This window comes from Halorubrum sp. Atlit-28R, assembly GCF_003665955.1.
Classification (GTDB): Archaea; Halobacteriota; Halobacteria; order Halobacteriales; family Haloferacaceae; genus Halorubrum; species Halorubrum tropicale.
The window spans coordinates 1-55441 of the sequence record NZ_QPLS01000002.1; the positions used below are offsets into that span (position 1 = coordinate 1).

58 protein-coding genes (1 of these 58 cut by a window edge) are annotated in these 55441 nt (G+C 70.6%); 26 read left to right on the plus strand and 32 right to left on the minus strand.

Translation table 11 applies throughout. The features are described from left to right. Positions 1 to 122 precede the first annotated feature (122 nt). From DVK06_RS18185 to DVK06_RS03550, 4 genes are read right to left on the minus strand one after another with little or no spacing between them, the layout of a single operon-like run. Positions 123 to 473: a hypothetical protein gene (locus DVK06_RS18185; RefSeq protein ID WP_147438045.1), complete on the minus strand. Its 351-nt coding sequence runs from the start codon at positions 471 to 473 to the stop codon at positions 123 to 125. 1 nt (position 474) lies between these two features. Next, on the minus strand, positions 475 to 945 hold the full coding sequence (locus DVK06_RS03540; protein ID WP_147438046.1) for a hypothetical protein: 471 nt from the start codon (positions 943 to 945) through the stop codon (positions 475 to 477). 44 nt (positions 946 to 989) lie between these two features. After that, positions 990 to 1250: a DUF378 domain-containing protein gene (locus DVK06_RS03545; protein ID WP_121599312.1), complete on the minus strand. Its 261-nt coding sequence runs from the start codon at positions 1248 to 1250 to the stop codon at positions 990 to 992. Next, positions 1247 to 1657 (minus strand): hypothetical protein, encoded by a 411-nt coding sequence (locus DVK06_RS03550; RefSeq protein ID WP_053771138.1) that lies wholly within the window; start codon positions 1655 to 1657, stop codon positions 1247 to 1249. The genes DVK06_RS03545 and DVK06_RS03550 overlap by 4 nt, the downstream gene beginning before the upstream one ends. A 113-nt stretch (positions 1658 to 1770) precedes the next feature. Here DVK06_RS03550 and DVK06_RS03555 point away from each other — a divergent pair, with 113 nt between their 5' ends. Then, positions 1771 to 1980: a hypothetical protein gene (locus DVK06_RS03555; protein WP_006113927.1), complete on the plus strand. Its 210-nt coding sequence runs from the start codon at positions 1771 to 1773 to the stop codon at positions 1978 to 1980. A 239-nt stretch (positions 1981 to 2219) separates the two neighbouring features. Continuing rightward, positions 2220 to 2477, plus strand: a complete 258-nt coding sequence (locus tag DVK06_RS19750; RefSeq protein WP_121599313.1) for a hypothetical protein — start codon at positions 2220 to 2222, stop codon at positions 2475 to 2477. Positions 2478 to 2516: 39 nt separating this feature from the next. Here DVK06_RS19750 and DVK06_RS03565 read toward each other — a convergent pair whose 3' ends face one another. Then, positions 2517 to 2963, minus strand: a complete 447-nt coding sequence (locus tag DVK06_RS03565; protein ID WP_121599314.1) for a type IV pilin — start codon at positions 2961 to 2963, stop codon at positions 2517 to 2519. A gap of 174 nt (positions 2964 to 3137) precedes the next feature. Here DVK06_RS03565 and DVK06_RS03570 point away from each other — a divergent pair, with 174 nt between their 5' ends. Further along, positions 3138 to 3914, plus strand: a complete 777-nt coding sequence (locus DVK06_RS03570) for a hypothetical protein (protein WP_121599315.1) — start codon at positions 3138 to 3140, stop codon at positions 3912 to 3914. Between the two features lie 18 nt (positions 3915 to 3932). Here DVK06_RS03570 and DVK06_RS03575 read toward each other — a convergent pair whose 3' ends face one another. After that, positions 3933 to 4196, minus strand: a complete 264-nt coding sequence (locus DVK06_RS03575) for an ArsR family transcriptional regulator (RefSeq protein ID WP_121599316.1) — start codon at positions 4194 to 4196, stop codon at positions 3933 to 3935. Positions 4197 to 4576: 380 nt separating this feature from the next. Between DVK06_RS03575 and DVK06_RS19755 the strand changes: the two genes are divergently transcribed. From DVK06_RS19755 to DVK06_RS03605, 6 genes are all read left to right on the plus strand, one after another. Further along, positions 4577 to 4837, plus strand: a complete 261-nt coding sequence (locus tag DVK06_RS19755; protein WP_121599317.1) for a hypothetical protein — start codon at positions 4577 to 4579, stop codon at positions 4835 to 4837. A 90-nt stretch (positions 4838 to 4927) separates the two neighbouring features. Continuing rightward, positions 4928 to 5971 carry a site-specific integrase gene (locus tag DVK06_RS03585; protein WP_121599318.1) on the plus strand — a complete coding sequence of 348 codons (1044 nt, stop codon included), beginning with the start codon at positions 4928 to 4930 and terminating at the stop codon, positions 5969 to 5971. A gap of 389 nt (positions 5972 to 6360) precedes the next feature. Next, positions 6361 to 7164 carry a MarR family transcriptional regulator gene (locus DVK06_RS03590; RefSeq protein ID WP_121599319.1) on the plus strand — a complete coding sequence of 268 codons (804 nt, stop codon included), beginning with the start codon at positions 6361 to 6363 and terminating at the stop codon, positions 7162 to 7164. A gap of 186 nt (positions 7165 to 7350) precedes the next feature. Continuing rightward, positions 7351 to 9933, plus strand: a complete 2583-nt coding sequence (locus DVK06_RS03595; RefSeq protein WP_121599320.1) for a PD-(D/E)XK nuclease family protein — start codon at positions 7351 to 7353, stop codon at positions 9931 to 9933. Beyond that, positions 9930 to 12815 carry an exodeoxyribonuclease V subunit beta gene (locus tag DVK06_RS03600; RefSeq protein ID WP_121599321.1) on the plus strand — a complete coding sequence of 962 codons (2886 nt, stop codon included), beginning with the start codon at positions 9930 to 9932 and terminating at the stop codon, positions 12813 to 12815. Before DVK06_RS03595 ends, DVK06_RS03600 begins: the two co-directional genes overlap by 4 nt. A gap of 116 nt (positions 12816 to 12931) precedes the next feature. Beyond that, complete coding sequence (locus DVK06_RS03605; protein WP_121599322.1) at positions 12932 to 14293, plus strand: MFS transporter; 1362 nt, start codon at positions 12932 to 12934, stop codon at positions 14291 to 14293. An 8-nt stretch (positions 14294 to 14301) separates the two neighbouring features. On the opposite strand, the gene DVK06_RS03610 is transcribed toward DVK06_RS03605, so the two are convergent. Both DVK06_RS03610 and DVK06_RS03615 read right to left on the minus strand, forming a co-directional pair. Next, entirely contained in the window at positions 14302 to 15408 is a 1107-nt protein-coding gene (locus DVK06_RS03610) for a radical SAM protein (RefSeq protein WP_121599323.1), read from the minus strand. 143 nt (positions 15409 to 15551) lie between these two features. Then, on the minus strand, positions 15552 to 15902 hold the full coding sequence (locus DVK06_RS03615) for a DUF2249 domain-containing protein (RefSeq protein WP_233561607.1): 351 nt from the start codon (positions 15900 to 15902) through the stop codon (positions 15552 to 15554). A 43-nt stretch (positions 15903 to 15945) separates the two neighbouring features. Between DVK06_RS03615 and DVK06_RS03620 the strand changes: the two genes are divergently transcribed. Beyond that, the gene (locus tag DVK06_RS03620; RefSeq protein ID WP_121599325.1) at positions 15946 to 16686 is read left to right on the plus strand and encodes a helix-turn-helix domain-containing protein; all 741 of its coding nucleotides are present in this window, start codon (positions 15946 to 15948) and stop codon (positions 16684 to 16686) included. Between the two features lie 55 nt (positions 16687 to 16741). On the opposite strand, the gene DVK06_RS03625 is transcribed toward DVK06_RS03620, so the two are convergent. From DVK06_RS03625 to DVK06_RS03675, 11 genes are all read right to left on the minus strand, one after another. Continuing rightward, complete coding sequence (locus DVK06_RS03625) at positions 16742 to 16942, minus strand: hypothetical protein (RefSeq protein WP_121599326.1); 201 nt, start codon at positions 16940 to 16942, stop codon at positions 16742 to 16744. A 69-nt stretch (positions 16943 to 17011) separates the two neighbouring features. Then, positions 17012 to 18001, minus strand: coding sequence for an ABC transporter permease (locus tag DVK06_RS03630; RefSeq protein WP_121599327.1), 990 nt, complete (start codon positions 17999 to 18001; stop codon positions 17012 to 17014). Next, positions 17998 to 18813 (minus strand): ABC transporter ATP-binding protein, encoded by an 816-nt coding sequence (locus DVK06_RS03635; RefSeq protein WP_121599328.1) that lies wholly within the window; start codon positions 18811 to 18813, stop codon positions 17998 to 18000. The genes DVK06_RS03630 and DVK06_RS03635 overlap by 4 nt, the downstream gene beginning before the upstream one ends. Then, entirely contained in the window at positions 18810 to 20276 is a 1467-nt protein-coding gene (nosD, locus tag DVK06_RS03640) for a nitrous oxide reductase family maturation protein NosD (protein ID WP_121599597.1), read from the minus strand. Before nosD ends, DVK06_RS03635 begins: the two co-directional genes overlap by 4 nt. Next, positions 20266 to 21018 (minus strand): hypothetical protein, encoded by a 753-nt coding sequence (locus DVK06_RS03645; protein ID WP_121599329.1) that lies wholly within the window; start codon positions 21016 to 21018, stop codon positions 20266 to 20268. Before DVK06_RS03645 ends, nosD begins: the two co-directional genes overlap by 11 nt. 4 nt (positions 21019 to 21022) lie before the next feature. Beyond that, the gene (gene nosZ, locus DVK06_RS03650) at positions 21023 to 22942 is read right to left on the minus strand and encodes a TAT-dependent nitrous-oxide reductase (RefSeq protein ID WP_121599330.1); all 1920 of its coding nucleotides are present in this window, start codon (positions 22940 to 22942) and stop codon (positions 21023 to 21025) included. A gap of 233 nt (positions 22943 to 23175) precedes the next feature. After that, positions 23176 to 23739, minus strand: a complete 564-nt coding sequence (locus tag DVK06_RS03655) for a halocyanin domain-containing protein (RefSeq protein ID WP_121599331.1) — start codon at positions 23737 to 23739, stop codon at positions 23176 to 23178. A 130-nt stretch (positions 23740 to 23869) separates the two neighbouring features. Next, complete coding sequence (locus tag DVK06_RS03660) at positions 23870 to 24412, minus strand: DUF2249 domain-containing protein (protein ID WP_121599332.1); 543 nt, start codon at positions 24410 to 24412, stop codon at positions 23870 to 23872. Between the two features lie 93 nt (positions 24413 to 24505). Beyond that, positions 24506 to 25225, minus strand: a complete 720-nt coding sequence (locus DVK06_RS03665) for an alpha/beta hydrolase (protein ID WP_121599598.1) — start codon at positions 25223 to 25225, stop codon at positions 24506 to 24508. Beyond that, a complete protein-coding gene (locus DVK06_RS03670) occupies positions 25222 to 25653 on the minus strand; it encodes a VOC family protein (RefSeq protein WP_394345486.1) in 432 nt (143 codons plus the stop codon). Before DVK06_RS03670 ends, DVK06_RS03665 begins: the two co-directional genes overlap by 4 nt. Before the next feature lie 67 nt (positions 25654 to 25720). After that, a complete protein-coding gene (locus DVK06_RS03675; RefSeq protein ID WP_121599333.1) occupies positions 25721 to 26086 on the minus strand; it encodes a hypothetical protein in 366 nt (121 codons plus the stop codon). A 154-nt stretch (positions 26087 to 26240) separates the two neighbouring features. Between DVK06_RS03675 and DVK06_RS03680 the strand changes: the two genes are divergently transcribed. Both DVK06_RS03680 and menD read left to right on the plus strand, forming a co-directional pair. Continuing rightward, the gene (locus DVK06_RS03680; protein ID WP_121599334.1) at positions 26241 to 26621 is read left to right on the plus strand and encodes a DUF5830 family protein; all 381 of its coding nucleotides are present in this window, start codon (positions 26241 to 26243) and stop codon (positions 26619 to 26621) included. Between the two features lie 79 nt (positions 26622 to 26700). Then, a complete protein-coding gene (gene menD, locus DVK06_RS03685) occupies positions 26701 to 28581 on the plus strand; it encodes a 2-succinyl-5-enolpyruvyl-6-hydroxy-3-cyclohexene-1-carboxylic-acid synthase (protein ID WP_121599335.1) in 1881 nt (626 codons plus the stop codon). Between the two features lie 26 nt (positions 28582 to 28607). On the opposite strand, the gene DVK06_RS03690 is transcribed toward menD, so the two are convergent. Both DVK06_RS03690 and DVK06_RS03695 read right to left on the minus strand, forming a co-directional pair. After that, complete coding sequence (locus tag DVK06_RS03690; protein ID WP_121599336.1) at positions 28608 to 29057, minus strand: hypothetical protein; 450 nt, start codon at positions 29055 to 29057, stop codon at positions 28608 to 28610. Between the two features lie 53 nt (positions 29058 to 29110). After that, positions 29111 to 29476, minus strand: coding sequence for a BsuPI-related putative proteinase inhibitor (locus DVK06_RS03695; protein WP_121599337.1), 366 nt, complete (start codon positions 29474 to 29476; stop codon positions 29111 to 29113). A 120-nt stretch (positions 29477 to 29596) separates the two neighbouring features. Here DVK06_RS03695 and DVK06_RS03700 point away from each other — a divergent pair, with 120 nt between their 5' ends. Together DVK06_RS03700 and DVK06_RS03705 are read left to right on the plus strand one after the other, a co-directional pair. Then, complete coding sequence (locus DVK06_RS03700) at positions 29597 to 30418, plus strand: DUF2797 domain-containing protein (protein WP_199718570.1); 822 nt, start codon at positions 29597 to 29599, stop codon at positions 30416 to 30418. Further along, positions 30415 to 31074: a trimeric intracellular cation channel family protein gene (locus DVK06_RS03705; protein ID WP_053771154.1), complete on the plus strand. Its 660-nt coding sequence runs from the start codon at positions 30415 to 30417 to the stop codon at positions 31072 to 31074. The genes DVK06_RS03700 and DVK06_RS03705 overlap by 4 nt, the downstream gene beginning before the upstream one ends. Before the next feature lie 47 nt (positions 31075 to 31121). Here the strand turns inward: DVK06_RS03705 and DVK06_RS03710 are convergent, their stop codons facing one another. Genes DVK06_RS03710 through DVK06_RS03720 form a run of 3 tightly spaced genes read right to left on the minus strand, consistent with a single transcriptional unit; the run spans position 31122 to position 35354 of the window. Further along, positions 31122 to 32168, minus strand: a complete 1047-nt coding sequence (locus DVK06_RS03710) for an ABC transporter permease (protein ID WP_121599338.1) — start codon at positions 32166 to 32168, stop codon at positions 31122 to 31124. Next, on the minus strand, positions 32161 to 34284 hold the full coding sequence (locus DVK06_RS03715; protein ID WP_121599339.1) for an ABC transporter permease: 2124 nt from the start codon (positions 34282 to 34284) through the stop codon (positions 32161 to 32163). Before DVK06_RS03715 ends, DVK06_RS03710 begins: the two co-directional genes overlap by 8 nt. Beyond that, complete coding sequence (locus DVK06_RS03720) at positions 34281 to 35354, minus strand: ABC transporter ATP-binding protein (RefSeq protein WP_121599340.1); 1074 nt, start codon at positions 35352 to 35354, stop codon at positions 34281 to 34283. Before DVK06_RS03720 ends, DVK06_RS03715 begins: the two co-directional genes overlap by 4 nt. A gap of 539 nt (positions 35355 to 35893) precedes the next feature. Between DVK06_RS03720 and DVK06_RS03725 the strand changes: the two genes are divergently transcribed. Further along, on the plus strand, positions 35894 to 36340 hold the full coding sequence (locus tag DVK06_RS03725; RefSeq protein ID WP_121599600.1) for an SRPBCC family protein: 447 nt from the start codon (positions 35894 to 35896) through the stop codon (positions 36338 to 36340). Positions 36341 to 36361: 21 nt separating this feature from the next. Here the strand turns inward: DVK06_RS03725 and DVK06_RS03730 are convergent, their stop codons facing one another. Beyond that, a complete protein-coding gene (locus DVK06_RS03730; RefSeq protein WP_121599341.1) occupies positions 36362 to 36844 on the minus strand; it encodes a VOC family protein in 483 nt (160 codons plus the stop codon). A gap of 199 nt (positions 36845 to 37043) precedes the next feature. After that, positions 37044 to 37493, minus strand: coding sequence for a DoxX family protein (locus tag DVK06_RS03735; protein ID WP_053771160.1), 450 nt, complete (start codon positions 37491 to 37493; stop codon positions 37044 to 37046). 69 nt (positions 37494 to 37562) lie between these two features. Between DVK06_RS03735 and DVK06_RS03740 the strand changes: the two genes are divergently transcribed. Both DVK06_RS03740 and DVK06_RS03745 read left to right on the plus strand, forming a co-directional pair. Then, entirely contained in the window at positions 37563 to 37964 is a 402-nt protein-coding gene (locus tag DVK06_RS03740; RefSeq protein WP_121599342.1) for a helix-turn-helix domain-containing protein, read from the plus strand. A gap of 79 nt (positions 37965 to 38043) precedes the next feature. Then, positions 38044 to 38529, plus strand: coding sequence for a hypothetical protein (locus DVK06_RS03745; protein ID WP_121599343.1), 486 nt, complete (start codon positions 38044 to 38046; stop codon positions 38527 to 38529). Between the two features lie 10 nt (positions 38530 to 38539). Here the strand turns inward: DVK06_RS03745 and DVK06_RS03750 are convergent, their stop codons facing one another. Then, entirely contained in the window at positions 38540 to 38818 is a 279-nt protein-coding gene (locus tag DVK06_RS03750; RefSeq protein ID WP_121599344.1) for an acylphosphatase, read from the minus strand. Between the two features lie 131 nt (positions 38819 to 38949). Between DVK06_RS03750 and DVK06_RS03755 the strand changes: the two genes are divergently transcribed. The 5 genes from DVK06_RS03755 (at position 38950) to DVK06_RS03775 (ending at position 45938) form a co-directional block, all read left to right on the plus strand. Further along, positions 38950 to 40482 (plus strand): phosphomannomutase, encoded by a 1533-nt coding sequence (locus DVK06_RS03755; RefSeq protein ID WP_121599345.1) that lies wholly within the window; start codon positions 38950 to 38952, stop codon positions 40480 to 40482. A gap of 205 nt (positions 40483 to 40687) precedes the next feature. Further along, on the plus strand, positions 40688 to 41857 hold the full coding sequence (locus tag DVK06_RS03760) for a BMP family protein (protein WP_121599346.1): 1170 nt from the start codon (positions 40688 to 40690) through the stop codon (positions 41855 to 41857). 133 nt (positions 41858 to 41990) lie between these two features. Continuing rightward, positions 41991 to 43613 (plus strand): ABC transporter ATP-binding protein, encoded by a 1623-nt coding sequence (locus DVK06_RS03765; protein ID WP_121599347.1) that lies wholly within the window; start codon positions 41991 to 41993, stop codon positions 43611 to 43613. After that, a complete protein-coding gene (locus DVK06_RS03770) occupies positions 43610 to 44854 on the plus strand; it encodes an ABC transporter permease (protein WP_121599348.1) in 1245 nt (414 codons plus the stop codon). The genes DVK06_RS03765 and DVK06_RS03770 overlap by 4 nt, the downstream gene beginning before the upstream one ends. Continuing rightward, positions 44847 to 45938, plus strand: a complete 1092-nt coding sequence (locus DVK06_RS03775; RefSeq protein WP_121599349.1) for an ABC transporter permease — start codon at positions 44847 to 44849, stop codon at positions 45936 to 45938. Before DVK06_RS03770 ends, DVK06_RS03775 begins: the two co-directional genes overlap by 8 nt. Before the next feature lie 34 nt (positions 45939 to 45972). Here the strand turns inward: DVK06_RS03775 and fer are convergent, their stop codons facing one another. Further along, a complete protein-coding gene (gene fer, locus DVK06_RS19660) occupies positions 45973 to 46773 on the minus strand; it encodes a ferredoxin Fer (RefSeq protein WP_121599350.1) in 801 nt (266 codons plus the stop codon). 157 nt (positions 46774 to 46930) lie between these two features. On the opposite strand from fer, the gene DVK06_RS03785 reads away from it, so the two are divergent. Both DVK06_RS03785 and DVK06_RS03790 read left to right on the plus strand, forming a co-directional pair. Further along, complete coding sequence (locus tag DVK06_RS03785; RefSeq protein ID WP_053771169.1) at positions 46931 to 48301, plus strand: geranylgeranyl reductase family protein; 1371 nt, start codon at positions 46931 to 46933, stop codon at positions 48299 to 48301. A 4-nt stretch (positions 48302 to 48305) separates the two neighbouring features. After that, the gene (locus DVK06_RS03790) at positions 48306 to 48875 is read left to right on the plus strand and encodes a Rieske 2Fe-2S domain-containing protein (RefSeq protein WP_121599351.1); all 570 of its coding nucleotides are present in this window, start codon (positions 48306 to 48308) and stop codon (positions 48873 to 48875) included. Between the two features lie 30 nt (positions 48876 to 48905). Here the strand turns inward: DVK06_RS03790 and DVK06_RS03795 are convergent, their stop codons facing one another. Together DVK06_RS03795 and DVK06_RS03800 are read right to left on the minus strand one after the other, a co-directional pair. Beyond that, positions 48906 to 50186 carry an amidohydrolase gene (locus DVK06_RS03795; RefSeq protein ID WP_121599352.1) on the minus strand — a complete coding sequence of 427 codons (1281 nt, stop codon included), beginning with the start codon at positions 50184 to 50186 and terminating at the stop codon, positions 48906 to 48908. An 83-nt stretch (positions 50187 to 50269) separates the two neighbouring features. Further along, entirely contained in the window at positions 50270 to 50767 is a 498-nt protein-coding gene (locus DVK06_RS03800; protein ID WP_121599353.1) for a pyridoxamine 5'-phosphate oxidase family protein, read from the minus strand. A 120-nt stretch (positions 50768 to 50887) separates the two neighbouring features. On the opposite strand from DVK06_RS03800, the gene arcS reads away from it, so the two are divergent. Further along, on the plus strand, positions 50888 to 52690 hold the full coding sequence (gene arcS / locus DVK06_RS03805) for an archaeosine synthase subunit alpha (protein WP_121599354.1): 1803 nt from the start codon (positions 50888 to 50890) through the stop codon (positions 52688 to 52690). 146 nt (positions 52691 to 52836) lie between these two features. Here arcS and DVK06_RS03810 read toward each other — a convergent pair whose 3' ends face one another. After that, complete coding sequence (locus tag DVK06_RS03810) at positions 52837 to 54447, minus strand: SufS family cysteine desulfurase (RefSeq protein WP_121599355.1); 1611 nt, start codon at positions 54445 to 54447, stop codon at positions 52837 to 52839. Positions 54448 to 54487: 40 nt separating this feature from the next. Here DVK06_RS03810 and DVK06_RS03815 point away from each other — a divergent pair, with 40 nt between their 5' ends. Next, positions 54488 to 55129, plus strand: coding sequence for a type 1 glutamine amidotransferase (locus DVK06_RS03815; protein WP_053771175.1), 642 nt, complete (start codon positions 54488 to 54490; stop codon positions 55127 to 55129). A gap of 63 nt (positions 55130 to 55192) precedes the next feature. Here DVK06_RS03815 and DVK06_RS03820 read toward each other — a convergent pair whose 3' ends face one another. Beyond that, positions 55193 to 55441, minus strand: partial view of a universal stress protein gene (locus tag DVK06_RS03820; RefSeq protein ID WP_053771176.1) — the 3' portion only. Its footprint extends 177 nt past the window's final position; only the last 249 of its 426 coding nucleotides appear in the window; the start codon falls outside the window, past its right edge; the stop codon is at positions 55193 to 55195.

A 55441-nucleotide genomic window follows, 5' to 3' on the forward strand; every position in this document is an offset into this window, starting at 1 on the left:
CGTTGAGTCGGCTTGTTTCCATCAACATTGTCAAGCGCCTCTTGGAGTTCTTCGACGGAGATCTCGTTGAGGTGATCCATTACAGGCAACATATCTCTCTGAGTAAAAAGTTCTACCGACTACTATAGGTTATTCTCGATGGAGGTCATTACCCGCTCGTCTACGGACTTCAGCTCTAGAAAATCCTCTTTAATGCTTGATTCAAGAGCATTTTTGCCCGTATAATTCGAGTAGTCCCTATCGGGCCCGGTAAATAGGTCTACACCTTCATTTATTAGGTATCCTAGCGCCGCTGCTCCTGCCGCCGCGCCCACACCAAGCGGCGCAATCGCCGCAGCTGAACCGACAGGGGAACCGCCCATTCGTGAAGCCCCGCCGATCGTCGCCGCGGACCCGACACCCACAGCTGCCGCTTTTCTCATTACCCCCCGCCGCGTGAACGTCCGATCGTCGTCTAATTGTGTTGTGGTCATGCTAGTCCTCGCGACTGAGGTAGATCGCCCCGAGGAGGGCGATCGCCGCCACGATCAAGCCGGTCGAGGCGCCCGTACCGCCGAGACCACCGCCGGCACCGCCGGAGACGCGCTTGATAACGCCCCAGTCGACCGACTCGATGAGAGACCCGTCGCCCGAGCCCGTCACCGAGATATGGACGCGAGTGTAGTTGCCTCGATCGTCGTCGGTGAGCGCATACTCGTAGGATTCGACAGACCCACTCGACAGGGTTCGTGTTTCGTTCAGTAGCTCGGTTCCGTTCCCGATGTCGGTCCCGTTCGGTAGCCCCTCAACGACGACCGTCACATTCGGCGCCGGATCGCCGGAGTAGATCGGAGCCGCCGTCACGTCGGCATATGCGCTGTCCGTGTCGTTTGTGACCTCTACGGTCCCGTTGTCGACGGCCGTGTCGGCCGCGACGCCGCCGGCGGCGAACCCGCCGAGCAGCACGACGACCGCGAGAAGAAGCCCGCCGGCCGCGATTGTGTTGCGGTTCATGAATCGTCACCCCGAATCGAGTCGACGACGTCGGTGACGTCGTAGACGCCGAGGTGATCGGCGAACGTGATCACGCCGGCGACGGCGACTGCGCCGTAGACGACGGTCGCGACGACCGGCGAGGAGAGCGCGGTCGAGAACTCGGCGACGGCGTTGTAGTCGAAGAACTCAACGAGCCCCCAGTTGAGGGAGCCGATCGAGGTGAGGATCCAGATCACTCCCGCGATCGTGTCCTCCCCGTCCCAGATCGAACTCATAGCATCCACCCCAGCGCGAGCTGGCCGGCAGTAACCGCTACCACGTACAGGAGTCCCCACAGGTCGGAACTCTGGAAGAAGGTACCGACCGTGTCAGGGAGCGCGACGAACGCGACCGGAAGCACGAGCGTCCCGATAGCCGCGAACATGTACCAGCCTTGAAGCCCCTGAATGTCGTCAGAGAGCGACTGAAACTCGGTGTTGTCGTTCGTCAGGATAGTGCCGACGATCGAGCCGTAGCCGATGATCCACGCGGTCGAAAGGCCGATTCCCGCGACGGTGAACTGTGTCGCACCAAAGTTCACGTCGAACAGTTGGAACGTTGCGATACCGACAAGCATGAACGCCGAGGCGAGCCCCGCCACTACGAGGGCGGCGTCAACGGCGTCGAATTCCATTTTCGCCATGCGAGCGGCCGGGCCACGGTGTTCCCCATATACTCCCGCATTCAGTACGGTCTATGCCCGTTCCGTGTCACTTTGAGGTACATTTAAGTGAACCACCGTGCCCGCGAGGGTCGATGGGATTCAAAAGTCTCGTCGACCGCGACGGTAGCGGAACCGTAACGATCGACAAACAACACCTCGAACTCGACGGATTAGTCGCAGAGGACGGTTCGATCAAGGAGGCCGACGCTCACACGCAGCGCGTCGGCGAGCGTGCGTACTTGGTGCGCTTCCCCGAAGACGGTGAAGTGCCGACGCTGTTGGAGCTCGTGGGGCGAGCGTGAAACCTTGTGGAGAGGGGTTCTCGACGCGACCCCGTGGGGTCCAACGTGGATGTATTCACAATCCGCGATCTATGTACTTCGCTCGGGACGATCGATGCGCGAGGTACATAGAAATCGGTTGGGTTGCGGGTGGCGACCGCGGCGATCGTGGTCGATCCGTGGGTACTACTTCAACACAGACCGGTTCAGTCACTCCAGAACGACGGGATCGTGACCCTGGTACATACAACGTGGTATAAATGAGTCGTCGAACCAGCCTCAAACTCACCGATGAGCGCGAGCGCCAGCTCGAAAAGGCTAGCGAGATCGTGGCGAGCGGTCCCGACGACGACCCGCCGATGAGCGTCGTGATCGACGCTGCGCTCGCACATCTTATTCAGTCAGAGACGAATATTCGAGAGGCTCGCGATGAACTAGCTCCAGCTACAATCCAACGGTTCAACACAGATGTCATTGGATTGCGATACCGAACTCAGATACAGAGTCAGTGGCGATAGAAGGATAATACAGCAAATGAAAGAGAGTTAGTTGTCCGGTTAGGTCGAAACGGTATCTTCGTAAATAGTATTTCCACTCGGATCGTGAACTATACTGATATCGACATTCTGGGAGGTACTGTAATCTGTACTAGTAAGCTCGGTAAAGGAGAACGTAGTCCCAGACTGCCACGGATTGGAACTTGAATCTGCGCTATCTGCTACAGTTCCGACTCTGGTTCCATCCACGGTCACTGTGAGATCGCTCGGATCAAGATCTTGGCCGCCAGTCTTTGTGATATCGAATGAGATACCGTTTCCAGTCCCTTCTACATTATCTGTGTCAAAAGATGCTTGCGGTGCGGTATCGCCTAACTGATCGCCGAGTCCGAGGACGAATGTCCCGATGACGGCGGCCAGAATCACGGTAATTGCGACCATGAGTATGACCCCGATAACGGGACTGACAGCACGATCTTCTCCTTTGAACGGGTTGATTAGTTTCATGATTGAACCCAGCTAGGGCCGAGGACTCGATTCCGGTACCGCTGCCGAAGTGAGCCCTTCAGGTTGCTGGCTACCCGAGAAGACGACGATCCGGTATATGTACTTAATGGCGTAGGTATCACGGATGAAAATTTGAGGGGAGACTTCAAATCCTGTTGTCGCAGTATCACGTGTATGGTCCCCACGGCATCGGCTCTCGCTCGCACATACAGCGATCGTGAGTATCCGGATCCGTGGGAGAAGGTCTTTGACTATCGACGGGTCCAAGAATATGCGGCCGAACACCCTAACCACGGGCGCATCCGGGTCGGGAAAGCCCTCGACCTTCCACCGGGCCGCGTTCGGGGATGGCTTGACGAGGGGATGCCAGATTCCGTCCGTGGGATTCAAACTGCGATTGATCACGGCTGGCTCGACCCGGACCCTGAGGGTGAGACGGCAGCCGCGCTCGTCGAGCTGCTCGCACACGTCCTCGCGGGTGGGAGCATCGCGACCGAGAGTTACAGCCCCGCGGTGACACCCGGAAGACGAGTGAGCGCCGCGGAGGTCCGAGACGCCTTCGAGCGCGTCGGCCTAGAGACACGTACCCGCAACGCCGACACGCCCAACCGGGCGACCGAGATCGTCCCCACGTGTGACGGGACGGTCCTCGGTCGGTGTCTCGTCGCGATGGGCGCACCGACCGGCGCGAAGACGTCGCTCGACCATCTCCCTGCGGTTGTGTGGGACGTACCTCAGTCGGTCCGGCGGTCGTTCGCGCGGATCTACGTTCGACACCGCGGGCTGAACTACGCCGACAAATCGACGACGCGTGTTCAGGTCGATCGGCCGAGTTCGTTCATCGCGGAACTGCGCGAGGTACTCGACGACGTGATCGACGAACAGGTGACCACGGCGGACGCCGGGCTCACCATCTCGGCGGCTGCCGCCCGCGAACTCGGCGTCGAGTAGCACCGCCGACTTAGTCCGTTACTCTTCGAGGTCGCCCGCGTCGAGGTCGCCAGCGAGGTAGGCCCGCCCGCGTTCGGTGACCCGGTAGTAGCCTCGCTTCTCGGAGGTCTTCTCGACGAGTCCATGCTCGTCGAGGATCGGGAGTCGTCGCTTTACCGTCGGGTGAGAGACGCCGTCGACGTTGTGAGAAATCACCGCTGGGGGAAGATCTAGGTCGGACTCGTCGAGCAACTCCAAGATCGCAGGGTCCGACTTGGTCATCCACGATACCAGCGGGCGCATACCTTCACGACTCGGTCCCGTGTGATAACATCACCTAAGAGACCGCCTTCTGATCCCATTTGGTTTCTCTATAATACTGTATAGTGTCAAAATATAAGTACCCGCTACGCTACATCCGGATCAACGGAAGCACTCTCGCGGACCCGTCGCTCTCCGATGGGTCCGGCTCGCAGGAAAGCGGACCCCGCTGCTGGAGACAGCGGGCCCGCGCGGGCTTCCGTATCCGAGGTACGAAAGCCATGCTCGACCACTACGCGCCGGGGTTTGAAATCCCCGATCGACTGAGGAACCGTAACACAATCGCCGGAGGCGACTACTTTCAGTTTCACTCCACGCGTCTGGATCTTCTCTTTTTAACACCCGTTCATCGGTCGGAATCGATGCCTCCGAAAGAAGTTGTGCGGATCGAAGACCGGCAGGATAGGTGGCGGTTCGTGTGTCCCCGCGGCCACCGCTCGTGGGAACCGACGAATCACCACTTCTGGTGTCAGAAGTGTGCCGCGAGCGACGACTATGACGGCGTGTTTCAGACTCTCAGCGACCGCAAGACTGGCGCCGAGTTGACCCGCGATCGGGTTCGGCTCGTAACGCCAGTCGGTCCCTACGATCGCGATCTCGATGGTAAGGAGGGATCCGCGTGAGCGACCAGAGCGGACACGCTCGTCGGATCGCCGAGCAGCTCGCGATGTACGACGACGAGGACGACGAGATCGAAGAGCCGGAGGACTCCGATGAGTGATGAGCTAGAACCGATTCCACCCGATCGAGCCGTCGAGATGCATCTCGACCGGATGAAAGAGGATCGCGCCGAGTGGACTCAGACGACCCACCGGAGCGAGCTTCGGCCGTTCGTCGAGTGGTGTCGCGAAGAGGGCGCGATCGACAACCTGAACGAGCTCTCCGGTCGGGACCTGTACGAATACCGCATCTGGCGACGCGAAGGCGGGTACAGCAACAGCAAGGTCGACGAACTTGCGAAGAAGACGCTTCACTCGAACCTCTCGACGTTGCGGTCGTTCCTCAAGTTCTGCGGGGAGATCGAGGCGGTTCACTCGGACCTGTACGAGAAGGTGCCGCTGGTGAAGCTCACCCGTGACGACGAGGTGAGCGACTCGTACCTTCGACCCGAGCGGGCCGCGGACATCGTCGAGTACCTCTCTCGGTACGAGTACGCGAGCCGCGATCACGTCGTGTGGGCGTTGATCTGGCACACCGGCGCTCGCCTCGGTGCCGTCCGATCGCTCGATCTCCAGGATCTCGACTTGGAGGGAAACCAGCCCTCGATCGAGTTCGTTCACCGGCCGGAGACGGGAACCCCGCTCAAGAACGACACCGCGAGCGAGCGAATCAACCGTATCAGCCGCCGAGTCGCACAGATTCTAGAGGACTACATCGACGGTCCGCGGACGGACACTGTCGACGACCACGGGCGGAACCCGCTCGTCACTACCGACGCGGGCCGGATCGCGGCCGGGACCATCCGGACGGCATTCTACCGATGGACTCGCCCGTGCTTCATCGGCAAGGAGTGTCCGCACGACGAGGATCCGGAGTCGTGTAAGTTCGCGACGTTCCGGCACGTGAGCGGGTGTCCGTCCGCTCGGTCACCTCACGACGCCCGCAAGGCGCGGGTGACAAAGTACCGGAACGACGGTGTCCCGCGCGGCGTCGTCTCGGACCAGCTCAACGCGAGCGAGGACGTTCTCGACAAGCACTACGACCGCGCTTCGGAGCGTGAGAAGGCAGACCGCCGCTGGCAGATTATACAACAATGAGTAACACACAAATTCAAGCCGAATACAACGAGATAACTACGGGACTCAAGTCCTGTAGCGCCCACTTCCTCACCGATCGCTTTTACACCGATCTCGATTTTCCCGTGGTGAACCCAGCCGAACGGGGACCGATCTGGGCGGCGCGACCGTCGCCGCCCCGCGTACCGCACCGTCGCCGCCCCGCGTAGGTCCGAGCAGATCGGATTCGATCTCGCGTCGCTCCGCGGCCCGGTCGCTCCCGTCCGGAGTACAACTCTCTCGCACCGCGGAACAAGCAAATTTGAATTGTGTACACTGAGGTTTCTCAACTGAGCTGAGAACCGGCCGCAGCGCAAGCTCGCCGTGAGATAGACAACAAGACTTTGCTTGTGGCGGCCAACGGGCCGGTAATGGGTGACACAGCGGGCGGCGGGTCGCCGGACGTCCTCGAGAACAAGCGGAGCGCGACGCGCTATCAGGTGCTCGTGGAGATCGCGGCCCGCCAGCCGGCGGTGAGCCAAGGGGAGGGCGCGGACGCGATCGGCGTGACCTCACAGGCGGTCAGCGACTACGTCCGCGACCTCGTCGAGTCGGGCTACGTCGAGAAGGGCGGCCGCGGGCGCTACGAGGTGACCAAGGAGGGCGTCGACTGGCTCATCTCCCGGACCGACGACCTGGAGACGTACCTCGAACGGGTGAACTCCGACGTGTTGGAAAGCGTCGAGGTCGACGCCGCGATCGCGCTCGACGACGTGGCGGAGGGGAAGGAGGTCGGGCTGGTGATGCGCGACGGCGTCCTCCACGCCAACCCCGCCGGCGGGACCGCGACCGCGGTCACCGTCACGAGCGCGGCGAGGGGCGAGGCCGTCGGCGTCGCCGACTTCGAGGGCGTCGTCGACTACGAGACGGGGACCGTCTCGGTGCTGCCCGTCCCGACCGTCACCGACGACGAGCGCCTGGACCCGGACGTGGTCTCGACGCACGTCCCGGACGAGGGCCTCGTCGCGGTCGCCGGGACGGAGGCGTACGCGCTCGTCTCCCGGAGCGACGCCTCCCCGGACGTCCGGTTCGGGACCGCGGAGGGCGTCGCCGAGGCGGGGATGCTCGGCCTCGACGTCCTCTTGGTCGCCGTCACCGACGAGATACCGCGACACACCTCCAAGCTCCGCGACCGGAACGTGCCGCATCGGGTGCTCGACTCGGACGCGTTTTAGCCGCCTCGGACCCTTCGCTCTCGCTTTCGGCCCCCTCACGCCGGTGCCGTCGCCCGCGTCAACGACGGGCACGTCGGATTCGGGCGGCTGATCCCGACCGCCGTCCGCCCCCCGGGCCTGACCGCGCCCGCGGGGTCGCGGGCGCCTTCCGTATCTTTTTGTGACTCGTCCGTATCCTCGGTAGGCGTGCCTATTCGGAGAGCGAAACGGGCGGAGTCACTCTACGCGGCGGTCGAGGGGTACGACCTCGTCGTCACCCCCGACGCCCCGCTGGCGAGCGCCATCAACCGCCGCCTCGACCGCCCGCACTTCGGGACGTTCGCGACCACCCCGCGCCGCCTCGCCGCCGGCCGCCGCGAGCAGGCGGAGGACCGGCGGGCGTTCCTCGAACTCGTCACGTCGACGGACCGCGACTGGAAGGCGGTCGCGTACGCCGTCGGCAACGTCCTCCAGTGTTGGGAGCACACCGGGCGGCTCGACGCGATCCTCGAGTACGACGCCTACGTCGACGACGCGACCCGCGAGGTCGTCGCGGGCATGCGAACGCTCCGGACCACCTCGAAGCGGCTCACCGAGTACGAGATCGACGACGGACGGTCGGTCGCCGTCGTCGGTCACGACCAGCTGACCGCGCTCGAACGCGGCGTCCTCCCCGAGTCGTTCGACCGCGTCGACCTGTTCACCGACGAGGCGTTCGACCACCCGCCGTTCCACGTCTTCGAGTCGGCGACGGACGTCGTCGCCGCGCTCCTCGAGACGGTCTCCCCGAGCAACGCCGAGAACGTCGCCGTCGTCCTCGACGGCGGGGGGCGGTACTCCTCGCTCGTCGAGTCCGCGTTCGAGGCGGCGGACATCCCCTTCTACGGCGGCCCCGGGTTCGCAGACGACCCGCATCACCGGGCGTTCGTCCGGCTCCTCCGGCTCTGCTTCCGGGGCTCCGAGACGACCGTCGGCGACGCCGCGCCGGTCCTCTCGCAGTTGGGGATCGACGTTCCGGTCGCCGACCGCGAGCGGCGGATCGAGGCGGTCGACGGGGCGGGCGCGGCGTGGCTGCGGTCGTTCCGCGACGCGGCCGCGGACCGGACGTTCGCGGCGGCGCTCGACGCGTACGCGACCGAGGCCGGCGTCGATCTGAGCCGCCTCGACGAGGAGCTGTGCCGCCTGGGCCTCGCGGACGAGCCCGTGACCGAGGGCGCCGTCGACCGGCTCGCGTACTACCTCCAGACCTACGAGGTCCCCGTCGACGCGGACAACGAGGGGGTCCTCCTCGCCGACGCGAAGTCGTCCGCGTACGTGGACCAACCCGTCGTCTTCCACCTCGGCATGGGCGAGGCGTGGACGCACTCGGCGCCCCAGCGGCCCTGGGTCGACACCGAGGCGCAGTTTGACCGCTACGTCGGCGACTTCCAGCGCCTACTCCAGAGCGGCGACCGGCGGTACTACCTCGTCCAGGACGCTGCCGGCGGGGAGCCGATCACCCCGTGTTTGTACCTCGGCGACCTCCTTGACGACGAGTTCGAGCGGTTCAGCGACCTCGATTCGGTCGAATACCGGCGCCGCCCGCGGCCGACGGGGGAGGGGTTCGACCGGCAGCCGACCGGCGTGGAGCCGGAGTCGGTCGAGACGGTCAGCCAGTCGGCGCTCAACAGCTACGTCAACAGCCCGCGCGACTACCTCTTCGACCGGCTCCTCGACGCGCCGGACCGGGAGCGGTTCGTCGAGGGGAACCTCTTCCACGACTTCGCGGAGTTCTACGTGAACCACCCCGACGCGGTCGCCGCGGCCGACACCGGCGACCTCGTCGACGCGATGCTCGCGGAGGCGGCGGCGTTCTTCCCGGCCGACGACGAGCCGCTGCGCCGCCGCACGTACCGCGTCGGCCTCGAACTGATAACGGCGTATCTCGACGAGGCGGCACCCGAGTCGGACGACTTCCTCACGCCGGCCTCGGGGCGGGGGACGAACTTCTTCGCCGACTACTTCGACGAGCCCGTCGACTCGCCGCTCACCGAGCGCTGGTTCGAGGACGCGTCCCTCGGCCTGAAGGGAAAGATCGACCTCGTGCGGTCGCCCACCCACCTGCTCGATTACAAGAGCGGGCGCAGGAAGCGGGCCTCGCAGGTGGTCGGCGGCGCGGCGGCCGACCCGCCGGCGGACGCGCCGAACTTCCAGGCGGCGCTGTACCTCGCGTACTACCGGTCGGTCCGTCCGGACGAGCGGCTGGAGTTCACGTTCTTCCACTTCCTCGAACCGATGGCGGACGCGATCGCGGGCGAGGCCGACCTCGACGACGCGCTCACGACCGTCACCTACCACCCGGTCGCGTTCGACGAGTACGTCGCCTCTCGCGAGGCCTACGAGCGGCTGTTGGACGGCTACGCCGACTGCCGGGAGACGTTCGCGGACCTCGGCTACGAGGCGTACGAGGAGATTCTGGCCCCGCTGACCTTCCCCGAGACGACCGACAGGGGCGAACTGCGCGACTCCGCGTTCGCCGCGCGGTTCACCGACGCCGTCCGCGCGGCGACCGCGGCGGGCGTCGACGCCGAGAAGGGCGTCGACCAGGCGATTCGGGAGCTCAACGGCGCCCGGAGGCGGGCGTTCTTCCGCGAGGACCTCGACGCGTTCGAGTCGTTCGTCGGCGAGCGCCTCGACGAGCTCAACGAGCGACGCGCCGGCGAGGAGCGGTTCCCGGTCGACGGGCTCGGGGGCGAGCCGAACTACCGGCGCGTGGACAACCGCGACCTGCTACTGGAGGGCGACCGATGAGCGAGCCGACGCCGAACGACGCGCAGCGGGAGCTCATCGAGGGCACGGAGGGGACCTACCTCGTCGACGCCGGCCCCGGGACGGGGAAGACGTTCGCCGTCACCCGCCGCTACGGCCGGATCGTCGACCGGCCCGAGACGGACCCGGACGACGTGCTGCTGGCGACGTTCACGCGGAGCGCCGCGACGGAGATGAAAGCGCGGATCGTCGACCATAGCGCGTACGGGCTGCGGGAGCTGGCCGACGCCCCGATCCGGACGTTCCACTCGCACTGCCACGAGCTCCTTCAGGAACACGGGTACGCCGCGCCGACGCACCTCGGCATCGACGAGCGGATCACGGGCTCGACGCGGATCCTCGACGACGAGCTGATCGAGGCCGAGCGGTTCCGCGAGTTCTTCGGCGGCTTCCGCGACGACCACCCGGAGCACGCCGACTTCTACCGCGTGCTCTCGTCGCCGGGCGAACTGCTCGACCTGATCCGGGAGCTCGCGTCGAAGGGGGTCTTCCCCGCCGCGGACGGCTGGTACCGCGACGGCGAGTCCCACCTCGACGGGGACTTCGAGGCGTTCAAAGAAAGGTTCGACGCGGTGAACGACCCCCGCAACGACGGCCGCAAGCAGTCGGTCCTGCGCGAGGACCTGAGCCGGTTCGGCCGCGACAAGACGTACCTCCCGGACGCGCCCTCGAAGTTGGCGCTGCGGGGCGGTCGGGGGACCAAGCGACTCGACGACGACGTGGCCGAGGCGGTGTTCCGCGAGGACCGCGAGGCGCTCAAGGCGTTCGTCCACGACGCCTACCTCGGGTACCTCCGGTTCGCGCTGCGTCGCAACTACCTCAGCTTCAGCTTCCTCCAGCTGTTCGCGTTCGTCCTTCTCTGCGAGAACGAGCGCGTCCGGGAGACGGCGGCGTTCGAGTACGTCACCGTCGACGAGTTCCAGGACACGAGCGAGGTCCAGTTCAAGCTCGCGCTCCTCCTCTCCGCGGCGGACAACCTCTGCGTCGTGGGCGACTGGAAGCAGAGCATCTACTCGTTCCAGTACGCCGACGTGGACAACATCCTGGAGTTCGAGGGGCGCCTGGACCGGTTCGCGGCGGACCTCAACGCCGACGCGGACCGCGTCCCGTTCGACTCGCCCGACCCGACCCGGATCGAACTGCGGGAGAACTACCGGTCGACGGCGTCGGTGATCGACCTCTCCGAGCGGGCGATCGCGACGCCGGCGTCGAGCGGCGAGCCCGTCGACGCCCCCCTCGACGACGTGGTCGAGCTCTCCGCGAACGCCGCGTTCGACAACACCGTGATCGAGGGGATCCGCCACGAGGACGAACACGAGGCCGTCCTCTCGAAGGTCCAGGATATCGTCGGCAACGACGACTACGCCGTCGAGGGCGAGGACGGGGAGCCGCGCCCGCCGGAGTACGGGGACGTCGCGGTGTTCACGCGGACCCGCGACTACGGGCGGGAGCTGCTCGACGTCGCCGCGGAGCACGACTTCCCGGTGGCGTACGACGGCGAGATCGAGCTGTTCCGGACCGACCCGGCGAAGCTGCTGCTCGCGTGGCTCCGGATCCTCGACGCGGACGCCGACCGCGGCTGGGCGGTGGTGCTCGAACGGATCGGCTACGCGGTCGACGAGGTTGACCACATCTTGGAGACGGGGTCGTACCCGGCCGGGCCGGCCGAGTTCCGCGACGAGCTCCGCGATCTGGAGTCGGTCGGGGCGGTGGCGCGCCGCGTCCTCGACCGGTACGGGTTCACGGGCGACGTCGCCGACGTGCTCTTAGACACGATCCAGTCGGTCCACGACTCGACGACGGCGACGCGCGGCGACCTGATCCGGCACATCGAGCGCGGCGTCGAGACCGGCGGCACAGTCGACGTCAGCGCGTCCGCGGGCGACGACGCGGTGACCGTCCAGACGATTCACACGGCGAAGGGGCTGGAGTATCCGATCGTCGTCATGGCGAACATGAACGAGGGGCGCTTCCCGCCGCGGGCCGGCGGGTCGAGCGTCATCCAGTTCCGGGACCCGGTCGGGCTCCGCCGGCGGAAGGTGTACTCGGAGGACGGCGCCCACCCGCACGTGTACGACGACTGGCGGTACGACGTGGTCAGGCGCTGTCTGCCGCGGGGGTACGACGAGGAGCGGCGGCTGCTCTACGTCGCGGTGACGCGCGCGGAGAGCCACGTCGTGTTCGCGGCCGGCGAGGACCCGAACGCGTTCCTCGCCGAGCTCCCGTTCTCCGTCGAGGAGGCCGATCCCGACGTCGAGCCGCTCGACCGCGGCGAGCCGGCCGACGCGGACCTCCCGTTCGCGGTCACGGCGCCCGACGGGCCGATCGGTCACACGCCCCACTCGCTGATGGACGAGTCGGTGTTCGAGGACGCGGGCGAGCGACCGGAGCCCGGTCCGGAGGCCGACCCCGAGACGCGGGGGATGGACTTCGGGTCGCGCGTCCACGACTTCGCGGAGGCGTACGCCCTCGGCGACGACGTGACGCCGTCGAACGACCACGAGCGGCGGATCGCCGAGCTCCTCGACGGCCTGTCGGGCGACCTCCGGGTCGAGGAGCCGGTCACGCTCCCGGTCGCGGTCGACGGCCGGCGCGTCACTCTCTCCGGAATCGCGGACCTCGTCCGCGTGACGCCGGACCGGGTCGAGGTGATCGACTACAAGACGGACGCGACCCGGCGCGCGCGGGCCGAGTACCGGAAGCAGCTCAGCGTCTACTACCACGTCCTCGACGAGTGGTTCGCCGACAGGCCGGTCGAGACGAGCCTGTTCTACACGAGCGACGGGACCCGCGAGCGGATCGAGCCGCTCTCGCTCGGCGAGCTTCGTGCGCTCGTCCGCGCGACCGAGACGGGCCCCGAGTGACGGGGTCGGATTTTTCACGGCCCGAACCGGAGAACGCGTATGTTCGTTCCCGTCGCACCGCGGGCCAGGGCCGGAGTCAACGACTGCGACCGCCTCGCGGCGCGGAGGGGCCACTCGTGACCGACGACGCGGCGGCCGACGCCGAGCGGTCCGGTGCGCTCGACGCGTTCCGCCGGTTCTTCGCGCTAGAGCGGGACGTGCTCGTCCTGTCGGTCGCGATGTTCGCGTTCAGTCTCGGCTTCCAGATGACGAACCGATTCCTCCCGGAATACATGGTCGCGCTCGGGGCCTCGGGGTTCGTCGTGGGGCTCTTCGGAACCTTCGGTAACGTCATCTCGGCGCTGTACCCGTACCCCGGGGGCGCGGTCTCCGACCGAATCGGGTCGCGGTACGCGCTGACCGTCTTCGGGCTGCTGTCGACCCTGGGCTTCGTCGTCTGGCTGGTCGCTCCGGCGATCGGCCCGGTCGACGTGGCCGGGGTGGTCGTCGAGCCGTGGATCTGGGTCTTCGTCGGCCTCGTCCTCGCGCAGGCGTGGAAGTCGTTCGGCCTCGGGGCGACGTTCGCGGTGGTCAAGCAGGCGACGGCCCCTTCACGGCTGGCCGCCGGGTTCGCCAGCACGGAGACGTTCCGGCGGACGGCGTTCCTGATCGGCCCGGTGCTGGCCGCCGTCCTCATCGGCCTGCGCGCGGAGTTCACCGTCAGCTTCCGGTACGTCCTCGCGGTCGGAGTGGCGTTCGGCGTCCTCGGAACCGCCGTCCAACACGTCCTCTACGACGCGAGCGGCGACTCCATCGGCGACTCGTTCGCCGGGCTCGACCGGATCCGACGAGACCTGCGGGAGATGCCGGCGCCGCTGCGGCCGCTGCTCGTCGGCGACACGCTCGTGCGGTTCGCGAACGGGATGGTGTACGTGTTCTTCGTGCTCGTCGTCACGCAGTTCTTCCAGGTCGGCCTCGACACCACCGTCGCGCTCGGCGGGTTCTCGTACGACGTGGACCTCTCGCCGCAGGCGTTCTTCGGCTACCTGCTCGGCGTCGAGATGCTCGTCGCGCTGCTGATCATGGTCCCGGCCTCGAAGCTCGCGGAGCGCGTCGGGCTCAAGCCGGTCGTCGCGGTCGGCTTCGCCGTCTACGCCGTCTTCCCCGTCGTGCTGATCTACGCGCCGGCGCTCGCGGGGTCGGCGCTGCCCCTGTCGGCGGTGATGGTCGCGGTCTTCGCGTTCTCCGGGCTCCGGTTCGCGGGGCTGCCGTCGCACAAGGCGCTGATCGTCGGCCCGGCGGAGAGCGGGTCCGGCGGCCGCGTCACCGGGACGTACTACCTCCTCCGGAACGCGATAGTCATCCCGAGCGCCGCGGTCGGCGGGTACCTGTGGGACTTCGTCAGCCCGGAGGTCGCGTTCACGGTCGCGGCGGTCATCGGCGTCGCCGGTACCGGCTACTTCCTCGCGTTCGGGCAGGAGTTCGAAGCGTACGCCTGACCCTGAACTCAGTCGGCCGGCTCGGGACGCTCGCCGTCGTCGCCAGTGCGCTGCCGCTCCGGGAGCGGCCCGTCGTAGCCCTCGGGGACGTACGGGCAGAGGGGATCGCTGCCCGTCGGGTCGCCGGTCGCTGCGTACGCCCGCGAGCGACTCCCGCCGCAGACGTGGCGGTACTCGCAGGCGCCGCACTTCCCCGAGAAGCCGTCCGGGTCGCGGAGCGACTCGAAGAGGTCGGCGTTCCGGTACGCGTCGACCACCGAGCGATCGCGGACGTTGCCAGCGGACTCCGGGAGGAAGCCGGACGGGTACACCTCGCCGGTGTGGCTCACGAAGGCGAAGCCGCGCCCGGCCGTGATTCCGCCGCGCCGCTGCGCGGAGCCGTCCGCGTCGCCTCCGTCCGCCCGCTGAATCCCCACTCGACGGTAAAACGGCGCCTCGGTCGTCTTGACGCCGAACCGTTCCTCGTCGGACACCTCGTGGAGCCACGCCATCACGTCCTCGGCGCGCCCGGGGTCGATCGGGTCGAGGACGCGGCCGCGACCCACCGGGACGAGGAAGAAGACGCTCCAGAGGACGGCGCCCAGGTCGCGGACGCGGTCGCGGATCGCGGGGAGGTCGTCGACGGTGTCCGCGCAGACCGTGGTGTTGACCTGGAGCGGGATCCCGGCGTCGCGGGCGGCGCGCGCGGCCTCGACCGTGTCCGCGAAGCTCTCCTCGCCGCGGAACGCGTCGTGGCGCTCGCGGGTCGGGCCGTCGAGACTGAGCGCCATCCGCGCGATCCCGGCGTCGGCGAGGTCGCGGACGCGCTCCGGTGTGAGTGACCGCGTCCCGCTCGGCGTGATCGTCATCCGGAGGCCCAGGTCGTCCCCGTACGAGACCAGCTCCGTGAGGTCGTCGCGCGCGAGCGGGTCGCCGCCGGAGAGGACGACCAGCTGCCCGTCGCCGAACGCGGCGGCGTCCTCAAGGAGTCGCTTCCCCTCCGCGGTCGTCAGCTCGTCGGGGTGCCGCTGTGGTCTCGCGTCGGCGCGGCAGTGCCGACACGCGAGCCCGCAGGCCTGCGTGACCTCCCAGACGAGGACCAGCGGCCGCCGGTCGGTGTCGAGGTCGTCGAACATCTGTCGGGATCGGATACGGTCCCGATCCGTTTGGGGCCGTTCCCGAACGTGTTCCCCCGCGCTCTCGGCGGGCGGAATCGGCGTCGCGTCCGGCGAGGGCAGCGCGCGCTCCGGAGACGGTAGTCGACACCGGCAGCGGCCGCTCAGGTCGCGGTCGCGTCGTCTTCGCCGGCCCGATCGTCCGAAAGACCCTTCTCGCGGTCGGTCGGCCATATCGCCGTGACGGTCGCCTCCGTCGCGTCCGTCTCGACCGCGGCGTAGGCGTACCCGCGGTCCTCTAAGCGCGGGAAGAGGAACTGCGGGCTCCGGTCGTTGTACTGTACCAGCACGTCGCCGCCGCCGAGCCTTTCGACGCGTTCGAGCGTCTCGCGCAGCGGCTTCGGCGGGCCGAGGTTTCGCACGTCGAGGACGACCGTCTCCCCCTCGGTCGGCGCCTCCGTCCGCTCGGCCACCGCCCGTTCGACCGCTGCTGAATCGCCGGGTTCGGCGCTCATGTGTCGATCGACGAACCTGATCCACGGGTCGTTTGTGGCGAACATGTTCCGGCGAGCGCGGAGCCGAAGGTACTTCCACCCCGGCGCCGAACGGGCGCGCATGGCACAGGCACGCCTCCGCGTGGACATCCCGGACGGCCCGTGGGTGGGCGACGTCTCGCGGGAGTTCCCGGACGCGCGGTTCCAGGTGATGACCGCGACCCCCGACGACGGCGCCGGGTTCGCGCTGGTCCGGATCACCGCCGACGACACCGACCCGATCCTCGACGCCGTCGACGACCACGACACGATCACCCACTCGTCGGTGATGGCAGAGGACGAGGGCATGGTGACCGTCCAGGTCGAGGCGCTCGTCCCGCTGCTCCAGACGGTCGCGCGGCGGGCCGGCGTCCCCATCGAGATGCCGGTCGAGATCCGCGACGGCGTCGCCCGCGTCGACGTGACGGGCGACCACGAGCGCGTGGCGGAGTTCGGCGACGCGCTCCGCGACGTGGGCGCCGACTTCGAGGTCGAGTACGTCCAACAGCGCGTGAACCCGGGCGGGTCGCTCACGGAGCGCCAGCGCGAGGTCCTCTTCGAGGCGGTCGACCGCGGCTACTACGACGTGCCGCGCGAGTGTACGCTCACCGAGGTGGCCGATCACGTCGGCATCGCGAAGTCCACGTGTAGCGAGGTGCTCCAGCGCGTCGAGCGCACCATCGTCCGGGAGTTCGTCGACGACCTCCCGCGGCGCCCGGTCGACTTCGAGTCGCCCGAGGACGACGGGATCGAGCGGATTCAGTGACCGGCTGACTTCGAGTTCCTTCCGGTCAGTCAGTGTCCTCCGGCTCGGTCCGGAATCACCCCGAGAATATCTGTACGATGACCACGATCACACTCACGATTCCGGTTGCGCGGGCAACGGTCGGTATCAAAGTCTCGTAGCCGCGGACCGCCACGGCGATGTCGCCGAGCGCCGCGACTCCGACTCCGAGCAGCAACACGACGCTCAATAGGAGACGGCGGATCGATTCGAGTTGTTCGTCCGCTTCGGAGGGCATCGTGGTCAATTCCAGCCGTGGGTCGGAAAGTTCCACCGGAGTGGAGAATTACGGGCCGACCGACGCTCCTCAGAGCCGCCGCCGGCGGACGAGCACGCCCGCGGCCGCGACCGGGACGACGCACCACGCGACGAGCGACGCCGCCAGCGCGGCCGCCGACAGCCCGCTCCCGGCGAGGACGGCGGTGAAGCCGCCGCCCGCGGTCGTGCCGAGCCCCGACAACACGAGCACCCGGAACGCGCTCACCGGGTTCGACAGGACCAGCGCCGACAGCGCGGCGTCGGGGAGTTCCGCGGCCGCCACGACGCCGAGCGCGAGCAGGTCGTGGCCCAGCACGAACCACACCCACGCGAGCAGCGCCGCGCCGAGCGCGTGGGTCTTCTCGCGGGCGACGGTCGACAGCAGCAGCGCGAGCGCGAGGAACGCGGCGCCGGCGCCGACGGCGCCACCGAGGAACCCGAGGAACGCGGGCAATTCGGCGACCCCGAACTCGCGGACGATCAGGGCGCCGCTGAAGCCGAAGCCGAGGAGCGTCGCGCCGGCCAGCACCGCCAGCCGCCCGAGGTACGTCCCGGCGACGACTTCGCTCCGCCGGACCGGCAGCGAGAACACGACCGCGAGCCACCCCTCGTCCTCGCGGCCCACGATCGCGTCGTAGCCCAAGGCGAGCGCCGCGAGCGGGACGAGGTACGCGGCGAGGCTCGTCAGCGACGCGACGACGCGCTCGGCGCCCGCCGGTCCGACGGCGGAGCCGCTGAACGTCAGCATCACCCCGCCGAACACGACGAACAGCGCGGTCAGCGCGAGCGCCCACCGGCTCCGGACCGCCAGCCGGTACTCGGTGACCGCGACGACGAAGACGTGACGCAGCGCCCCGCGGACGCCGTCGTTCGCCTCCGTCTCTGTCGCCGCGACGGTCGCCGTCGACGCCGACGAGTCGTCGGACTCGACGTCCGCGTCGGCGTCGAACGCCCCAACGGCGGCCGCCGCGTCCGCGTGCCCGCCGTCCGGACGGGTCTCGGCGTCGCCCTCCTCGGCCCGCTTCGTCGGGTCGCTCATGGCGCCACCTCCTCGGCATCGGTCGCGGCGCGGCGCGCCGCGTCGTCGCCGACCGCCCGGCGGAACGCCGCGCGGAGCCCGCCGGCGTCCCGGCCGGTCTCGCAAGTCGCTCCCGCGTCGGTCGCGGCCGGCGCCGCCTCGCTCACCCCCGCGGCGAGCTCATCGACGGGCCCCGACGCGCGGACCCGTCCGTCGTGGAGGACGGCGACGCGGTCGCAGAGCCGCTCGGCCTCTCCCAGCACGTGCGAGCAGAACACGACCGTCGCGTCCGTCTCCCTCGTTATCTCCTCGACGATGGCGTGGAACTCGTCGACGCCGCGGGGGTCGAGCCCCGCCGTCGGCTCGTCGAGGATCAGCACGTCGGGGTCGGGCAACAGCACCGTCGCCAAGCCGAGCCGGCGCTGCATGCCGTTCGAGTAGCCCGAGACCCGGCGGTCGGCCTCGTCCGCGGTCAGCCCGACCCGCGCTATCGCCTCGGCGGTCCGGCCGTCCGTCGGGAGGCCGCGCGTCGCCCGGTGGACGCCGAGGACCTCGCGGCCGGTGAGCCCGTCCGGGAACCCGACGTGCTCGGGGAGGTAGCCGACGCGCTCGCGGATCCGCCGCCCGTCCTCGGTCACGTCGGTGCCGCCGACGCTGACGGTCCCGGCGTCCGGCCGGTCGTGGCCGACGAGCAGCCGGAACAGCGTCGACTTACCGGCCCCGTTGGTGCCGATGATCCCGAACGTCGAGCCGCTCGGGACCGACAGCGAGAGCCCGTCGAGGGCGGTCACGTCCCCGTACGCCTTCCGCACGTCGGTCGCGTCGATTCTCATGGTGTGTCCTCCGTGTCGGCGGTTCGGTTCGCGGCGCGGGCCTCGCCGGTCGGCTCGTAGGCGCGCCAGTCGTGGTTCGGCTCGACGAGGGGGCGGCGGTCGACGACGCCCGGCGTCTCGATCACCGGGAAGGAGCTCTCGGCCAGCCGCACCGCCTCGAACGCCGGGCTGTTCGCGAACACGGCCGCCTGCGGCGTCTCGTCCACGAGGTTCTCGACGATCCCGATCGGTCGGTGGCGGATCTCGCTGACGCCGTCGCCGTCGCGGTCGGCCGTCCGCGCGCCCGACCAGTAGTTGCCCCGCTCGGTGCCGTTCCAGGCGATGAGCGAGTTCCGCGCCGTCTTGGCCGCCCGACCGTTGCGGACGAAGCTGTTGCCCGCGACGACCGCGTTGTTGCTCACAGCAGCGCTGTGGATCCCGATCCCGTTCCGGTAGATCAGGTTGTCGACGAGCCGGTTCCCCTGCGCGTTGTAGAGGTAGAGCCCGTTCCGGTTCGCGACGAGGCGGTTGCCGGCGATCGCCGAGTCCTCGATGTCCTTCGCCAGTATCCCGTGGCCGCTGCCGCCGTCGTTGCGTAGGGCCGTGTTGTTCCGGACGGTCAGCCCCTCGCTCACCATCAGCGCGTAGCCGACGCCGTTGTCGGCCGCGACGTTGTCCACGAGGCGGTTGTCGTCCGAGTACATGTAGTGGACGCCGTACCGCGTGTGGCGGATCGTGTTGTTCTCGGCGAGCACGTCCGTCGCCCATGAGAAATATATGCCGTCGCGGGTGCGCGTGATCTCGGTGTCGCGGACGACGGTCCCGCGCGTCTCGAACAGGTGGATCCCGTTGCCGCGGTCGGTGACCGGGTACACGTCCTCCCGGCCGTCGATCCGCACGTCCTCGATGACGGCCTCGTCGGCGCCGTCGACCCAGATCCCGTACGCCGTGTCGGCGATCCGGACCGACTCGATCCGGGCGCGGTCGCCCGCGACGAAGACGCCGGCGTCCTCGGTGCCGAGGTCGCTCCCGGAGCCGCGGACCCACACGCCGGAGAGGGTAACGTTCTCGCCGCTCAGGGTGAGCACGCGCCCCTCGCCGCCGCCGTCGATCACGGCGCCGTCCGCGCTCGCGACGAGTCGCAGGCCGTCGACGCTCGCGTTGACGCGCTCGTCGAACCGGCCGTCGAGGACGACCGTCTCACCGGGGTCGGCGGCGTCGACCGCGGCCTGCGCCGACGCGAAGGACTCGCCGTCGACCGTCGCGGTCCCGTCGTGCTCGGGCGCGGTCACGCCCGTCGCGGCGAAGTCCGTGGCCACGTCGAGCCCGGGGGCGTCGGAGGCGTTCGACGGGGCGACCGGGGCGCTCGCGTCTGCGGCGCCGCCAGCGCCGGCGACCGGGAGCGCGACGCCGAGGGCGACCGCGACGGCGGCCGCGGCGCAGGCGGCCGCGAGGAAGCCGACTTCGAGGCGGTCACCCGACATGGTCGCCCCCGTCGACGTCGCGGTCTCGGTCGGCGGCCGCTCCCCCACCGACGCGGTCGCGGACCGCTCCGGGGAGCGCGCGGGCGAGCGCCGGCAGTTCGTCCACGGTCGCCTCGATGTCGCGCGCGAGGTACGCGGTGGCGAGCAACAGGACCGCGAGGACGGTCATGTACCCGCCGGGGCCGAACCACGCGAAGCCGGAGATGTTCGCCACCTCGTACGGCCCCAGCAGCGGCGGCGTGAACGACTCGATGCCCCGGAGCGGCGCGTCCGGGTCCAGCGAGTGGCCGGCCTGGTAGAGCCGGTACTGGATGAACGCGAACATCCCGACGAAGACAGTGACCGTCCCGACGAGCTGGGCCGTGAGCCCGGCCTTCAGCTTGCGGGCCGTCGGCGCGAACGCGACGAACACCCCCGTGAGCGAGAGGGAGACGAACACGACCGGCCCGAGCAGCCACTCGGGCACGTCGATCGCGGCCTCGCTGACGGCGTAGTTCGGGTCGATGAACACCGGGTCGGGGTAGTGGAAGCCGGCGTACTTGTTGAGCCCCTGTACCTCGGCGAAGTCGCCGCCCAGGCGCGGGTACGCGTACAGCTCGATGAGCAGCTCCTGACCGGGGTACTGCGGCGCAGTCAGCGTGATCTTCCACACCGGGACCAGCAGCGCGCCGACGAGCAGCGCCGCCGCTGCCAGCGGGAGCGCGCGTCGGATCTCGGTCAGCCGCGTGAGCGACGAACTCATGGCGTCACTCCTCCGGTTTGACGATGAGCCGCGAGCGCATCTCTAAGTGCAACGCGCTGCAGAAGTGCGCGCAGTAGACCCAGTAGACACCGGGGTCGTCGGCGGTGAACGTCGCCTTACGCGTCTCCTGAGGCGCGACCCGCATGTGGACGTCGTGGTCGGGGATCGCCACCGAGTGTAGCATGTCGCTCGTGGTCTCGATGTTCGTCACCTGCATCTCCACCTCGTCGCCCTCCCGGACGACCATCTCCTGGAACCCGTAGTGGTTCCGGGTGGAGTACATCTCGATCTCCACGCGGTCCTCGGAGACGCGCTCCATCGTGGACTCGCCCTCGGCGGTGTGGCTGAGTTCGAGGTCCTCGGGGTCGTACACCTCCTTCGGGTCGATCTTCGACTTGTGGCAGATCGACGCGTCGTGCGGCTCGGCCTGCGCCGGCGAGTCCTTCACCAGCTCCATCCCGTTCTCGTCGTCGCCGATGTAGATCAGCTGGTCGTTCTCCGGGTGCTGCGGGCCGACCGGGAGGAACCGGTCCTTCGAGAGCTTGTTCAGCGAGACCAGCCAGTCGCCAGCCGGGTCCTCCGTGTACGACTCCGCGGCGATGAGGTGCCCGGGGTTGTAGTGGACGTCGATCTTCTCGATCACCGGGCTCTCGGAACGCGCCTCGGCCTCGACCGCCTCCTCGATGTCCCACTTGACGACCTGCGAGTCGATGAACAGCGTCGTGTACGCGTGGCCGCGGCCGTCGTAGGCGGTGTGGAGCGGGCCGAGGCCGAGCTTCGGCTGGCCGACGATGGCGTCGGTCGGGTCGTCGACCTCGTCGATCTTGTCGATGTCGATCACCGACGCCGTCGGGTCGAGCTTCCCGCTGACGATCACGTACTCGTTGTCCGGGGTGACGCTCACGCCGTGCGGGCTCTTCGGCGTCGGGATGTAGTGGACGATGGGCTCGTCGCCCTGGTTGAGCGGGCTGTCCTTCCGCCCGTCGACGACCGGGACCCCGTTCAGCATCTCGTAGTTGCCGGCCTCGACGGCAGCCTCGATCCGCGGGATGTCGAACGCCTTCACGTCGTCGCGGTCGGCCCGGGTCATCCCGGACTCGGTCGCGGCCTCCTCGGTGTTGTAGGCGCTCGTGAAGAAGTACCGGCCCTCCTTGCTCCCGTCCCCGTTGTCCATGTTGCCGTCGATGAGGACCTCCCACTCGACGTTCATGCTCTCGGGGTTGATCGCGGCGAGGACGGAGCCGTAGGAGTCGGGGTCTTCGAGGTTCCCGCTCCCGTCGTTGGGGACCGGCGTCCGGAACTCGCCGACGCCGAAGATGAGGTCGGTGTCCGGCAGCTGCGCGCAGGCGCCGTGGGTGCCCTGCTGGTTCGGGATGTTGACGATGGCGTCCGTCTCGAAGTACGTCAGGTCGATCCGGGCCATCCGCCCGTTCGCCTTGTCGTTGACGTACGCGAACCGGCCGTCGTAGTCGCCGTCGGTCTGACTGATCCGCGGGTGGTGGGTGTCGCCCCACGTGTACCCGCCGGCGTCTTCGAGCATCTGCTTGCTCTCGTCGTCGAAGCCGTAGCCGCGCGAGGCGTCCCGGTTGAACACCGGGATGCGGATGAGTTCGCGCATGGACGGGAGCCCGTAGACGCGGACGTCGCCGGCCTGCCCGCCGGAGAGCAGCGCGTAGTACTCGTCGTGTTCGCCCGGCGGTACGGAGTTGTCGACCCCGCTCGCCGAGGCCGTCCCCTGGACGTCGTCCTCGCTCAGGATGCTGGTACAGCCCGCCAGCCCGCTGAGGCCCCCCGCAGCGGCGCCTGCCTTCATGAAGTCGCGGCGACGGACGCCGGGGAGCATGGAGTCGAACCCGTCCGTCGAGTCGGTCGTCTGGTCGCCCGATTCCCCCGCGTCCGTGGACCGCTGTGTGTCGTTCGACATGGGTAGATCCGCGAGCGGCGATTCCCTCGCGACAGGCGGACGTTGCGGGGTTCGGTATATAGGTCGTCGAGCGGCTTGCTGTGCGGTTGGAAGCGCGCGAACACGTTCGGCGGACGCCGACCGCGTTCCGAGGACGTGAGAACGCGGTCGGTTCCCTGCTCGAAAGGTGTTTTCGAAAAAAAGGTGTCCGCGTCGCGTCGGCGTCCCGGGCGCGATTCAGCCGCACCGCGGCGTCACCGAACGACGACGGCGCCCTTCATGCCGACCGACGAGTGGGGGGTACACTCGTAGGTGAACGTTCCCGTCTCCTCGAAGGTGTACTCGAAGGTGTGGCCCTCCTCGGTGACCGTCTCGCTCTCGAACGCGCCCGAGTCGGCAGCGACGTTGTGGCCGCCGCCCTTTCCGGTCCACTCCCAGACGACGGTGGTCCCGGTGCTCACCGCCACGGCGGCCGGGCCGAAAGAGAGTCCGTCCCCCGCTCCGACCGAGACCGTAACCTCGTCCTGTCCGGTGGCGTCGACGGTCTGGTCGTAGTTGTTCGCGCCCTCTAACCAGCCGCCGTAGTCGGGCTCCTTGCTGAGGTACTGTGTGTCGCCGCCGTCGCCGCCGTCCCCGCCGTCACCGGAACTGCCGCCGGAGCCGTCGCTTCCGCCCGAGCCGTCGCTTCCGCCCGAGCCGCCGTCGCCGCCGTCGCCACCGTCGCTCCCGCCGGAACAGCCGGCGAGAAGGAGCGTCGCGCCCGCGGCGGTCGTGGCCTGTACGAATCGTCGCCGATCGAGTGTCGTGTCGTCCGTCATGTGGGTCTTCGTTCGCGGTCGGTAGTTGTAACGCCCTGCGCGCCGACTCGCCGTGCGGGAATTCCGACGAACATGTTCGGAGCGAACGTCGTCCGCTCCGGGGCGGTCGGTCATCGAAACCGCGCGTCGCCTACGCTTCCCCCCGCGGCGCCAGCACGATCAGCGCGGTGGCGTCCTCGCGCGCGATCGGCTTCACCGTCCGATCGCCCTCGAAGCGGAGCAGTTCGCCGGCCTCAACGCGGTGAGGCTCGCCGTCGAGCGCGACGTCGAAGGCGCCAGTCAGCGCGTTGAACAGCACCGTCCGGTCCGGGTGGTCGTGCTCCGCCGCCGATTCGCCGGCGTCCAGCGAGAGCCGAACCGTCTTCGGCTCCGCGCCGGGGAACGCCCGGGCGTGGGGTTCGCCGTCGAGGTCGGCGATCCGGACCGCCTCCGGCTCGGCTCCGCCTTCGGCCTTCAGCAGTTCCGCGACGAACCGCTCGGAACCCTCGCGCTCGACCGCGTACGCCTCGTCGTCGAACGCGGGGACCTCGGCCGACAGCTCGTAGTAGAGCGGCTTCGGGTCGTGGTCGTTGACGATCGTGAGCGACTCGCCCGGCTCCAGGTCGGCGAACGCCTCGTGGATCCGGTCGTGCCGCTCGTTCGGCGGAATCTCTCTGACGTCGAGTTCGGACATCGCTCGACCGTCGACGCCGCAGCCGCATGTCGGGCGGCGCGAACACGTTCGGGACCGACCGGGTCGCGCCGGGCGGTTCGACGGTGCGACGCCTCAGTCCTCGTCGAGCAGTCCCGCGATCCGCTCGCCGATCCGGTCCATCGTCGCGTCCGAGAGCCCGTGGCCGTCACCCGGGCCGATGCGGCACTCGACCGCCGCGCCGGCCCGCTCGAAGACGTGCGCGGTCGCTCGGACGCGCTCGGCGGGCACGTACGGGTCGTCCTCGCTGCTGTCGAGCGCGACGGGGGTCCCGGCGAGCGGTCCGCCGCCGTCGTCCCCGTCGTCACCGGTGCCGCCGCCCTCGGCGCCCTCGGTCGCTTCGAGCGCCCGCGAGTCGAGGTCGTCGCCCGGCAGGGCGGCCGAGACGACGAACGCACCCCCGTACCGGTCAGGTCGGCGGCGCAGGAACTCGGCGACGACCGCGCCGCCCTGCGAGACCCCGGCGAGGACGACGCGTTCAGGCGGGACGCCGGCGTCGCGCGAGATGTCGGCCGCGGCCGCGACGCAGTCGACCGCCGAAGTTAGTGCGGGCTCGTTGGCCGACAGCGCGGCCTCGTGCGGCGCCGGGAACCACGTCGACCGGACCGCGCCGGGCGCGAGGAGGGTCGCGCCCGAGCGGTAGAACTCGTCCGCGAGCCTGACGAGCCCCTCGGCGGTGCCGCCGCGGCCGTGGACCAGCACGACCGCGACCTCGGCGGCCGCGACGGGCGCGCCGCCGGTCACGAGCGTCGCGGCCGCGTGCGGCCCGTCGACGCCGCGAATCCGCCGGCTCATTCCTCCGCGGTCCCCGACTCGGGGTCGTCGAACCGCGGCAGCTGCGACTCGATCACCTCGCGGTCCTCCGCGAACCGCGAGGGGAGATAGAGCTCCGTCGCGTGCCCCGTCGCCGCCTCGACGCCGCGGTCGGCGAGCCGGTCGCGCCAGTAGCCGAGCGAGTCCGGCGGTACCGCGAAGGCGACGGTCTCGTAGCCGGGCTTCCCGATCCGCCCGGGGTCGGCGTTCGGGTCGGGGAAGACCGTGAAGGCGGAGCTCGGCGAGCCGGTCGCGTCGCATAAGTAGAGGTGGTACTGGAGGCGGTCCTCGCAGTTCACCGTCCGGCGGAGCAGGCGGAGGCCGAGCGTCTCGCCGTAGAAGTCGGCTGCGGCACCGGGGTCGCCGACGACCCCCGTGGCGTGGTGGAGCCCGGGGGTGTCAGAGAGCATGCGCCGGATCGGCGCCGCGCGGGAAAGTCCGTGTCGGTCGGGGCGACCGCGAGGCCCGGCGGCGAGGTCAGGAGAGCCACAGCAGCCGCAGGTTGCTCGCGGTGAGGTACGTCCCCGTCGCCGTGAGCAACACCGGCGGGAAGTAGTACAGCAGGCCGTCCCCGTCTCGCGCGCCCTCGACGCTGATCCAGAGCATCACGAGGTAGACGGCGATCTTCAGCGCGACGAGCCCGGAGAGCCCGAACGACTCCAGCGCGAACCGCACCACGGGGTTCGCCTCTTCGATCGTCGGCACGTATCGGAGGAAGGCGACGGTGGAGACGATGTCGCCGACGCCGTACGTCGCGGTCGCCGCGATCCACAGCCAGTAGAACTCGTTCGGGCGCCGCCGGTAGGCGGGACGGCGGCGGGAGCGGTCGCGGGAACGGGCCACGGTCGGAGGTGTCGTCCGCTCGACGTGAATCTGCCGGTCTGCGAGGGTTGGCGGACGATCGTTGGGGGCGCGCGGACGCGACCGCCGACCGCTCGGGGCGCGGGCCGGGCGCCCATCCCGCCGACTTAAGAGCGACCGCGCCGTCTCGCCGGTCGTGACGGAGCCGCCGACCCGCGACGAGAAGCTGGAGCTCGGCGTCGAGCTGCTGGCCCACCTCGAACGCGAGGAGCTCGACCTCGCCGCCGCGGTCGACCGGATCGAGACGATAACGACCAGCCCGGCGCTCACCCGCGACATCCTCGACGCGGCCGAGAAGCGCGGCGTCATCGACCGCGAGGGCGCCCGGCTCCGCGTCCGCACGGGCGGGACCTACGTCGAGTACGACAGCCAGGTCGTCGCTCGCGAAGGCGACTTCGAGTGTCGGCGGTGCGGCGCCTCGATTTCGACGGGCCACTTCGTCGAGCTCGACGCCGGCGAACTCGGGCCGTTCGGCTCCTCGTGTATCCGGAAGGTGACCGGGCGGGAGTCGGAGTGACCCCGCCGTCGACCCCGCACGCCCCCGCCGCTCGGTCGAACCCGCCGGAGTATTTACGTCGGCGCCCGAAGCGGCGGTAATGACCGCGCCGAACCGGAACGTCCTGTGGGCGACCGCGCTCGTCGACGAGCTCGTCGCCGCGGGCGTCGACGCCGTCGTCGCCTCGCCGGGCAGCCGCTCGACGCCGCTGACCGTCGCCGCCGCGGGCCACGAGGAGCTCCGCGTGTTCTCACAGCTCGACGAGCGCTCCGCCGCGTACTTCGCGCTCGGCCGCGCCCGACGGACCGGCCGCGTGACGCCGCTGATCTGTACCTCGGGCACCGCCGCCGCCAACTACCACCCGGCCGTGATGGAGGCGAGCGAGGCGCGCGTCCCGCTCCTCGCGCTCACCGCCGACCGGCCGCCGGAGCTGCGCGACTCCGGCGCGAACCAGACCGCGGACCAGGAGAAGCTGTACGGCAACGCCGTCCGGTTCTACAAGGACCTCCCCGAGCCGGCCGCGAACGACCGGGCGCTCCGGTCGCTCCGGACCACCGTGGCGCGCGCGGTCGGGGCCGCCGAGGGCGCCGAGCCGGGACCGGTCCACCTCAACGTGCCGTTCAAGAAGCCGCTGGAGCCGACGCCGGTCCCGGACGACGTGCCGAACGACCTCCCGGAGGCCGCCGAACGCGGCCGCGACGGCCCCTACGTCGACGTGACGCCCGGCGCGCCGGAGCCCGGCGACGACGAGCTGCGCGCGCTCACGGCCGAGCTGGGCGACGCGGACCGCGGGCTGATCGTCGCCGGGCCCGCCGACCCGCCGGGGATCGACCCGGAAGCGGTCACGGCGCTCGCGCACGCGACCGGCTTCCCCGTGCTGGCCGACCCGCTCTCGGGGCTCCGGTACGGCGGCCACACGCGCGTCGCGCCGGTGATCGGTAACTACGACGCCTACCTCTCGGCCGACCTCGCCGGCGACGGACCGGAGGGGTGGAGCGACCCCGACCTCGTGCTCCGACTCGGCGCCTCGCCGACCTCGAAGCGGCTCCGGAAGTACCTCGCCGGGACCGACGCCGCCCAGTACCAGGTCGATCCCGCCTGCGGCTGGCGCGAGGCCGAGTTCGCCGCGACCAACCTCGTCGTCGCCGAGCCGAGCCGGCTCTGCGCCCGCCTCTCGCGGCTCGTCGCGGGCGGGGGCGGAGACGGCGGCTGGCGCGCGCAGTGGGAGGAGGCAGACCGCGTCGCGCAGGCGATCCACGCCCGTGAGGAAGAAGCGAGCGGGGATTCGGCCGCGACCGACGCGACCGACGCGGCGTTCCACGAGGGCGACGCCGTCCGCGCGGTCGCAGAGGCGCTGCCCGACCCGGCGACGCTGTTCGTCTCGAACTCGATGCCCGTCCGCGACCTCGACCGGTTCGTCGGCGCGACGACCGCGAACGTCACCGCGCTCGGTAACCGCGGCGTCTCGGGCATCGACGGCATCGTCTCCAGCGCGCTCGGCGCGGGCAGCGGGACGACGGACGACCTCACGCTCGTCGTCGGCGACCTCGCGCTGTACCACGACTCGAACGGGCTGCTCGCGGTCGACCGCTGCGACGTCGACGTCACGGTCGTCGCGGTCAACAACGACGGCGGCGGCATCTTCCACAAGCTCCCGATCGAGTCGTTCGACCCGCCGTTCACCGAGTCGTTCAAGACGCCGCACGGGCTCGACTTCGAGCCGCTCGCGGCGCTCCACGGCCTCGGATACGAGCGGATCGACGCCCGCCCGGACGCGCTCGCCGACCGCGGCGACGACCCCGCGGAGCGCGCGGCGGCGGTCGCGGAGGACGTGACGGACGCCGTCGCCCGGGCCCACGAGGCGCCGGGGTCACACCTCGTCGAGGTCGAGACCGACGCCGAGGCCAGCCACCGCGCCCGGGAGGCGTTGGCGGCCGCGGTCGACCGCGCGGTCCACGGGCCGGAGTCGGACGCGTCGTAACCGCGCGAGCGCCCCGCCGGACGCGATCAGGGGACGATCGGGCTCGGCCCCGCGCCGCGCTGCGCCCCGAGCGCGACCCCGGCGTACGCGACGACCGCGAACTGGATCCCGACGCCGAGGCTCGCGCCGAGCGCGAACACCGCGGTGACGATGGGGCCGCGGTCCGGACCGAGGTACCAGAAGACGGCGACCGACCCGAGCAGGAAGGCGACGGTCGCGCTCGCGCCCGTCGCCAGCGCGGTCGACGTGGCGGACGCGTCGCCGTCGCGCAGTCCGGCGAGGAGGGCGGTCCCGAACAGCACTCCGTACACCAGCAGGAACGCCGTGAACCGGGCGCTCACGAGGTACGTCGAGAGCGTCTCGGCCGACGGGAGCGCGACCGGCGATTCGAGGAGGATCGGCGAGAGGCGCCTGATCCCGCTGATCGCGACCGCGACGACCGCGGCGACGACCGGGGGGAGGGCTGCCGTGCGCATGTCCGGGGGAGCGCGCGGGCCTCATTTATACAGTCCGGTCGGAGCGGGCGCGGTCACGGCACGGTGACGACCGCCGCCGCGCGCACGTCGCGGCCCGTCGCCGCCGCCTCGCCGACGATCCGGTAGGTGCCCGAGGGCGGCCGCCGCCACGTCGCCTCGTAGCCGACCGCTTCGCCGGGCGCGACGGTCTCGCTCCCGAGCGCCTGCGTGAACATCCGGTTCGCGCCGTAGCGCCAGACCGGGTCGGCGTCCTCCCCGTCAGCGTCGGAATCGACCTCGGCCGCCGGGTACGCGGTGAACTCCGCGCGCTGCCCGGTCCGGAAGTCGAGCGTGACCGGCGTCGACCCCGCGTTCTCGATCCGCAGCGAGAGGGTCAACCCGTCGTCGGTCGCCGCCGTCGCGAGCGTCGCGTCGAGCATGGGGGCGTCTGCGACGTCCGCGGGTAAAATACCTCGGCGGCCGCGTCCCGGGACCCTCGGAAGGCGGCGAGCGGACCGGCCGACGACGGCTATAAGCCCCGCCTCTCCCTACCTCGCGGCGTGCAGGTCGTCGGCTACGAGACGGACGCCGCGAGCGGCCCGCCGGAGTCCGACGGGGACGCGGATTCGACCGCCGCGGCGAGCGGACCGATCGGCGGCGGGCTCTACGTCGCGAGCGGCGGGACCGTCGACTTCGTGGACGCGAGCCCCGGGACCGAGCTCGCCTTCGGCCTCGGCGAGCGCCGCTGCGCGGGGACGGTCCACGAGGGCGACCACGTGGCCTGCGACGCGGCGGACGCCCCGTACTGCGACGAGCACTCGGGGGTCTGGGTGTGCGCGCGGTGTACCGGCACGTGCCTGAAAGACGAGATGGACTGCCACGAGTCGCACGCGATGTACCTCGCCGCGTTCGCGCCGGACGTGCTGAAGGTCGGCGTCACCCGCGAGTGGCGCCTCGGGACTCGCCTCCGCGAGCAGGGCGCCGACCGCGCGGCCCATATCCGCACCCTCCCGAACGGCCGGATCGCCCGCGAGGTGGAGGCCGAGCTGGCCGCCGGCGACGACCTCGTCGACCGGGTCCGCGTCCCGACGAAGCTCGACGGGTTCGGGCGGGCGGTCGACGAGGCCGCCTGGGAGGCGCTCCTCGACCGGTTCGACCCGATCGAGCGGTTCGCGTTCGACTACGGGCTCGACCTCGACGAGCGCCCCGTCGCCGAGACGATGGCCGCTGGGACCGTCCGCGGCTGGAAGGGGCGCGTGCTGGTGCTCGACCGCGGCGGCTCGACGTACGCGGTCGACGCGCGCGACCTCGTGGGGTACGAGCTGACCGACGCGGTGCCGGAGCGCGAGCTCCAGTCCAGCCTCGGGGCGTTCGGCGGATGACCGGGGGCGTCCTCGCGACCCTCTTCGGCGACCCGTTCGCGGTCATGAACACGGTCGGCCTCGTCGCGTTCGCCCTCGTCGGGGCGAGCAAGGCGGTCCGCGAGGAGTTCGACCTCTTCGGCGTCGCGGTGGTGGGGCTCGCGATGGCGTTCGCGGGCGGCGTCACCCGCGACCTCCTCGTCGCGCGCGTCCCGCTGGCGCTGCGCTCGCCGGTCGAGATACTCCTCGGACTGCTCGGCGTCGCGCTCGCGGTCGGGCTGAGCGCGTGGCTCGCCAGCCCGGACGAGCACCCGGTGACGCTCGTCGCCGACGCCGTGGGCCTCGCCGCCTTCGCCACGACCGGCGCCATCGTCGCGACGGACGCCGGCGTGTCCGCGTTCGGCGTCGTGGCCGTCGCCACGATCAACGCCGTCGGCGGCGGCGCGCTCGCCGACATCCTCCTCGACCGGTCCCCGTTCATCCTCTTCGAGGACTTCTACGCGAGCTGCGCCGTGCTCGGCGGGATCGCCTACTGGCTGGTCGGCGTCCTCGGCGGCCCCTCGGGGGTCGCGGCCGCGGCCTGCGCGGCGGTGACGGTCGGGCTCCGGCTCGTCGCCGTCGCCCGCGGCTGGCGGCTCCCGACCGCGAAGGGGCTCGGTGACGGGTTCGGTCGGTAGGAACGGGAACGATGGCTCAGAGAGGCGTTCGCTGTGAACCGAATCGCTCAGCGACCGAACCCTTCGACGGCGACGACGCGCCGGACGCCGAGGTACGCGGCCCCGGCGATGGCGGCGTACGCGATCACCAGGACGCCCGTCGCCGCGCCCGCGCTGTCGATGGCGAGCCGCGCCACCGCGTTCGCGGGGCCGCCGGCCATCGCCGTCGCGCCGCCGAACAGCACGAGGACGGCGACCGAGTAGAGCAGCTGGGCCGCCCGCCGGTCGGGCGCGACCGCCGCGATGCCGACCGCAACCGAGACGACGAGCGTCGTCAGCGCGGTCATCAGCGCCAAGATCGGGCCGACGTTCGCGACCGACGTGCCGTTCGCCTCCAACAGCAGGAGCCATATCAGCGCCTGGCCGGGCGCGATCCCGATCGCCGCGATCGCCTTCCCGTCGACGATCTCCGCGAGCGTGACCGGCGCGACCCGGAGCAGCTCCATCGTCCCCCGATCCAGCTCCTCCGTGATCGAGTCGACCACGAGCGACCCCGAGATGAACACCGGGAGGAAGACGAGGAGGGGGATCAACACCGTGTAGGTGAACGTGAAGTACGGGCTGGTGTCGCTGCGGTCGGGCAGCGGCAGCGGCGACTCCTGAAGGTACGAGGCGCGGGCGTCCCGCTCGTTCAGCTCGTAGGTCCGCAACAGCTCGCGCAGCTGTACCACGATCACCGTCGTCTCCACGGTGGTGTCGGGAGCGGTGACGGCGGCCGACACCCGCCCGTCCTCCGTGCGGGTCGCGACCACCACCGCGTCGGCCGCGTTCCGCTCGAAGGCGCTCCGGGCGGCGCTCGCGTCCTCGTACGGCGTGACCGTGGCGCCCGGCACCTCGCTCGCGGCGCGCTCCAAGTCGTCGACCGCGTCGCCGGCGCCCGCGACTTCGATCTGCGCCCCGTCGAGCGAGCCCGGGTCGTACATCGAGACGAGCCCGACGACGAGGAACGACGAGAACATCGCGATGAACAGCTGGATCCCGATCGCCAGTAGGATCGTCTTCTCGGCGCGCAGCCCGGCTATCTCCCGCCCGGCGATCGTCAGGCGGCTATCCAAGGCTCACCACCCCGACGTTGTACGCGGCGTGGCCGAGCGTCGCCAGCGTCAGCGCCAGCGCGTAGGCGGTCCGGCCCCGGCTCGCGCCGAGGCTCGCGACCCCGGTGGTCGCGACGTGGAGGACGAGCGGCGCGAGGAACAGCGCCGCCAGCGCGAGCGGCGGCAGCCCGGAGAGGCCGGCCACGTCCGCGAAGGCGGCGCGGCCGAGGAAGAGGTCGGTGAGCCCGACCGCCTGGACGACCGCGGTGGCCTTCTCCGCGAGGAAGAAGCCGGTCCCCGAGGCGGCGCCGACCGCGAGCGCGACGCCGAGGGCCCCTTCCCCGTCGGTTTCGGCGGTTCGGGCGAAGACGCCGCGCTCGAAGCCGGCGTAGAGGCCCACGCTCTTCGCGACCTCCTCGATGAACGCGATGGTCACGAGCAGCACCGGGATCGACACGGTGACCGGCAGCGCGAACAGCACCGCGACGGCCAGGAGCTCCGCGACGAACACGAACGGGATCGTACAGGCGGTGAGGAACGCGACGCGGGCGAGCGCGCGGAGCCGGTCTCGCGTGAGGAGGCCGGCGTCCGCCGGCACCGGTGAGAGCCGGACCGCGAGCGCGTCGAGGAACTTCCGCGTCACCGGCTTCTGCGAGAACATGTCCTCCTCGCGGTAGACGCCGAGGCCGAGGCCGAAGAGGAGGGCGGCGCCGACCGCCATCGGCGCGGTCGAGAAGAGGACCTCGCCGGCCGAGACGGCCTCGCCCTGGAGGTCGAAGACGACGAGCGTCAGCGGCGAGACGAGCGCGACGGGCGTCACGTTCGTGAAGATGGCCGGGACGAACGCGTAGGTGGTCAGGAGGACGCTCACCCCCACCGTGACGAAGGTGAGCTCCTTGAACGAGCGCGCGAACATCGCGCCGACGAAGGTGGCCCCGAGGAACGTCGCCGCGACCGGCGCCACCGCGACCACGGAGAGCGGCCCGCCGCCGACGAGGAGGGCGATGAGGGTCGTGACGACCGCGGCGGCCGCCGCGTACGGCAGCGTCTTACCGGCGACGATCTCGGCCGGTGACAGCGGCGTGACGAGCAGCGGCTCTCCCCGCCGGTTCGTCCGTTCGTCGAGGATCGACGAGCCGTACGCCTGGATCAGGAAGTTCATCGGCACGAGGAAGACGAACGCCAAGAGCAGCGAGGTGAACGGGAACGGCGGCGTGATCGACCCGGGCGAGCCGACCGTGTCCGCGCCGAACGCCGCGCCGCCGATGGAGGGGACAGCGAAGCCGCCGTCCTCGCCGGACGCGCTTCCGTCCGCGACGGAGCCCGCGTCGTCCGAGCCGTCGCCGCCGTCGCCTGCGCCGCCGTCCGGCCCGTCACCGTCATCTGACCCGCCGCCCGACTCGCCGCCACCGTCGCCTGCGCCGCCGCCAGACTCCCCGTCGCCCCCGCCGAGGGTCGCGCCGTCGCCGGAACCGCCGTCCGACCCGCTGCCACTGCCGTCTGATCCTCCGCCCGACCCGCCGCCACCGTCGCCTGCGCCGCCAGACCCCCCGTCGCCCCCGCCGAGGGTCGCGCCGTCGTCGAAGCCGGTCGTCCGGCCGACGTACCGAAGCGTGACGACGACCGGGAAGGCGGCCGTGCGGTTCGGCTCGGCGCGCATCAGCCGTTCGTTGTGCGACTCGACGGCCTCGCGGACCGACGCGGCCGCCGCCTCTCCCTTCCGCGTGTCGCTCGCGCGGACGACCACCTCCTCGACGTCCGCGCCGTCGATCGCGCGGTCGTCGCCCGCTCCGGGTCGCACCACGGTCACCACGACCGCGTCGGCGGAGTCGCCGAGCGACGCGGTCCCGGCTGGCACCGGGCGCAACGAGGGGGCTTCCTCGATCGCCTCCGCGTACGGCGACTCGGCGTCGACCCCGACGCGGTACACGTTTTGGTCGACGTCGAGGCCGGCGACGCCGGTGGCCACGCCGACCCCCACGACGCCGCCGGCGACGAGGAGCAGAGCGACCCCGGCCGCGAGCGTCCGGCGGTCCACGCCGCCCGAGGCGCGGGCGGACTCCCACCTGGCCACGCGGAAGACGCGGCGGCCGGCGACGGCGAGCCGTCGGCCGACGCGGCGCAGCCGGTCGGTCACTCGGTCGCCTCCGTCGCCGTCGCGGGGGTCGTCTCCTCACCGCCCTCCGACGCGTTCGCGTCGTCGTCGCTCGTCTCGTCGGAGTCGCGGTCGCTGTCGGTCCCCCTGTCCGAGCTGCCGTCGTCGCCGTCGCTCCGTCCGTCCGCACCGCCGCCCACGGTGTACCGCCCGGGCATCGGCCGGCCGACGATGTCGAGGAACACGTCCTCTAGGCTCGGCTCGCGGCTCCGGATGTCGACGACCTCGCCGCCGACGTCGGCGACGGCCTCGCGGACGGCCGCGACGGCGTCCATGCTCGGGACCGCCGTCCGGTACCGGTCCCCGACCTCCTCGGTCGCCGCGTCGAGGTCGTCGAGCGCGGGCGTCGCGGCCGGCTCCGCGTCGGTGAACACGCGGTAGGTCGTCTCGCCGTGTCGCTCGCGGATCCCGTCGACGCTCCCGCGGGCGACGATCCGCCCCTCGTTCATCACCACCACGCGGTCGCAGACCGACTCGACGTGGTAGAGGTTGTGCGCCGAGAAGACGACCGTCTTGCCCGTCTCGCGGAGCTCGCGGGTGAACGCCAGCACCGAGTTCGTCGTCACGGGGTCGAGCCCGGAGGCCGGCTCGTCGTACACCAGCACGTCCGGGTCGTTGACCAGCGAGCGGGCGATGGCGACCTTCCGTTTCATGCCCTTCGAGACGTCGCCGAGGCGGCGCTCGCGGTGGTCGAGTTCGAGGCGGTCGAGCGCGGCGCCGATCCGCTCGTCGGCGACCTCGCCGGGCACGTCGTAGAGGTCGGCGAAGAAGCGGAGGTACGACAGCGCGGTCATCTCCTCGTACAGCGGCGACTCTTCGGGGAGGAACCCGAGGTGCCGGCGCATCTCGGGGTCCGCGGCGTCGAACCCGGCGACGGTCACGTCGCCGTCGGTCGGCTCGACGAGGCCGGCGACCACCTTGAGCGTCGTCGTCTTGCCGGCCCCGTTCGGGCCGACGATCCCGAACACCTCGCCGTCGTCGACGGCGAAGTCGCTGTCCACGACGGCCGCGAAGTCGCCGTAGGTCTTCCGCAGGCCCGACACCTCGATCATGCGCACGGCTCCGCCGTCGGCCGGGTTAAACCCACGCCCGCGGGTATCAACCGCGAGAACGGTCCGGGAGGAGGGCGACGGAGACAGCGAACACGGGGAAGCGGCGAGGACGGCAAAAATGGGGAAAGCGACACGGCCGCGCGGCTCTTCGGTCGAGGGCTGATCGACGCCGGTACGTCCGGCGAGAAACGGCGGTCGGCGTTACTCCTCTTCTTCCTCTTCCTCGACGGCTCCCCGTCCTCGCTCCCAGACGCCGTCGGCGGACGTGTCGTTCGGTGCTGTGTGCGAGACGTCTTTCATGGTGTCGCGATCGCTTGCCATATTGACCTGCGATAGTCCGGAACCCCGTATTAACCCTTCGTGGAAAGAGATAATGAGTCCTGATAGCATATTAGGTATTAATATCCGCACGATGTCAGCGGTCGGACCTCTGGACGTACCTCTGAAAGCAGTGGGTTCTGCGGCGCAGAAGCGACCGAACGTTTCGATCCTTTCGGGCGGCCGCAGCGATGAGGTGGACGGACCCCGGAGGAATCGACGTGTCCGGAAATCGCGACGCGCCCGGGAACGTCGACCGCGGCGACGGCGGGTCGGTGGTCCGGGAGGGCGCGACGCTCGCCGTCGGTCGCGACGTCGCCGCGCCGCCGGAGGCCACGGCGACGGCGCTCCGCGACACGCGGCGCTGGCCCGACTGGAGCCCGTCCGTCGGCGGCGTCGAGAGCTCGGACCGGTACGTCGAGACCGGGACGACCGGTCGGGTTCGAGTCGCCGGCGCGTGGGTCCCGTTCAGGGTATCGTCGGCGACGCGCCTTCGGTGGGACTGGGAGGTCGCCGGGATACCCGCCACGGGCCACCGCGTCGAGCGGTACTCCGGGGACCCGGACCGGTGTCGGGCGGTGATCGAGGTCCCGCTCGTCGCGGCGCCGTACGTGCCCGTCTGCCGGCGCGCGCTCGACCGGTTCGCGGCGCTCGTGGAGGGCGAGTGAGCCGGGCGGCGACTGGGGGTCTCAGTTCTCGTACCCCGCTTCGAACGGGTCGATGACCTCGCTGCCGGGCTCGTCCTCGTCGCGGGTGAATCCCGGCCCCCGCGTCGCCAGCTCGAAGACGAGCCCGTCGGGGTCGGTGAAGTAGATGCTCTTGAAGTAGGTGCGGTCCTTCTCCTCTGAGACCTCGACGCCGTGCGTTTCGAGGTGGTCCTGCCACTCGCGGAGCGCCTCCACGTCTTCGACGCCGAACGCGAAGTGGTGACTGGCGCCCGGGCCGGGCGCCCCCTGCGAGTCGGGGTACTCGAAGTAGGTGACGTTGGTCCCCGGTTCCCCTTCGGGCGTCGGCGAGTAGTAGTAGTGCGGCGTCCCGGGGTCGTCGTAGTTCTGGGTCCGCTTCACCGTGTGCCAGCCCAGTACGTCCTCGTAGAACGCGGTTGTCTCCTCGATGTCGGTGCAGATGTTCGTGACGTGGTGGAGCCCGGTCGTCGGCGGCGCGTCGGTCATGTCTGGGCGAACAGTCGGCGGGAGCACAGTTAGTCGTACTGGCGGCGGTGTCGGCCGGCCCGACGGCTCGACGGGGTCGCCGAGCGGCGTTTCGAAAAGGCGTCCGGGGCAACCGCGCTGCGCGTGTGCAGTAGTAGCGTACAGCGTGTGCGCGGTGGTCGCGAGTCGACGCGTCGTCGGGGTCGGGTCCGCCCGCGGCTCAGAACAGGCCGACGCCGACCGCGTACGGCCACGCGGTGCCGCCGACGGCGAGCAGCGCGAGCGCCGCGCCGGCGCCGTAGACGTTCTTCAGGAAGCTCGTCATCTCGTTCTGCTTCTCCTCGGGGTCGTCCATCGACCAGAAGTCGTGCATCGTCACGGCGGAGACGAGGAGGAAGAAGGCGAGCGCGCCGGCCGCGACGACCGGGAACGCGCCGGCGACCACGGCGACGCCGCCGAGCACGAGCACGGCGCCGGAGGCGATGACCGAGAACGTCGGCGCCGGGAGGCCCTTGAACTCGGCGTATCCGGCCATCGTTTCGAGGTCCATGAAGTGGTTGAGCCCCATGAAAGCGAGCGTCGCGCCGAACAGGATCCGGCCGAGCAGGAAGAGTTCGCCCGAGAGCGGGGCGTCGAACTGAAGCGGTATCGTCGCGAATTCAGCTAACATCGTGTAACCTGCTATACCGACGTAACCTATTTATCGATTCCCGGACAATTGGGTTAGTAGGTAACACCGATGTCATCAGAGGATCTCTCGACGGCGGAGTCGGCTGAGGCGGCGGAGACGACGGAATCGAGTCCCGACGCGACGACGGAGGCGACGGCGCCCGAGACCCCGTGCCCCGTCATCGACTCGATCGAGCAGATCGGATCGCAGTGGCGGCTCGTCGTCCTCCACGAGCTGTTGAACGGCGAGTCCCGGTTCAACGAACTCAAGCGCGAGACCGACGCGAACGCGCGGACCCTCTCGCGCGTGCTCGACGACCTCCAGGAGACCGGCTTCGTCGACCGGCGGATAGAGGAGGACTCGCCCGTGGCGACGTACTACAGCCTGACCGACAAGGGCGAGTCGCTCGCGCCCGTCTTCGAGGAGATCGACTCGTGGGCTCACGAGTGGCTCGCAGAGTGCGAGGCGTAGTCGAGAGATCGAGTAATCGAGGCGTCCGAGCGCACCGGACGGCGAAACGCACACCCTTCTGCGGCGCGTACGGATCTGCGTGTACGCCGGACTGAAGAGCACCCCCTGTTGCCTCTGCGGGCGCGACGACACGCACACCCGGATCGCGGTACCGCCGCGGGCGCTCCGCCTCATGGAGAACGGGGAGCCGATAGCTTGGCGCGACGTGGTCGGCACGGTGACGCTCCGCTTCTGCGCCGACGACTGGGACCTCGTGAGCGACCTCGCGATCGAGATGGGTACGCACCCGCTCTCGCGGTGTAACGCCGCGCACGTCTCGCTCGACCTCCGCGAGGACCACGAGGCGCTGCTGTCGGCGACGAAGGCGGAGACCGACCAGACCGAGCTGGAGGCCCGGCTGTCGCGCGAGGCCGAGGCGACCCTCGACGCGGTCGACGACCCTTATACCGAGGAGCGCGACGTGGTCGAGGCCGTCGTCGTGTTGCGCGCGCTGGAGGAGCTCGGGGTGCGCGAGCGGTCCGGCGCCGACGCCGCCGGCGCCGCGGCGGCCGCGGACGACGACTGAGCGGGCCGCGTCACCACCTGACCTCGAATCCCTCGATCCCCTCCGGCTCGCCGTACTCGGCGTCCACGTCGTCGACCTCGGCGGCCCGGCTCCCCGTCTCGCACCACGCGACCATGTCGCGGACGTCGCCCTCCGGCCCCTCGAAGACGGCTTCGACTCGGCCGTCCTCCAAGTTCCGAACCCAGCCGTCGACGCCCTTCTCGCGGGCCGTGTCGCGGGTGGTCGCCCGGTAGTAGACGCCCTGAACCCTGCCAGAGACGAAGACGTGCGCGCGAACGCGGTCGGTCATCGGTCGGTGGTGCGCCCGCCGGCGTGTTAAACGGTCCGCCGGCGGCCCACTCGCGGCGGGTCGACCCCCGGCGGGCCGACCTCGCCCCCGCAACCGACGCCTACTAACTCCCGGGCGCCGACGGGGTCGACATGGACCTGTTCGGAACCGCAGGCATACGCGGCGGCGTTGAGGACTGTGTCACGCCGGCGCTCGCGCTCGCCGTCGGGCGAGCCGTGGCCGCCGAGATACGCAGCCGAGCCGAGGGGTCGTCCGCGGGGTCGACCCCCGAGTCGACGGTCGTGCTCGCCCGAGACGGGCGAGTTACCGGCCCGGCGCTCGCCGCGGCGATGGAGGCCGGGCTGTCGGCGGGCGGCGTCGACGTGCGCCGCGCCGGGCGACTCCCGACGCCGGCGCTCGCGTACGCCTCGCGCGGCCGCTACGGCGTGATGCTCACCGCGTCGCACAACCCGCCGACAGACAACGGGATCAAGCTGTTCCGCGACGGCGTCGAGTTCGACCGCGACGCGGAGCGCGCCGTCGAGGCGCGGGTCGCCGACGAGGCGGCGGTCGCCCCGTGGGGCGACTGGACCGAGGCGGTCCGGACCGACCCGCTCGGGGACTACCTCGACGCCGTGCGCGAGTACGCCGCGGGGTTCGGCGCGCCCCTCGACGGGCTCCGCGTCGCGGTCGACTGCGGCAACGGGATGAGCGCGCCCGCGACGCCGGCCGTCCTCCGTGAGCTGGGCGCCGACGTGGTCACGCTCAACGGCAACGTCGACGGGCACTTCCCCGGCCGCGGGAGCAAGCCGACCCCCGAGACGCTGGCCGATCTGCGGGCCTTCGTCGCCGACGCCAACGAGGGCCTCGAGAACCCGGGGAGACCGACGCCCGGCGAGTCCGGCGAGGGCGGCGGATCGGGGGAGACCGAAGGGTTCGCCTTCGGGATCGGTCACGACGGCGACGCAGACCGGATCGTGATCGTCGACGCGGACGGCGAGGTCGTCCACGAGGACACGGTCCTCGCGCTCCTCGCGGAACGGTACACCCGCGCGAGCGACGCGGCGGACCCCGTCGTCGTGACGACGCCGAACGCCTCGGGGCGCATCGACGAGCGCGTCCGCGAGGCCGGCGGCCGGGTCGAGCGCGTGCGCCTCGGCGCCCTCCACGAGGGGATCGCAGCCGTACGGGAGGAGGCGAGCACTGCCGGCGCGGTCGGCGAGGCGGGCGCGGTCGGCGAGGCGGGGGCCGCCGGAGAGGTCGGCGTCGACACGCGCGTCGTCTTCGCGGCCGAGCCGTGGAAGCACATCCACGTCGCCTTCGGCGGGTGGATCGACGGCGTCACCTCCGCGGCGGTGATCGCCCGCCTCGTCGCCGACGAGGGGCTCGACGCGCTCCGAGCGCCGATCACGGAGCGCCCGTACCGGAAGGTGAGCGTCTCGTGTTCCGACGACGCGAAGGGCGACGTGATGGACCGCTTAGAGACGGCGCTGCCGGAGGCGTTCCCCGAGGCCGCGGTCGACACCGACCACGGGGTCCGGCTGGAGTTCGACGACGCCTCGTGGACGCTGGTCCGCCCCTCCGGGACGGAGCCGTACGTCCGGGTGTACGCCGAGAGCGACGAGGTCGACGCGCTGGTCGCCGAGGTCGAGGGCGTCGTCGAGGACGCGGTCGCGGCGGCCTGAGCCCTCCCGTGGCCGGGAGCGCTCCCGATCGAGTCCCGGTGACGGCGGGCCGTTTACGACCGTGAGAGATTCGGGTTCGTGGATCGAACCCGTCGATACCGGGGTCGTTTCCGCCGGGTTCGCTTCGAACGTCCGCACGAACGTGTGACAGCCGCGGCAGGGGAACGACGAATTTATGCCCCGTTCCGACGGGATCAGTAGTGAGATGGCATCCGACTTCGAACGGCGGCGGTTCATCAAGGCGGCAAGCGCGGCGGGCCTGATCGGCCTCGCCGGATGTAGCGGCGGTCCGAGCGACGACGAAAGTTCGGACGGCTCGGACGGGTCCGACGGTTCGGACGGATCCGACGGCTCGGACGGGTCTGACGGTTCGGACGGCTCCGATGGGTCCGACGGCTCCGACGGCGGGAGCGGTCCGGCGGCGAACATCGGGATGGTGTACGCGACCGGCGGCCTCGGCGACGGGTCGTTCAACGACCAGGCCCAGCAGGGCGCGATCGAGGCCGAGGAGGAGCTGGGAATCTCCTTCCGCGAGGCCCAGCCCGACGAGGTGGCGCAGTTCAGCACCTTCCAGCAGCAGTTCGCGAACTCCAGCGACCCGGACTACGACCTGGTGTGCTGTATCGGGTTCCTCCAGGCGGACTCGCTCGCCGACACCGCGTCGTCGTACCCCGACCAGGACTTCATGATCGTCGACTCGGTCGTCGACGCGGACAACGTCGCGAGCTACACCTTCCGGGAGCACGAGGGGTCGTACCTCGCGGGGCTGATGGCGAGCCTACTCACGACGCGCTCGTTCTCGGCCGGCGCCGGTTCCACCCAGGGCGACTCGACGAACCTCGGGTTCGTCGGCGGCGTCGAGTCGGACCTGATCCAGAAGTTCCAGGCCGGCTTCGAGGCGGGCGTCTCGGCGGGCAACGACGACGTCGACGTCAGCGTCAACTACACGGGCAGCTTCAACGACCCGGCCGCGGGCCGCGAGGCGGCCACCTCGATGTACAACAGCGGCGCGGACATCGTCTACCACGCCGCGGGTAACACCGGTACCGGCGTCTTCCAGGCCGCCCAGGAGCAGGGGAAGTTCGCGATCGGCGTCGACCGCGACCAGTCGGTCACGCGCCCGGACTACGCCGACGTCATCCTCGGCAGCATGGTCAAGCGCGTCGACACCGCGGTCTACAACGCGATCGAGGCGACCGTCGACGAGGATTTCCCCGGCGGCTCGAACGTCGCCCTCGGGCTCGGCAACGACGGCGTCGCGCTCGTCTACGGCGACCAGCTCGGCTCCGAGATCCCCGACGAGGTCACCGAGGAGGTCGCGACCGCACGCGAGAACATCATCGCCGGCGACATCGACGTCCCCTCCGAGCTGTAGGCGTCCATCGACAGGGGTCACCCGCGCGCCGCCGCACCGGATATTGTCGGCGCTCCGACCGATCGGCGCGCCGCGGGGACCGAATCATATCCAAACATATTCAGCCACCCTCGAATCAGAGGGAAGTAGACCAATGGCCACAGCCGTCCACCTCGACGGGATAACCAAGCGGTTTCCCGGCGTCGTCGCGAACGACGACGTCGACCTCGAGGTCGAACGCGGCACCGTCCACGCCCTTCTCGGTGAGAACGGGGCCGGGAAGACGACGCTGATGAACGTCCTTTACGGCCTCTACGAGCCGACGTCGGGAACGGTTCGGCTCGACGGCGAACCGCAGGCGTTCGACTCGCCGCGGGACGCGATCGACGCCGGGGTCGGGATGATCCACCAGCACTTCATGCTGGTCGACCCGATGACCGTCACCGAGAACATCACGCTCGGGAGCGAGCCGCGGAAGTGGGGCGGGCTCGCCGTCGACCGGGAGGCGGCCCGAGAGGCCGTGGCCGACCTCGCCGACCGGTACGGCTTCGACGTGGACCCGGACGCGCGGATCGAGGACGTCTCGGTCGGGGAGCAACAGCGCGTCGAGATCCTGAAAGCGCTGTACCGGGGCGCCGAGACGCTCATACTCGACGAGCCTACCGCCGTGTTGACGCCGCAGGAGGTCGACGAGCTGTTCGAGGTGTTAGCGGAGCTGACGGCGCAGGGCAAGACGATCATCTTCATCACCCACAAGCTCGGCGAGGCGATGCGCGCGGCCGACGAGATATCGGTCCTCCGGGACGGCCGGAAGGTCGGGACCGTCGCCGCGGACGCGACCAGCCAGGAGGAGCTGGCGGAGCTGATGGTCGGCCGCGAGGTGCTCATGGACGTCGACCGCGGAGCCGCGGAGACCGGGGACGTCGTCGCGTCTGTCTCTGACGTCGTCGTCGAGGACGACCGCGGGGTCCGAGCGGTCGACGGCGTCTCCTTCGACGTTCGCGGCGGCGAGGTGTTCGGGATCGCGGGCGTGGACGGCAACGGACAGACGGAGCTGGTCGAAGCGGTGACCGGGCTCCAGTCGGTCGACGCGGGCGAGGTCCGCTTCCTGGGCGAGGACGTGACGACCGTGTCGCGGCGCGACCGGATCGACGCCGGAATGGCGTACGTCCCCGAGGACCGGCAGGAGCGCGGGCTGGTGATGAAGTTCGACCTCGTCGAGAACGGGCTGTTGGGGAGCCAGCACGACCCCGACTTCGCCGCCAACGGCCGCGTCGACTGGCCGACGGCGCGCCAGCACGCGGAGGCGATCATCGACGAGTACGACGTCCGCCCGCCGGACGCCGACGCGGACGCGGAGTCGCTCTCGGGCGGCAACCAACAGAAGTTCATCGTCGGCCGGGAGTTCGAGCGCGACCCGGAGCTGGTCGTCGCCTCGCACCCGACGCGCGGCGTCGACATCGGCTCGATCGAGTTCATCCACGAGCGGCTGCTGGAGCTCCGCCGGCAGGGCGTGGCGGTCCTCCTCGTCTCCTCGAAGCTGGAGGAGGTCCAGGGGCTCTCCGACCGGCTGGCGGTCATCTACGAGGGGGAGTTCATCGACGTGGTCGACCCCGACGAGACGACCGAAGAGGAGCTCGGGCTCCTGATGGCCGGGGAGCGACCGGGCGAGCGCGCCGACGGCGACCCGGACCCCTCGTCGCCGCCCGACGGGGCGGACGCGGCGGACGACGGGGCGACGGCCGACGCGGTCGATCCGGCAGGTGACCGGGCGTGAGCGTCGCCGACCGCGCCCGCGACGTGCTCTCCCGGCTCGCCACGGCGTCCGGGACAGAACGGATCCTGATCAGCACCGCGGCGCTCGTGCTCTCCGTGCTCATCGGCGCGGTGCTCGTGCTCGTCGCCGGACGCATGACGACGTGTACCGCCGGCGAGGCGGTGTACTACTTCGGGACCGGGTTCTGTTACGACCCGATAGCGGTGTTCGACCGCCTCTTCCTCGGCGCGCTCGGCGACCCCTTCAGCGGCGGGTGGTCGCCGAACGGGCAGTTCGCGGTCACGCTCCGCGAGACGACGCTCCTGATCTTCACCGGCCTCTCGGTCGCCCTAGCATTCCGCGCCGGGATCTTCAACATCGGGACGCAGGGGCAGCTCGTCGTCGGGGCGCTGGCGACCGCGCTCGGCGTCCTCTGGGCGTCGTCGCTCGTGTCGGGCGTCGTCGGGACGGTCGTGTTGATCCCGTTCGGCCTGCTGGTCGGGGCGGTGTTCGGCGGGCTCTACGGAGCGATCCCCGGCCTGCTGAAGGCGTACGCCGACGCCAACGAGGTGATCACGACGATCATGCTCAACTTCATCGCGACCGGCGTCGCGCTGTACCTGGTCAGCGGCGTGTTCAAAGACCCCGAGAGCGCCGCCAACCAGACGGTTCCACTCCCGGAGTTCGCGCAGTTCCCGGCGGTGCTGTTCGGCGCGAGACAGGACTTCTCGCTGGTCGCGCTCGCGTTCGGGCTCCTCGCGCTCGGCGCGCTGTACTACCTCCTCGAACACACGGCGTTCGGGTACGACGTCCGGACGAGCGGCGTCCAGCCGGAGGCGGCCGAGTACGGCGGGGTCGACGCCGAGCGCACCGTCGTCGCGAGCCTCACGCTCTCGGGCGCGCTCGGCGGGATCGCCGGCGCGATGTACGTGATGATGGTGCTCGGCACGTTCCAGACCGGGATCCCCTCGTACGGCTTCGACGGGATCACCGTCTCGATCCTCGCGGGCAACAACCCCCTGGGCGTCGGGATCGCCGCGCTGCTGTTCGGCGTGCTGAAGAGCGGGACGACGGTCGTCCAGTTCGCGACGGACGTGCCGCCGCAGCTGGTCGGCGTCCTCCGGGGACTCATCATCCTGTTCGTGGCCATGCCGGAGTTCTTCCGGCTGCTCGCCCGCGGGCTCCCGGGGATCGGCCGGGGGCCGGAGTCGGCCGCGACCGACGGCGGCGTGCCGGTCGACGGGGGTGAGACCGATGAGTGACGCCCCCGCGGACGGGTCGACGAGCGGTCCGGTCGCCGATTCGGGATCGATCCTGGAGCGGTACTCGACACGCGCGCTCGTCGCCGCCGTCACGGTCGTCGGGATCGTCGCGCTGCTGCTCGCCGGACTGGCCTTCCCGGACTCGATCGCCGGGACGCTCGCGGACGCGCTCACGAGCCGGTTCACGCTCGCGTCGGCGCTGCGCCTCTCGGTCCCGATCGCGTTCGCGGCCCTCGGCGGGATCTTCGCCGAGAAGTCCGGCGTGATCAACATCGGCCTGGAGGGGCTGTTGATCATCTCGGCGTTCAGCGCCATCTACGTCGCCGACATCACCGGCGGGGTCTGGGTCGGCTACGCGGGCGGCGTCGTCGCGAGCACGCTGCTGGCGGCGCTGTTTGCCGTCGTGACGATCGGCTTCCGGGCCGACCAGATCATCGCCGGGCTCGCGGTGTGGCTCATCGCGCTCGGGCTCGCTCCGTTCGCCTCTCAGGTGTTCTACGGGAGCCCGAACTCCCCGACCGTCGCGACGACGGGGTCGATCTCGGTGCCGGTCCTCGCCGACATCCCGTTCTTCGGCGCGCTGTTCTCGGCGTCGCCGTCGGTGTACATGCTGTTCGTCGCCGTCGCCGGGTCCTGGTACGTGTTCGAGCGGACGGCGTTCGGCCGGTGGATCCGCGCCAGCGGGGAGAACCCGAAGGCGCTCGACACCGCCGGCGTGAGCGTCACGCGCGTCCGCTACGCCGCGGTGCTGATCTCGGGGGTGCTCGCCGGGATGGGCGGCGCGGCGCTGTCGCTCGACCTCGGCCAGTTCACCGGGAACGGCCCGACGATGGTCAACGGGAAGGGGTTCATCGCCATCGTCGCGTACCTGTTCGGCAACTACAACCCGGTCGGGACGTTCTTCTCGACGATGCTGTTCGCCGGGCTGGACGCGCTCCAGACCGTCCTCCAGACCCAGGGGATCGGCGTCCCCCGCCAGCTCATCCGGATCACGCCGTTCGTGGTTGTCATCCTCGTGCTCGCCTTGGTCGGCCGGACGCGGCTCCCGGAGGCGGCGGGCGAACACTACGAGACCGAGGAGTAATCGGCGGCGCTCGGGACGCCCCCGCTCCGCCGCGTCAGTCCGACGCCCCCGCCTCGTCGGCCGGCGACGGCAGCCGCAGGTCGGCGAAGTCGTCCGCGTCGCCGACGCCGGTGACGACCTTGACCTCGTCGGTGATCGGGACGCCGACGCAGGAGAGGCGGGCGTTCGCCGCCCGGATCTGCTCGTCCGAGAGGATCGACTGCCCCGGCATCGCCACGTCGCCCTCGACGACGATCACGGCGCAGTTCGAACAGGCGCCGCCGCGGCAGGCGTACGGCCACGATCGGCCGCCGCGCTCCGCCGCCTCGAGGATCGACTCGCCGGGCTCGACGAGGAACCGCCCGTACTCCGGGAGGTCGAGGCCGGCCTCGGCGGCCTTCGCGAACAGGTCGTCGTCGTCGATCGACCACCCGCGCTCGTCGACGACGGCCCTGTCGAGGTGGTAGACGGTCGAGGGCGTCCCGCTCCGGACCGGCTCGACCGACCCCTCGGCGTACCGGCGGACCACGTCGGCCGCCTCCGGGACCGGCTTCTCGTCGAGGGCGTCGAACCACTCGCGGACGGTCGCGGGCGCGAGGTTCGACTCGTCGGCGACCGCCTCGAGGTCGACCCCTTCGAGGCGGGCGACGGTCGAGACGAAGCCCGGCGAGTCGAGGGCTTCGACCGTCTCCGCGACCCACTCCTCCGAGCGGCCGTACCACGATGCCAGCTCCGCCGTGCCTATCCCCCGGTCGTACGCGACGGCGACCATCAGCGCCGTGGTCGCCTCCGACGACCGGACTTCCGAGAGCCACGCGCGGAGGCGGTCGGCGTCGACCTGATCGAGGTGACCCATATCACGAATCTCGGTCTGCGGCCCGTTAAACGGTGAGCCTGAACAGTTAGGCTCCGCGCCGTCCGCATCGCGACGCGGCCCCCCGCGAAATCCGTCGCCTCCGACGCGACCGAAACGGGAGCAAAGAGTTTTGCCGGGCGCACGACACGGTCCGGTAATGGGTATCGACGAGTACGACGTCGTCGTGGCGGGCGCCGGGACCGCCGGCTGCTACGCCGCCGCGACGATCGCGAACGAGGGGCTCGACGTCGTCATCGTCGAGCGGAAGGACGCTGAGGAGGCCGGCCACATCGCCTGCGGCGACGCCCTGAAGGGCGCGGACGCCTTCCCCGAGGCGATCCCGAAAGCGCGGCTCGAACCCGCGTTCACGAACACCGGCGTCGACCACGGGCGCTTCGAGATCCCGCAGGAGGACACGATCCTCGAGATCCCGGTCCCCGGCGAGCTCGCCGTCATCGACCGCTGGGAGTACGGCCGTCAGATCATCGCCGGCGCCGAGGACGCGGGCGTCGACTTCCACTACGACACCGTCATCAACGACGTGCTCCAAGACGAGACGGGCCGCGTCACGGGCATTCACGCGGTGCGAGAGGGGGAGCCGGAGACGTACACGGCGGACGTCGTGATCGACGGCGCCGGGTCGCTCTCGCTGCTCCAGGACAAGGCCGACTTCGAGGGGACGACCTTCGACACGAACGTCCGGTACTCGCAGTTCTGCTCGGCGTACCGCGAGATCGTCGACGTGCCGGAGCCGGTCGAGTGGGACGACGCCCTCGTGTTCAAGGCGACCGACCGCGCGGCGGGCTACCTCTGGTACTTCCCGCGGACGGCGACGGAGATCAACGCCGGGCTCGGCTTCCAGATGACCGAGGAGCCGATGCAGCTCGTCGAGTCGCTGAAGCGGGACCTCCGGGACCGCCCCGAGTTCGAGGGCGCGGAGGTGCGCGACAAGCTCGGCGCCGCGCTCCCGACCCGCCGGCCGTACGACTCGGCGGTCGCGCCCGGCTACATGGCGGTCGGCGACGCCGCGGGCCACGTGAACCCGACGACCGGCGGCGGCATCGCCGGCGCGGCGTACGCGGGCAAGTACGCCGGCGAGCAGGCGGTGAAGGCGGTCTCCGACGGCGACGTGAGCGAGGAGAACCTCTGGCGGTACAACACCCGCGTGATGGACCACTTCGGCGGGCGCTACGCCGGCCTCGACGTGTACAACGTCCTCTCGACCGCGGTCGACGTGGACGACCTGATGGGCCTCCTCGCGTCGCTGCCCGGCGAGAAGCTCGCGGAGGCGTTGTACGAGGGGTCGACCTCGATGTCATTCGGGCTGAAGGTGAAGGCCGCGATCAAGTCGTTCGGCTACTGGGGAACGATCCGGAACTTCTACCAGACGAAGTCGCTGGCCGACGAGCTGATCGGCCACTACGACGAGTACCCGACGAGCCCGGCCGCGATGGCCAACTGGACCCGCGAGCGCGACGCCATCATGGACCGCGTGTACGAGACGACCGGCGCCGACGCGAAGTACTGACCCCGTGACCGGCTACCGACTCACGGCCGTCGAGACGGTCTTGGAGGAGGGGTCGTGGGCGTTCACGGCCCGCGAGGGCGACGCCGACCGCGAGGTGTTCCTCGTGCCCTGCGCCGACGAGCCGGACGGCGGGGTCGACGAGGCGGACGGCGGGGTCGACGAGCCGGACGGCGGGGTCGACGAGGCGGACGGCGGGGTCGACGAGCCGGACGGCGGGGTCGACGAGGCGGACGGCGGGGTCGACGAGCCGGACGGCGGCGGTGACGGACAGCCCGTCCGCGCGTGGATCAACCGCTGTACCCACGAGGACCAGCGGCTCCACCGCGAGGAGGTGGGCGCCGTGACGCGCGGCGGCTCGGTCGTCTGCCCGAAGCACGGCTCGGCGTTCGACGCCTGCGAGGGGTCCTGCGACACCGGCGAGGCCGCCGGGACGACGCTCCGGTCGATCGACATCGCAGTCCGCGACGGCGCGGTGTTCCTCACCGACGACGACCTCACGTACCTCTACGATGGGTTGCCGGACGACGACGGCGACGACGACGGGCCGGCGTCGAGTTCGCACCTCACGTTCTGATCGCCGTCGCCTTCCGCCGACTCCGGCTCGTTACGGTCGCGTCTCGGCGACCCGCCGGACCGCGCCGGCGATGACGTCGATACCGATCCCGATGTCGTCCTCGACCACGTCGAAGTCGCTCGTGTGGTGGCCGCCGGGGTGATCGGTGCCGACGCCGAGGTAGCAGGCGAGCCCGCCCTGCTCCTGGACGCGGTTCATGAGGTAGGTGGCGTCCTCGGAGCCGCCGAGGTCGTCGCTGTCGACGATGCTCGTGACGCCCGCGACGTCGCCCGCGGACTCGCGGACGAGGCCGGCGAGCGCGTCGTCGCTCGTCGCGCTCGGCGCCTCGCCGAGCGTGGACACCGCGACCTCGCAGTCGTGCATCTCCGCGGCCGAGCCGAGGATCCGGTCCGCGTGGTCGGACATGTACTCCGCGAGCTCCGTCGTCTGCCCCCGAAGCTCGCCCTCGATGTGCGACTCCTCGGGGATGATGTTCGTCGCGGTGCCGCCCCCGACGAGCCCCGCGTTCACCCGCGTGGGGCCGTCGGCGTGCCGCGGGATGGCGTAGAGGTTCTGGACCGCGGCCGCCATCGCCTGGACCGTGTTCCGGCCCTGCTCGGGGCGCGCGCCGGCGTGGGCCGGCTCGCCGGAGAACTCCGCGAGGAAGTGCCGCACCGCGAGGAACCCCTCGACGCCGCAGACGACCTCGCCGGAGGGGTGATCGAGGCCGACGTGGACCGCGTAGAGGTAGTCCACGTCGTCGAGGTGGCCCGACTCGGCCATCGGCTTGCCGCCGGCGACCTGCTCTTCGCCCGGCTGGAAGAACACCTTCAGCGTGCCAGAGAAGTCGGAGTCGAGGACCGCGTCGAGCGCGCCGAGCCCCATCGTCGCGTGGGCGTCGTGGCCGCAGGCGTGCATGAACCCCTCGTGCTCGGAGCGGAACCCCTCGCCGGCCGGGACGTGGTCGCCGGCCTCCGACTCCGTGATCGGGAGCCCGTCGATGTCGACGCGGAGGCCGACCACGGGGCCGTCGCCGCGCTCGGCGACCGCGACGCAGCCGGTGTAACCGCCCGAGAGCTCGTCGAGAATCTCCGGGTCGGCGCCCGCCTCGCGGGCCTGGTCCTCCCACTCGGCCAGCGTCTCGTCGTCCGGGACGTTCAGGCGCTCCTCGCCCGCCAGCGCGTCGGGGCCGACGTGGAGCGCCGTCAGGTCCCGCTCGCGGAGTGCCTCGACGATGCGGGCGGTGGTGTAGAACTCGCGCCACGCTGGCTCCGGGTGGCGGTGGAGGTCGCGGCGGAACGCGCGGTACTCGTCGCTGTCGAGAGCGCTCATACCGTCGGGTGGCCCGGCGACCGCTTAAACGATCGCCTCGCGGAGAGCGACGCGGGCCGCGCCGCCGACCGCTCGCGGTCGCCTCACTCCCCCCCGGTCTCCATGCGCTCCGAGTAGTCCCAGGCGTGGAGCCGCTCGGGCTCGATCCGGATCTCGACCTCGTCGCGCTCGGGCCGCAGGAGCCGCTCGGCGGTCGGGTTGTCGGTCCCGCCGAGGTACCTCGTCAGGAGCGACCGCAGCAGCCGCTTGTCCTCGTCCGGGACGACCGTCGCCCGACCGCGGCCGCGGACCCCCTTGTACGGCGGGTCGTTCGTCGACACGTCGAAGGAGACGTGGTCGTCGTGCTCGACGAACTCGACGAGGTCGGCGCTCGCGCTCGTCGCGCAGCGGATCGCGCCGGCGGGGGGTCCGGAGCCGCCGTCTCCGTCGGGATCGGCCCCCGCGTCCGGGTCCCACGCGAACCACAGCGAGACGATCCACGGGCGGTCGCTCGGCGTGCGGCAGCCGAGCCGGACCGGGACGCGCGCGGCGGCGAGGTACTCGTCGACGCGGTCGCGGTCCCACGGGCCGGTCGGTTCCATACCGATCGCTCGGTCCCGGACCGCCTAACAGTTGCGGCGGGGCTCCGAGGCGGATGGCCCGTGGGGGCCGCGGCGCCCGCGGAACACAAGAGAATTGACCGTCCCCGCGCGAGTGGTGGTATGACCGAGTACTTCGAGGTCCACGAGCGCGACGGCGCCGCCCGCCTCGGGGCGGTCCGCCTCGCCGACCCCGTCACGACGCCGGCGCTCGCGGACCCGTTCCTCGACGACGCCGGGAGCCTCTGGGCCGGCGACCGCGAGGTGCCCGACGGCGACGAGAGCGCGCTCACGGTGCTGCCCCACCGGTCGTTCCCGGCCGGGACGCGCGACGAGGTCCGCGAGTCGTTCGCGGTCGACCACCCCGACGCGGACTTCCCCTCTGCCGCGGTCGTCGACAGCCGGAGCGCTCGCGACCTCGGCGCCGACGCGTACCTCCTCTCGGACGCCCAGGGGTTCGTCGGCCACGGCGAGGCGTTCCGGGACGCGGTCGTCCGCGCGAAGGGGTCGCTCCCGCCCGACGCGGCGCTCGGGCTCTCCGGCGTCGCGACGCCACGGAACGTCGCCGTCCTCGCGTACGCCGGCGTCGACCTCGTCGACGCGACGCTCGCCCGGACGAAGGGCACCCAGGGGATGTACCTCACTACCGACGCGGCCCACTTCCTCGAGGACCTCGACGAACTGCCGTGCGCCTGTCCGGCCTGCGCCGGACCGCGGAGCGAGTTCACGCGCGCCGACTGCGCCGACCACAACGTCAACGCGCTCCGCGCGGAACTCCGTCGCGTCCGCGAGCGGATCCGTAGCGGCCGCCTCCGCGACTACGTCGAGGGGCAGGCCCGCCACGAGGGGTGGCTCACGGCCGCGTTCCGCGAGTTCGACGACCAGTGGGGGTACCTGGAGGAACGCACGCCCCTCATGCGCGACGCCGAGGTGACTGCGGCGTCGGCGGAGACGCTCGACCGCGTCGAGATCCGCAGATTCGCGGACCGCGTCACGAGCCGCTACCGCAACCGCTTCACCGACCAGCCGCTCGTCTTGGTCCCCTGCTCGGCGACGAAGCCGTACAGCGACTCCCAGAGCCACCGCCAGTTCCACGACGCGATCCAGTGGCGCGGCCACACCGTCTCGATGACCTCGCCCATCGGCGTGGTCCCGCAAGAGCTGGAGACGACCTACCCCGCGCAACACTACGACTCGGTCGTCACCGGCGACTGGAGCGAAGACGAGATCGAGTTCGTCGCCGAGGTCCTCCGGCGGTACCTCGAACGCAACGACTACTCCCGCGTCGTCGCGCACGTCCCCGCGGACGGCTACCGCGAGATCTGCGAGCGCGTCGAGCGCGACCCCGCGATCGACGTACCGTTCGAGTACACCTGCGTCGACCACCCGACGACCGACGAGTCGCTCGGGGAGCTGAACGCCGCCCTCCGGGGCGAGCCCGCCTACAGCAAGCGGGAGCGCGAGCACAACACCGTCCGCGGCATCGCCGACTTCCTCCTCGGCGACGGCGCGGGCGACGACCTGTTCGGCGGGCCGGGCGAGGCCGACGTGCGCACCACCGGGCGCTACCCGAAGCTCCAGGTGTGGGGCGACGACCCCGACGCCGGCCGCGAGGGCGAGCCCGGCGAGCAGCTGGCGACGATGGTGCCCCAGTACGGCACCCTGTCGTTCACCCTCGCCGGCGCGCGGCGCTGGGTCGCGAGCGACGCGCCGACGAAGCGCGTCGAGATCGACTCCTTCGTCCCGCGCGGCTCCGTCCTCGCGCCGGGCGTCGTCGACGCCGACGGCGACGTACGGGTGGGCGACGAGGTCGTGGTGGAGGGACCGAAGGCGTTCGCCGTCGGCCGCGCGGCGATGTCCGGCCCGGAGATGGCGGGGTCGACGCGCGGGGTCGCGGTCGAGGTGCGACACGCCGAGGAGAAGTGAGCCACCGCCGAGGAGGCCGTTCGCTCCGGTCGTCCGAGCGCCGCGCTCGTCGCGGAGCCGCGCGCTCGTCGCGGAGCCGCGCGCTCGTCCCGTCCCGAGGTGGACGCCGAGCGCCGCGGTGACCGCTCACGCGCGGTGAAGACCGCTTACGCCCCGTGTTGCTCGACGTACTCGCGGGCCGCCTCGCGGATGACCTCCTCGGGGCCCTCGACGCACTCGCGGCGGAGGTCGGGGTACTGCCCGTCGAGCGCGCGGGCGACGTGCCCGTCGAGTTCGGCGACGGCCTCGACCGCCATGCCCTCCAGGTCCTCCGAGAGGAGGCTGGCGACGGCCCGGCTGACCGCACAGCTCCGGCTCTCGAAGGCGATCTCCTCGATGCGCCCGTCGGCGACCGTCACGTGGAACTCGCCGTCGTCGCCGCAGGTCGTCTCCTCCGAGGGCTTCACGAACGTCGGGTCGGCGAGCGCGCCCGCGTTGCGGGGGCGGTGGTAGTGCTCGCTGATGCGGTCGTGGTAGCGGTCGGAGGCGAGGTACGCGTCCAGGTCCTCGCGGGCCGAGTCGACGACCTCGAGGAGGCGGTCCACGTCCGCGCGGGTGTTGTACACGTAGAAGGACGCGCGGGCGGAGCCGGGGATGTCGAGCCGGTCGTGGAGCGGCTGCGTACAGTGGTCGCCGGCGCGGATGGCGATCCCGCGGTCGTTGAGGAGGCTGGAGAGGTCGTGCCCGTGGACGCCCTCGACGTTGAACGAGACGAGGCCGGTGCGCTCCTCGCCGACGCCGGGGCCGTACGCCCGGACGAACTCCCGGTCCGCGAGCTCCCGGAGCAGGTACTGCGCGAGGTCGTTCTCGTGCTCGCGGACGGCGTCCATGCCGAGCTCGGCGAGGTAGTCGACGGCCGCGCCGAGCGCGATGCCCTCCGCGATCGGGGGCGTTCCGGCCTCGAACTTCCAGGGCAGCCCGTTCCACGTGGAGTCGGTGAGCGTCACGTTCCGGATCATCTCCCCGCCGAAGAGGAACGGGTCGAGCTCCTCCAGCAGCTCCCGCTTCCCGTACAGCCCCCCGATCCCCGTCGGGCCGGCGAGCTTGTGTCCGCTGAACGCGAAGAAGTCCGCGTCCATCGCGCCCACGTCGACGGGGCGCGTCGGCGCGGACTGGGCGCCGTCGACGACCGCGTACGCGCCGTGGTCGTGCGCGAGGGCGGCGAGGTCCGCGACGGGGTTGACCGTCCCGAGCACGTTCGAGACGTGGGGGACGCAGACGACCGCCGTGTCGTCGGTGACGATGTCGCGGGCGGCGTCCGCGTCGAGGTGGCCGTCGGCCGTGACCGGGACGTGGCGGACGGTCGCGCCCGTGCGCTTGGCGATCTGCTGCCAGGTGACGAGCGAGGCGTGGTGGTCCATCTCCGTCGCGACGATCTCGTCGCCCTCGTCGAGGTGCCGGCCGAGGCCGTACGCGACGAGGTTGATGCTCTCGGTGGTGTTCTTGGTGAAGACGATCTCCTCGCGGCCGTCGGCGCCGAGGAAGTCGGCGACGCGGTCGTGCGCCCGTTCGTAGGCGACCGAGGCCTCGTGGCTCAGCTCGTGGATCCCGCGGTGGACGTTCGCGTTGTACCCCGCGTAGAACTCCTCGAAGACCTCGTACACCTGACGGGGGGTGTGCGTGGTCGCGGCGTTGTCGAGGTAGGTGAGCGGATGACCGTTCACGCGGCGGTCGAGGACGGGGAAGTCCGCACGTACCGCTTCGGCATCGAAACCCATGTCACTACCGAGAGATCAGTTCTTCATAAATTGATCGCAGATGATACTGGTACTCAATAACGCGGTCGACGGGGGCTACATGGCCGACGAGATCGCGCACTTCCTGCCCGACGCCCGCGTGTACGAGTACCCGCACGAGGACGGCGACCCGAGCCTCGACGGCGTGGACGGCGTCGTCATCGGCGGGAGCGAGGTCGGCGTCTACGACGAGCCCGACCAGCCGTGGATCACTGCTCAGAAGCGGTTCGCGCGCCGACTCGTCGAGGAGGGGGTCCCGACGCTCGGCATCTGTTTCGGCCACCAGATCCTGAACGCCGCGCTCGGCGGCGAGGTCGTCGACAGCGGGACCTCTCGGCTCCGACTCTGCGACGCCGACCTCGACGCCGACGAACCGCTGTTCGACGGCGTCGAACCGACCGTGCCGGTGCTCCACTCCGACGTGGTGACGGAGCTCGGCGACGGGATGGACGTCATCGGCCGCGCGGACTACTACGAGTACTTCGCCACCCGCCACCGCGACCGGCCGGTCTGGTCGGTCCAGTACCACCCCGAGTTCACCCCTCGGATCGTCGACGAGTACGACGGCTGGGAGGCGACCGACCGCTCCTTCGAGGACGTCACCGCCACCCGAACGCTTGCCAACTTCGCGGCGCTCGCGGACTCGTCCGCGGGCGACTCGTAGCGGCCGCAGGCCTGCGTTCGGAGGGGCGGCGGGGGGCCGTTCGAGAGCCGCGCCGGTCGCGCGTCACGCGCGTCGGTCCGGGAACACCATCACGGGGACGTCCGCCGCTCTGATGAGGTGACCGCCGGGGTCACCGGTGATCGTCCGTTTCCAATCGTCGATGTCCCTCGGAGTGAAGGCGACGAGCGTCGCGTCGGTCATGCCGATCGCGTCGACGAGCGCCGCGGCGACCTCTCGCGCCTCGAGCGTCACCCACTCGAAGCTGAGATCGTCACGGTAGAGAATGTCGAAGAACGTATCGTAGGTGGCCCC

Coding starts and splice junctions, on each gene's coding strand:
- DVK06_RS03695 (WP_121599337.1), bottom strand. CDS start 29,476: ATGCTCGACGCGACGCTCGCGACGGCGGCGACCGACGACGGGTTGACC.
- nosZ (WP_121599330.1), bottom strand. CDS start 22,942: ATGTCGAACGACACACAGCGGTCCACGGACGCGGGGGAATCGGGCGAC.
- DVK06_RS03630 (WP_121599327.1), bottom strand. CDS start 18,001: ATGAGCGACCCGACGAAGCGGGCCGAGGAGGGCGACGCCGAGACCCGT.
- DVK06_RS03690 (WP_121599336.1), bottom strand. CDS start 29,057: ATGCGCACGGCAGCCCTCCCCCCGGTCGTCGCCGCGGTCGTCGCGGTC.
- DVK06_RS18185 (WP_147438045.1), bottom strand. CDS start 473: ATGACCACAACACAATTAGACGACGATCGGACGTTCACGCGGCGGGGG.
- DVK06_RS03720 (WP_121599340.1), bottom strand. CDS start 35,354: ATGATCGAGGTGTCGGGCCTGCGGAAGACCTACGGCGACTTCGCGGCC.
- DVK06_RS03585 (WP_121599318.1), top strand. CDS start 4,928: ATGAGTGATGAGCTAGAACCGATTCCACCCGATCGAGCCGTCGAGATG.
- DVK06_RS03750 (WP_121599344.1), bottom strand. CDS start 38,818: ATGACCGACCGCGTTCGCGCGCACGTCTTCGTCTCTGGCAGGGTTCAG.
- DVK06_RS03655 (WP_121599331.1), bottom strand. CDS start 23,739: ATGACGGACGACACGACACTCGATCGGCGACGATTCGTACAGGCCACG.
- arcS (WP_121599354.1), top strand. CDS start 50,888: ATGACCGAGTACTTCGAGGTCCACGAGCGCGACGGCGCCGCCCGCCTC.
- DVK06_RS03670 (WP_394345486.1), bottom strand. CDS start 25,653: ATGCTCTCTGACACCCCCGGGCTCCACCACGCCACGGGGGTCGTCGGC.
- DVK06_RS03660 (WP_121599332.1), bottom strand. CDS start 24,412: ATGTCCGAACTCGACGTCAGAGAGATTCCGCCGAACGAGCGGCACGAC.
- DVK06_RS03800 (WP_121599353.1), bottom strand. CDS start 50,767: ATGGAACCGACCGGCCCGTGGGACCGCGACCGCGTCGACGAGTACCTC.
- DVK06_RS03620 (WP_121599325.1), top strand. CDS start 15,946: ATGTTCCGGCGAGCGCGGAGCCGAAGGTACTTCCACCCCGGCGCCGAA.
- DVK06_RS03755 (WP_121599345.1), top strand. CDS start 38,950: ATGGACCTGTTCGGAACCGCAGGCATACGCGGCGGCGTTGAGGACTGT.
- DVK06_RS03575 (WP_121599316.1), bottom strand. CDS start 4,196: ATGCGCCCGCTGGTATCGTGGATGACCAAGTCGGACCCTGCGATCTTG.
- DVK06_RS03810 (WP_121599355.1), bottom strand. CDS start 54,447: ATGGGTTTCGATGCCGAAGCGGTACGTGCGGACTTCCCCGTCCTCGAC.
- DVK06_RS19755 (WP_121599317.1), top strand. CDS start 4,577: ATGCCTCCGAAAGAAGTTGTGCGGATCGAAGACCGGCAGGATAGGTGG.
- DVK06_RS03610 (WP_121599323.1), bottom strand. CDS start 15,408: ATGTTCGACGACCTCGACACCGACCGGCGGCCGCTGGTCCTCGTCTGG.
- DVK06_RS03740 (WP_121599342.1), top strand. CDS start 37,563: ATGTCATCAGAGGATCTCTCGACGGCGGAGTCGGCTGAGGCGGCGGAG.
- DVK06_RS03565 (WP_121599314.1), bottom strand. CDS start 2,963: ATGAAACTAATCAACCCGTTCAAAGGAGAAGATCGTGCTGTCAGTCCC.
- DVK06_RS03645 (WP_121599329.1), bottom strand. CDS start 21,018: ATGAGTTCGTCGCTCACGCGGCTGACCGAGATCCGACGCGCGCTCCCG.
- DVK06_RS03550 (WP_053771138.1), bottom strand. CDS start 1,657: ATGGCGAAAATGGAATTCGACGCCGTTGACGCCGCCCTCGTAGTGGCG.
- menD (WP_121599335.1), top strand. CDS start 26,701: ATGACCGCGCCGAACCGGAACGTCCTGTGGGCGACCGCGCTCGTCGAC.
- DVK06_RS03570 (WP_121599315.1), top strand. CDS start 3,138: ATGGTCCCCACGGCATCGGCTCTCGCTCGCACATACAGCGATCGTGAG.
- DVK06_RS03735 (WP_053771160.1), bottom strand. CDS start 37,493: ATGTTAGCTGAATTCGCGACGATACCGCTTCAGTTCGACGCCCCGCTC.
- DVK06_RS03635 (WP_121599328.1), bottom strand. CDS start 18,813: ATGAGAATCGACGCGACCGACGTGCGGAAGGCGTACGGGGACGTGACC.
- DVK06_RS03785 (WP_053771169.1), top strand. CDS start 46,931: ATGGGTATCGACGAGTACGACGTCGTCGTGGCGGGCGCCGGGACCGCC.
- DVK06_RS03795 (WP_121599352.1), bottom strand. CDS start 50,186: ATGAGCGCTCTCGACAGCGACGAGTACCGCGCGTTCCGCCGCGACCTC.
- DVK06_RS03665 (WP_121599598.1), bottom strand. CDS start 25,225: ATGAGCCGGCGGATTCGCGGCGTCGACGGGCCGCACGCGGCCGCGACG.
- DVK06_RS03625 (WP_121599326.1), bottom strand. CDS start 16,942: ATGCCCTCCGAAGCGGACGAACAACTCGAATCGATCCGCCGTCTCCTA.
- DVK06_RS03545 (WP_121599312.1), bottom strand. CDS start 1,250: ATGAGTTCGATCTGGGACGGGGAGGACACGATCGCGGGAGTGATCTGG.
- DVK06_RS03760 (WP_121599346.1), top strand. CDS start 40,688: ATGGCATCCGACTTCGAACGGCGGCGGTTCATCAAGGCGGCAAGCGCG.
- DVK06_RS03615 (WP_233561607.1), bottom strand. CDS start 15,902: ATGAGCGCCGAACCCGGCGATTCAGCAGCGGTCGAACGGGCGGTGGCC.
- DVK06_RS03775 (WP_121599349.1), top strand. CDS start 44,847: ATGAGTGACGCCCCCGCGGACGGGTCGACGAGCGGTCCGGTCGCCGAT.
- DVK06_RS03815 (WP_053771175.1), top strand. CDS start 54,488: ATGATACTGGTACTCAATAACGCGGTCGACGGGGGCTACATGGCCGAC.
- nosD (WP_121599597.1), bottom strand. CDS start 20,276: ATGTCGGGTGACCGCCTCGAAGTCGGCTTCCTCGCGGCCGCCTGCGCC.
- DVK06_RS03765 (WP_121599347.1), top strand. CDS start 41,991: ATGGCCACAGCCGTCCACCTCGACGGGATAACCAAGCGGTTTCCCGGC.
- DVK06_RS03590 (WP_121599319.1), top strand. CDS start 6,361: ATGGGTGACACAGCGGGCGGCGGGTCGCCGGACGTCCTCGAGAACAAG.
- DVK06_RS19750 (WP_121599313.1), top strand. CDS start 2,220: ATGAGTCGTCGAACCAGCCTCAAACTCACCGATGAGCGCGAGCGCCAG.
- DVK06_RS03705 (WP_053771154.1), top strand. CDS start 30,415: ATGACCGGGGGCGTCCTCGCGACCCTCTTCGGCGACCCGTTCGCGGTC.
- fer (WP_121599350.1), bottom strand. CDS start 46,773: ATGGGTCACCTCGATCAGGTCGACGCCGACCGCCTCCGCGCGTGGCTC.
- DVK06_RS03555 (WP_006113927.1), top strand. CDS start 1,771: ATGGGATTCAAAAGTCTCGTCGACCGCGACGGTAGCGGAACCGTAACG.
- DVK06_RS03600 (WP_121599321.1), top strand. CDS start 9,930: ATGAGCGAGCCGACGCCGAACGACGCGCAGCGGGAGCTCATCGAGGGC.
- DVK06_RS03730 (WP_121599341.1), bottom strand. CDS start 36,844: ATGACCGACGCGCCGCCGACGACCGGGCTCCACCACGTCACGAACATC.